Raw genomic sequence first — 57,671 nt, 5'->3', positions numbered from 1 at the left:
ATGCTTTGTAGGCTTTCACAATCGCGTTGTCGCCTTCCCAAGGACGGCTGCCGTGTGCGGATTTGCCGGTAAAATGCAGGTCGGCTTGCAAGATGCCTTTCGCTTTGTAGCCGATGCCGAGTTGTGTGGGCTCGCCGCAGATGACAAAGTCGCCGAGGTAGCCGTTATCTGTCAGGTAGGAGGCACAGTGAATGCCGCCGATTTCTTCGTCGGTTACGAGTTGAAGTTGAACAGATGTGTTGCCAAGGTCTTTGTTCTGCAGTTCTACAACGGCGTTCATCATAGCACTGACGCCTGCTTTCATATCGATGGATCCACGACCGTAAAGTTTGTCGTCTTTAGTTTCTGGTTGGAATTGGTTGGGTTGCCCGCTGACTACATCGACGTGTCCGTTGTAGATAAGGCGGTTCTTACCCTCTCCGATTGTGCAGACGAGCATTTTGTAGCCTTCGTTGGTAAGTATTTCTGGATGCAAGCCGTTACTTTCGAGCCATTCTTTACAGAAGTCGATAGTGTCGTTGGCATTTTCCAGATTGGAACTTTCGAATTGAATGAGTTGTTCGAGTAGGTCGATTGTATCTGACATGGAGTCATCTCCTTTATGATTATTGGATTGGCAGTCGCTGGTTAGTTTGTTTATCTTATATTTCTATACTACCTCATTTGGACCGGAAGTAATGCGAATATTAGGAAAATATTAAGGAAATGTGAGTTAGGTAGCGTGATGTTGTTGATCGGGCGGGGGAATCTAGACACTAGTTTCTGTGTTGTGTCTAGATTATATGCTTTTCTAGACACTAATTTCCGAGAAGTGTCTAGATTATACGCTTTTCTAGACACTAATTTCCGAGAAGTGTCTAGATTACATGCTTTTCTAGACACTAGTTTCCGAGAAGTGTCTAGATTCACGCCTCACACGCACAATTCCCCCTCTAGAGTGTTCAACTCACTTCATTTGTTGCGACTCTCCTATAATGTAAAACTCCCATTAAATTTCCAAAGTTATTAATATTGAGCTAAATGTACAAATTATTATTATTTATTGTGCAGATAAAACATTGTTTAATATCTGAATTTTCAATATAATTATAGTATAGAAAAGGTTTCTATCCAGATATGGTTTTACAAAATTTCTATAGCATTATGAATCAGACAACTTTCTTGGTTTGCGAGAAAATAGAGGGTTTTCTTTTCGAATCAAGAATAAAGGAAAAGGAGAGGTTATTTTATGAAAGCAGCTGTATGGTATGGTCAAAAGGATGTACGTGTTGAGGAACGTGAAGTTAAGCCTTTAAAAGATGATGAGGTCCGCGTAAAAGTATCTTGGACAGGTATTTGTGGGACTGACTTGCATGAATACTTAGAAGGACCTGTATTCATTGCAGTAGATGAGCCGGATCCGTTATTAGGACAAAAAGCTCCTGTAACTTTAGGACATGAATTTTCTGGAGTAGTTGAAGAAGTGGGAAGTGCTGTGACTGAGTATAAAAAAGGTGACCGCGTGGTTGTGAACCCTACTGTTTCTAAACAAGAGAAAGAGGAGAATATTGATCTTTACGATGGTTATTCATTTATCGGTTTAGGTGCTGATGGTGGATTTGCATACTTTACTAATGCTCCCGAAGGCAACGTTTATCGTTTACCTGACAACGTATCTGCTAAAGAAGGTGCTTTAGTTGAGCCGACTGCAGTAGCAGTACAAGCTGTTAAAGAAGGCGAATTATTATTCGGTGATACTGTAGCTGTAATCGGTGCAGGCCCAATTGGTTTATTAAATGTTATTGCAGCAAAAGCAGCAGGTGCTAGTAAAATTTTCGTATTTGATTTATCAGATGAACGTTTAGAAAAAGCCAAAGAAGTCGGTGCAACTTATGCAGTTAATTCTGGTGAAGTTGACCCTGTTGAATTCATCAATAAACATACTGAAAATGGCGTAGATGTTACATTCGAAGTAGCTGGTGTAGCTGCAACATTAGCCCAATCTATTAGTATTACACGTCCTCGTGGTACTGTTGTTATCGTTTCTATTTTCAGTCACCCTGTTCAATTTGATCCAATGCAATTAACAAACTCAGGTGTGAAATTGACATCTACAATTGCTTATACACCAACAACATTCCAACAAACTATTGATTTAATCAGTGAAGGCAACTTAAATGTTAAACCAGTTGTGACTGATGAAATCGAATTAGAAGATATTGTAGAAGCTGGTTTTGAAAAATTAGTCAGCGATAAATCTCAAGCTAAAATTTTAGTTAAACTGAATGGCGACCAAGCTTAATTTTGTAGTGGGATTTTAAGTTGAGACGGAAAGTGTGGGCTTTCCGTCTTTTCTTTATGCAATCTTTACCAACATCTTCTCCAAACGCACTCTCTTCATCCTTTCATTCTCCAAAGTTTTCTTTTCCGAAGGGGACTCCCCTATCTTCTTATAAATCGGCAATTAATAATTTTCAAAATATTAAGTACATTTAATTATGTTCCGTCAAACAGATATGGTAGTATTTAATTATAATTATTCTAAATAAGGGGTGTGAGGGGTATGAGTAAACAAGATGATTCAAAGTTAACTGGGTTATTTGGCCGTCCGGTGGGTGATCGTGAGAATTCTATGACTGCTGGACCTCGTGGACCTGTTTTAATGCAAGATGTCTATTTGATGGAGCAATTAGCGCATTTTGATCGTGAGGTGATTCCGGAACGTCGTATGCATGCGAAAGGTTCTGGTGCGTTCGGTACTTTCACGGTCACAAATGATATTACTGAGTATTCTGTGGCAAGTATTTTCTCTGAAGTGGGTAAAGAAACGCCGATGTTTGCGCGTTTTTCTACAGTTGCAGGTGAACGTGGCGCTGCGGATGCTGAACGTGATATTCGTGGTTTCGCATTAAAGTTCTATACAGATCAAGGTAACTGGGATTTAGTCGGCAATAATACGCCTGTCTTCTTCTTCCGTGATCCTAAATTGTTCGCAAGTTTAAACCATGCTGTTAAACGTGACCCACGTACGAATATGCGTAGTGCACAGAATAACTGGGATTTCTGGACTTCCTTACCTGAAGCGTTGCACCAAGTTACAATCTTAATGACGGACCGCGGTATCCCTAGAGGTTTCCGACATATGCATGGTTTCGGTTCTCATACTTATTCTTTAGTGAATGATAAAAATGAACGTGTATGGGTGAAATTCCATTTCCGTACACAACAGGGTATTGAAAATTATAGTGCTGAAGAAGCTGAACAAGTGATTGCGAAAGATCGTGAATCCTCTCAACGTGATTTATTTAATGCGATCGAAGAAGGCGATTTCCCAAAATGGAAAATGTATATTCAAGTGATGACTGAAGAACAAGCTCGCAATCACAAAGACAACCCATTTGATTTAACTAAAGTATGGTTTAAGGACGAATATCCACTCATTGAAGTTGGGGAATTTGAGTTGAACCGTAACCCTGACAACTACTTTATGGATGTGGAACAAGCAGCATTCGCACCGACAAATATTGTACCGGGTATTGATTTCTCTCCTGACAAAATGTTGCAAGGTCGTTTGTTCTCTTATGGCGATGCGCAACGTTATCGTTTAGGTGTGAATCACTGGCAAATTCCAGTCAATCAACCTCAAGGAGTGGGTGTAGAAAATATTTGTCCATTCAGCCGCGATGGTCAAGGCCGCTTCTTAGACGGCAACCAAGGCGGCAAAACGCACTATTATCCTAATAGTATGGGCGCAATGGAAAGCCAACCTGAATATAAACGTGCACCAATGGATGTTGTAGATGGTCAGGCCTATGAATATAACTTCCGTGAAGATGATGATAATTACTTCGAACAACCCGGAAAGTTATTCCGTCTACAATCTCCAGAACAACAAGAGCGTATGTTCACCAATACTGCAACGAAATGGACGGCACAACGGACGAAGTGAAATATCGTCATATCCGTCATTGCTATAAAGCCGATCCAGACTATGGCAAAGGTGTCGCAAAAGCTTTAGGTATTGATATTAATGATGTGGACTTAGAAGCAGCAGATTAATTTGAATAAGGTGTGGTCGTTGATGATTCTAGATAAGATTAATCCAAATGATTTATTCCCAACGGAACAAGTAGAATGTTCAGTACTCGGAAAGATGGCCTATCCGATAAACGGTGAGGTCAAAGTATTTGAAGCTGCATATATTGCTACAAATGAACGCTTAATTTTAAACGTTGATATGGCTGGCGAGTTCTATTACCGCAATATCGGTTACAATGAAATTCAAAACGTCAAGTTAACTACAGATGCTTTAGATATTACATTCGAAATCGGAACGTTTACTTTGAAAGATTTTAATTTTGAAGAGGCTGAACAATTCGTGGATAATATTCAAAATAAATAATTAGAAAAGCTGGGCACTGCTGATGAGCGTGTCCAGCTTGTTATTTATGTGCGCTTATCGGTTAGTAACAAGCCCTTTTTTACGGCAAAGCTGCCATAGAACGATGCAAAGAATAACACCGATGATAGTCACGATAATTCCACCCTCGAGACCGAAACTGCCGCCGTTGATGAAAGAACGTTGTGTATTTACGTGTGTTAGGAAGAGTGAGGTCATGTCTCTTTGACCGCTGACCGGGATTCCTAAAATCGGCCCCATGGTAAAGTTCCACAAGCTGTGTGCGGCGCCTGTAAGCCAGATATTGTTACTCCAATAGAAGAGCAGTGCAAAGACGAGACCAAAAATAAAGATATTGAGAATGGCAAGAAATTGTGAGCCTGGATTACCCATATGCATAATGGCAAAGAAAACAGCACTCATGATGATGCCGAAGACAACGCCTTTTTGACTGCTGAAAATATTCATGAAAAAGCCCCGGAACATAACTTCTTCGGTCATACCTTGAATTAAATATCCGATCAATACTGCGATAAATAGAAAGAAATTAAATTTAGAATTAATTTGAATAGATAGGGTTTGAAAAATAAGATTCAATACATAAACGATGAGGAGCGTTGCAAATCCTAATCCTGCGCCTATCGCGTATTTCTTTTTCCAGTTTGTGCCATAAAATCCAAGTGAAGCGAACGATTTAAGGTAATGTTTGTGATTCACTAGGAAGACAAACAGTAATAGCACTGGAAATGTCAGTATAGAAATAAGGTAAGTCATATTTTCTGAGAATAAAATATTGATGAAGGTATGGCTCGGTTTGCCGAGTGCAAATGGCAGCACTAAGAGTGCGCTGATGACACCTACTACGAGAGGCGCTGCTATAAAGAGTCCAATACAAATAAAGGTTACTCCCCATAATGAGGGGCGTTTGCGATATGTATCTTCTTGGGTGCGTTTCATGCTTTCGTTTAAATGGTACTGCAAAGTTATTCTCCTTTCAGATATTATGTGATTTATTTTTTATTAAAAAAGCTAATAATTCAATATGAGCATATCATAGATAAGAGATGATGTAATAGGAAAATAGTTAATCAATTCGATTGGTAATCTAAAGATATTGTAAAAAGACTAATTCGGCTGGATATGCATTTGACGCTCTATAGGAGTATGCGTATGATGAAATTACTAAGAAAAAAACAGGAGCGTTCAAAATGAAGAATATTATAGAAAGCGAGACGCCATACTGATGTCTATAGTCCATATTCTGTTAATGCTATCAATCGGCGTTGGCGGCGGCTTTATTGCGGGACTAGTCGGAATCGGCGGTTCTATTATTATTTATCCGGCGATTTTACTGTTGCCTCCGTTATTCGGCACACCGGAATATAGTGCGTATATTGCGTCTGGTCTGACTTCCAGCCAAGTTTTCTTTAGTACCTTAAGCGGTTCAATCAGAGCGATTAAAGAGCCTGATTTCAACCCTCCGCTCGTACTTTATATGGGCGGCGGCAGTGTTGTCGGTGCTATGGCAGCCAATTTGCTGACGACGCCAGTGATTAATGCTGTCTATATCGGTATTGCGATGCTGGCTTTGGTGCTGATGTTTATAAAAGTGAAACCTCATGAGGATGCTGGGCACTCTTATAATCATTGGTTGTTAATTGCTGTAGGCGCAATCATCGGATTAGTTGCAGGCATAATTGGTGCAGGTGGTGCTTTCATCATTATTCCAGTCTTGCTGGCTATCTTTAAATTACCGATGAACACAGTCGTTGCCAACAGTATTGTGATTGCTTGTATGTCTTCTATCGGTGCCTTTGTAATCAAATTGATGCAAGGTTATGTACCGCTCGGCAATGCGATTTTCCTCATTGTCGGCAGTGTGATTTTTGCGCCGATTGGTTTGAAAGTTGGTCGCCTTTTACCAAGTGTCATTCAGAAGGCGATTATCAGCATTCTGATTGTAGTTGCAATCACCGAATTAATTTTTTAAGTCACAATCACTTTTTAACGGGTGGTTGTCTTTTTATTTTGGTAAAATAAAATTATATTGTGTAAATGGAAAGGAAAAGAGGTGGGACGAGTGATTGAACAAATTACCTCCTATATTGAAAATTTATTTAAAGGCGCATTTGACGGCCAAAACTTATCACATAAAGTTGTCTTTACTATTGTTATTTTAATTGTAGCCTTTTGGTTGCATTACATTGTGACGAAGTATTTGGTGCGACATGCCACAAATGCTAAACGCTTTACGGTGGTAATGAAAAGCATCCGCCAATTGATTTGGTTCATCGCAGTGGTCTGCATTCTAGGTATTTGGATTAATGCAGCTAACTCCGTGATTGTGGTAGCTTTAATCATTGTGGCGCTGGTTGCCTTTTCATTGAAGAATTTAGCCATGGAAGTCGTCGGTTATTTCTTATTAATGAATCGTCGCCTGTTTAAAATGTACGATCGGATTGAAATCAGCGGACATCTCGGCGATGTTGTCAAGATTTCGCTACTGCATTTTAAAATCGCAGAACGTGGGAATTACCTTTCTACTGAAGGCGCAACCGGTAAAATCATTACGATTCCGAATCACGTGTTGTTGGAAGAACCGATTGTTAATTACAGTGCCGCTTCTCATATCAACTGGTATGAGGTCGATTACAATTTAGCCATTGATAGTGATTGGCAAACTGCTGTTGCTATTTGTGAAAAAGCCTTGGAGGACTACATGAAAGAGTTCCTCTGCCGCTATTCTGATGAACAATTACGTCGTATCAAAGCGAAGATTGCATTGTTTGATGGAAAACTGGATTATAAAGTACACCTGCTGATTGATAAAGATATGGCAGTATTAAGCTGTTATTTCCCGTCTGATTATCCGAAAGCAAGCGATGTGAAATCAGATTTGAATAAACGTATATTGCCATTGTTGAATGCTGAAGACAGTATTGAACTTGTGGGCGAACGCATTCACGTGGAAATGGATAGCTAAATAGCAGTTGTTGAAAAGCTGGAGCTTCGGAAGCTGCAGCTTTTTTGTATGGGGTGAGTTGCGGAGGTGCGGATATTTCCCAGGCAATAATTGGAGAGCGTGGAACTTTCTAATATGTAAAAAATCTGGGCATTTCCGCAATGGAAATGTCCAGATTCTCATTATTTTAGACACTACTTTTTGGGAAGTGTCTAGATTATGTTGTTTTCTAGACACTTCTTCTCTGCTAATGTCTAGATTATGCCCTTTTCTAGACACTTCTTTTCTGCTAATGTCCAGATTACACCGTTTTCTAGACACTTCTTCCTCATTAGTGTCTAGAAAAACTACCAATCTCTATCAAATCGCTCTTTATTCGCCTGTTTTCAAGCGTACGTTACATTTTTCAACGAATTTCACAAGGTCGCTCAATTTCAAGCCGAACATTACGAGCATACGAATGGGAGCGGGTTCTGCGAGCACGCGCAAATTCGGTTCGCTTGTCATTTTATGAATCATTTCGTCGAAACCGAACTCATCAATTTCTTTAGATAATGTGTCTTGAAGGTCGATGATGTCTTTCAATGATGAGTCTAATGACAATTGGATTGGCGGCTCATCGATACTTGTGATTTCAAAGTCGTGATGAGTATGAATGTCATTAACAGAGCTGCCGATATGCACAGTATAGTCGCCGTTATCAATTTGCCATAAGTCTGTTTGCGGGTTATACCATTTTAAGCGTTCGAATGGAATGACAAGACTGACTGTTTTGCTTTCTCCCGCTTCTAGTTCCACTCTCTCGAAGGCTTTCAACTCTCTCGCGGCCATCTCAATGTTGCTCGCACGATTTTGCAAGTAGACTTGCACCACTTCAGCGCCTTGCACTGAACCAACATTTTTGACGGTAACGTCGATTTGAATTTGATCTTTATCGTTATCGACGTTCACTTTGCTGTCTGTATATTCGAAATCAGTATAGCTCAAGCCGTGGCCGAATGGGAATGCGACCGGCAGATCTTTCGTCGCATAGTAACGGTAGCCGACAAAGATGCCTTCCATGTAATTCTCTTCCTCAGTGCTGCGGTTGAACGTCAAGTAAGATGGTGTGTCTTGAATGCGTTCTGGGAAAGTTTCTGCCAATTTACCAGATGGGTTCACTTTACCGGAAAGTACATCTGCAGTAGCTTCTCCGACCGCTTCACCTGCTAAATAAGTTTCAACTAGGCCTTTCACTTGGTGTCTCCAAGGTGTCGCAACTACGCTGCCGTTTTGCAGTACGACTACGATATTCGGATTCACTTTCGCTATCGCATCAATCAATGCAACTTGGTTATCCGGCAAGACGATAGAAGTCTTGTCAAAGCCTTCAGACTCTACATTTTCTGGGAAGCCTGCAAATAAGATGACTTCATCTTTACCTTTCGCCGCTTCTACTGCTTCATCGATCAACTGTTGGTTAGCATCTAGATTTTCAAATTCGTAACCATCAGCATAAGCGAAATCACCATACACTTCTTTCAAGGCATCGAATGGCGTTACTACTTTGTAAGCATTGACCTTACTTGAACCGCCCGCTTGGTATCTAGGATGTTTCGCAAATGCACCGATTACCGCTTTGCTGCTCTCATCTTTCAACGGTAAAATATTATCTTCATTTTGTAACAACACAATACTTTGCGCTGCGATAGTACGTGCAAATTCATGATAATTGTCTTTATTATAATTTGGCGCTTCGCCTTCTAATGTATATTTATCAATTAATTTCAACAAACGTAAGACAGAACGGTCAACAAGCGCCTCGTCCAACTTGCCACTTCTCACTGCTTCCACGACTTGTGGAATAGAATAATCTGGTTGACCCGGCATTTCTAAATCAAGGCCAGCACGCAATGATTTCACGCGATCTTTCACTGCACCCCAGTCAGATACGACCAGACCGTCATAATTCCATTGACTTCTCAATAAATCCGTCAATAAATATTCATTTTCGACAACTAAAACATGATTCACTTTATTGTAAGAATTCATAATTGTAGCAGGTTGTGCCTCTTCCACCACACGCTTGAACGCACTCAAATAAATTTCATGCAAGGCACGCGGTTGGATATTAGAAGAAGAAGTAAAACGCTCGTTCTCTCTATTATTTGCCGCAAAGTGTTTTGGACTCGTGCCAATACCTTGAGATTCCACACCATTAATATATTGAATCGCCAACTCTGCAGTTAAGAACGGATCTTCAGAAAGATACTCAAAGTTGCGCCCAGCAAGCGGACTGCGTTTGATATTCATACCTGGTCCAAGCAATACATTGACCTTTTCCGCCTTGGCAATTTGTCCTAAATATTCCCCGTATTTACGTAACAAATCTTTATCAAACGTACTCGCAATCAACGCCAAGCATGGGAACGCGATCGTCTCCACACTGCCTGTTAATCCTAGCGCATCTCCGCCTTCTGTCTGTTTACGAATGCCTGATGGGCCGTCTGACAGTAAAATTTCATTTACATCTGATACCTTTGCAGTATTCCAAAAGTTCGCACCCGTTAATAACGTCGCTTTATCCTCTAATGATAATTGTTCCAATTGTGCTCTGTAATCTGCTTCTTGTTTCATTGTCATCTCCACCTTGTTTATAATTAAGTCATAAGGCACTATCTCTCTTTACACCTTGAAGTATAGAGAGAAACCTAAAGCGATTCAATTCAAAGACGGCGCTAACCAGCCGAAAGCCACAAAACGGGGTGATTTGTTGCACAACCAGAGAGTCAATTTAGAGAAGAGCGGCACCCAAGAATGGGTATTCCAAGCCCTCATGCTCTTATTGGAAAAAGAAACCTTTGAAAAGATTACCATCACGAAGATTTGCGCCAAAGCCGGAATCAACCGCTCCACCTTTTACCGCAACTACGAAAACAAAGAAGATATCGTTATTCAACAATTAGAAACAGATTTAAGACATATTACTATGTTGATTGAAAACGGAAGCAGTGAAGTAGAAGTCTATCACTATGTATTTACTAATTGTACCTATATCTTAGAAGTGATGGAACTCGGTCTGTACAATGTAGTACTGAAATATCTGACCCAATTGCAATTTCGTATACTGAATATGGATGGTATTTATATCAATACTCCAGAAGATAGATTAATTACTACGTATCATTTAGCAGGCATTATCAATATGTTCTTAAATTGGCTGCATCCTGAAAATCATCTTCCAGCAGAACAGTTTATTGAAATATTAAAGAAACAAGTAGGCCATATTAATAAAGAAGATATTTTGAAAGTCTTACATTTGTTGGCTGAAGAAAACCACCCTGAACCTTAGACGGGAGTCTAAAAGTTGGGGTGGTTTGATTTGGGATTATCTGATTAATTCTTTAGGTATCAAATCGTAGTCGAACAAGACTTCCGAGTGATTATTTAAAATCAGTTCTTTTTTCAATACTTCTGAGTTCTCACGATTTTGTGTTTCTTTATAGATTGTTGAAATGCGATAATACTTTTCGCCTTCTTTTGCGAAATGGTGATTTTCTTCAACAAGTTGGTAAGTCCATGGAAATACTTTTTCACTGCGTAATTCGCCTAAAAGCTTCTTGTTTTCACACCATACTCTAAGTTGGATATTTTGATCGGTTTCATTTTTAAAACGATAATCCACATAGTTGTATGAAATAGATGTTCCTGTAGCGAAAGGTTTACGTTCTCCTGGATCTGGAGCTAAGGCATCAGAATGATTATGGAATTCGGTAATAGTAAGCGGACTATGTAAGACTAATAAATGGATGGTATTGGCCAAATTGCATAACCCTCCGCCAGTACCAGCTTGAATTTTATTGTTTATAATCACGCGACCATCTCTGTAACCATTTTTACGATTAATTTTTCCTACTAAATTCCAAAATGAAAATTCTTCTCCTGGTCGAATAATCAGTTTATCAATTTTTGAGGAAGCCAGTTCAATATTATAGGCTTTATTTTCTTGTAGAACTGGATCGATGCCTTTACCTGTTTTAATTAAATTAGAAGAGTTTTGAGATACAATATTAGGCAGCAAATCGTTTGATCTAACTTGCGAGAATTTTTTGCGTTGGAATAAATCATCAAGATTTCTTTTAATAATGCCCTTCTTAGTAGCAAGTGTATAAAATACAGGATGTACTTCACTTAATAACTTTCTTTTTTTAGCCAACTTGTTCACCTCATTTTTTTAATGTTAGGAAATCTTTGTTTGTAAAATTTCAGTAGTACCTTTTCGACTTGCCGTTTCTTGCCGATTGCTAGGTGTTGTTCATGCTCATGCAAGAGATATTTCACCAAAATACTTTTTATCCCACATAAATTTGCGCCAAGGACATCTGTAAATAATTGGTCCCCAACCAGCACAACTTCATCTTTATTCACATCTAACATTTCAATTGCTTTCAAATAATTAGGCTTATGCGGCTTATTCGCCATTGGAATAAATAAACTATTGATATTTCTGTTGAAATCTTGAATACGTTCTGCACTATTATTCGAAAGAAATAATGTCTTGAGTCCTAAGTTATGAATATAAACAAATAATTCGTCAATCTCATCTGTTGTATCAGCGCCATGCGGCACAAGTGTACTATCGATATCAAAAATGATTGCTTTATAGCCCAACTCACGTAATTTCTCATAATCAATATCAAAAACACTGTCTAAATAGGCATAAGGATAAATCAATCTAAACACTTGGTGCCCTCCCTAATTTTAATCCAGGTTATTTTTTTATTAATATGCGTTGCAAAATAATATGTATAAGTGTAAACTTTCTTTACACAACTGTCAATCAGTTTTCAATTAATTGTTATTTATCTAATTTATACATTCGTATATCAAAAAATAATTAAAATTACAAATGATTATCATAGGTCATAACATTATATTATAAAGAAGGAGTTTGGGATAAAAATGAGTAAGAGTGAATTAATAGTGATGTTGACGCATAATGATTACACCGTTGAAAATGCATATGATATTTTCGAAGCTTGTAAAGATTCAAAGGCTAAGTATTGGGGATTTAAAGATAAAGGGATATCTATTGAAGAGATGAAAAATCTTTTTGCTTATATGAAACAATGCGGTAAGACTACCTTCTTAGAAATTGTGGAATATACAGAACCGGAATGTTTGGAAGGAGCTCGATTAGCAGTTGATTGCGGTTGTGATATTTTAATGGGAACTAAGTTTTTCCCATCAGTGAATGAATTTTGTATCAAGCATAATTTAAAATATATGCCTTTTGCAGGAGATATCACTGACAGACCTTCTATTTTAAAAGGAAATATTGAAGACATCGTTAATGAAGCTAAATTCCATTCCTCACATGGCGTCTTTGGTTTCGATTTGCTAGGTTATCGCTATGTTGGAGATCCCGTTGAACTCATTCATACCTTCGTGACACAACTAGAACTACCTGTGTGTATTGCAGGCAGTTTAGATACCTATGAAAAACTAGATGTGATTAAAGCTATTTCACCATGGGCGATTACAGTAGGCAGCGCCTTCTTTGATAATAAATTTGAAGGTACCTTCTCAGAACAAATTGATAAAGTTTATGATTATATAAATTAAAGTGAAAGAGCGGAACTATGCTAAAAAAGATATTCTAAAAGCCTAATATTTATTTGATGAAGAAAACCACCCTGAACCTTAGATAAAGATCTAAAGGTTGGGGTGGTTTGGTTTATTTGTATTTGTATTTGAATTTAAATAACTTATAGTCAAAATCATCTACATAATTCTTAGATAAAAACGGCATAAGTCCTATCCCAATAATAGCCCATTGGAAAACACCAATAGATAGTTGGTTTTGTATTAGAGTTATTTCAAAAATTTGATGGGTTAAAATTGCAATGTAAAATGATGCAGCTAAACGTACGGTCCTAGATTGTTTTCGTTTTAACATCATAATGAAAAGCATATACAATAAAATGATGAATATAAATAATCCGATTAACCCTACTTGTAACGCAATATTTAAGTATAGATTATGAGAAGAAGCTTGTCTTCCTATAAGATCAGAAGCAACTGTACTTGGTCCGTATCCAAAAAACGGTTTTAAAGAAAGATAACCATTCAAAGAGGACCATATTTCTCCTCTACCTGACATCAAACTTTTTCCTGTATTTTCTCTCATCCAATTCTCTGCAATAGAATAAAATCTCCACTTAGGTAAATTAGGGTATAGAAAAATCACAGCAAATATAAAAGAAATAAAAGTTCCAAAAAAAACAGTTCCTGTTACTAAGTTTTTTGATATACCTCTCCAAAATATATACACTAACAATCCTGCAAACATTGCAAGTAAAACTGAACGTGTATCGCTGGCTAAAAGAACGAGGAAAGCCATAATCATCGTTACAAAAGCTAGTGCCTTTCGTTTAGTAGAAGTCATTTTAAGGAGTATAAAGAAAATTGCAATAAACATATATGGACCAACTAAATTCGAGTTAGGATAAATACTTGCAAATTGTGACGAGAAACCGCTTTTTATCCAAATAATAAAATGAAACACTACAAAAACTACAGTTGCATAAAACATAATATTAATTCGTGAAGCTGTTAAATTAATTACAGAAAAAGAGCAAGCAACTGCAATACAAACTAAAAACTGAATAGGATTAATTAGCTCTTTAACAAAATTACCTTCTCTTCCTGAGTAAATTGCTGTTATTAAGTATAAAAACGAAAATGATAGTATTATAATGTAAGCTATTTTCAACTCAAATCCTTTGAAAACAGTAAAAATAAAATTCAAGCCACACAACAATACACCTAATCCAAGACAAAGAATTCCGATTTTAGAAGATCCGATTGCATTTAAAGTACCGATATAGAATAGTACAATAGTCAATAATATAATTGTCGTATGACCAAGTGTATTTGTTTGTTTAATTGTTTGTTCCATATCAGCTCTCCTAAACTTTTTTAATTACTTCAGAAATCTTTATATTTGTATAAACTAACTTCAATGCCATTGCAATAACTGTTGCTATACAAAACCCGATTAAGTTATATGTATAACTCCCTACTAAAGCAAGTGATAAATAAATGATTGCGTACCCAACCTGTATATATAAAAGTAATTTAGACTTTAATATTTTCATTCCAAAAGGGTGAATAATACTATTGTAAATTGATAATAAGCATATGATTGTCACCAAATCTATAATAGATTTAGCTTGATCAAAATAATTCTTGTATATGATGTAAATAATTAATAGTGACATATATTTAATTATAAAGAATAAAGGTACTATAGCAATTAAAAGTAATAACTGTAATTTATTAAAATCTTTCTTGTGAATATTATTTGTCCCTATTGACAAGTAAGACAAAATAACATTATTCATAGGAGTGGTTATTAAAGAAATCATTTTACTAGCTGTAGATCCGATAAAATAAGTAGTTACTGCTGTTGCTCCTATAATAGGAAGCAATATTAATCTATCTAAGTAGTTCAATATATTAATAATTAAGTTTATAGAGGAAAAGTTAGAATAATCTCTTAATATTCCACCGTATGTTATTTTTATATCTTTGTGTATTTTGAATTTTACTTCAGTATTTAGAACCAAATAAACAAAACCAATACCTTCCCCTAACAAGAAAGGAAGAGAAGATTCATGTATAATAAACTTGTAAATCATCAATCCAATAAGATAACCAAGTGCTACGCAAACATTTGTAATTAAAATTCGAGTATAATTCAAATTTTCTCTAAAGTAGACTTGGAGATAATATCTTGCAGTTAACAATAAGGAAAATACTACGAAAAGAATTTGATTAATTCCAAATTCTTTAACATAGAAAAAGAAAATAACTGTAAGAGTTATAGCGTTAAATATTAAGATAATAACAAAAAACTTAGAAAAAACTTTTTCTTTTATTTTGTGTTCTAGATTAGGATTATGCAATAACCTTACATTATTCAACGTGTTGCCAAAAGTTGTAGCAAAAATTAAAGCAATACCATATAACACAACTAGCTCAGCGAAACTTTGTTCACTTTCTCCTTTGGATATAAGTGGGAAAGTCAACAATTGGATGGCTACCACAACCACTAGGTTAGAGATAATATTAATTGATGAGTCTTTTAAAAACCGTTTCATAAACATTTTTCTCGATATATTTTGTCATATTTCTTGCCAATAGTTTCCCATTTAAATTCATTTAAAAATTCTTTGTCATCAAGATTTTTCTGCATTTCATTATAATTATTTATAATATAGATAATTGCTTTTTTAATGTCTTGGTAATCCTTAGAATGAGCAGCCACCCCATACACATTTTCCGAGAAATAACGATCAATTCCTTCATCTTTTGTATACACAATAGGTAAATTTTGACTCAATGCCTCTAAAAAAACTAATCCGAAAGTTTCATTTTCAGAAGGCATCGTGAATATATCCATACTTTTCATAATCTCAGAAATTTCTTCTTTATTTTTAGTTCCAAAATATTTAAATTTATAATTTTTCTTTAAGTTTTTAAAATATTTTTGGTTGATAACTTTACCTACAACGTTAAATTTCAACTTGTATTTTTTCTGCTCATTAATTTCTGTAATAGCTTTAAGAACTCTATGCAAGTTCTTATTTTTATATATTCTACCTACATAGATAAGATCAATCACTTTTTTATTTTCTAATGTTTTTCTTTCTGCCTTTTTATTTTTATGCCAATAGCCATCTATCCCATTCGGAATAACTATCGATTTTTCAAGTTTTTTTTCGACCTCTGCATTACCTTTAAATAATGTCATCAATTTATCTTTATAAACATGATTAGGAAAAATTATTAATTCAGCACTTTTAATAGTTTTATTAAATAATGGTTTTAAGTGTTTTTTATATTTAATTGAAAAATTGACATCAGTATTTCTAATAGTTAGTACATAAGGAATATTATATTTTTGAAATAGAGAGTAAGCTAAGATACCGTCATTAGTTAAAGTATGTGCATGTGATAACGAAATTTCAGATAAGTCTAAATTTCTTTTTAAATATTTTAATGATTTATGTCTACGTCTAAAGCTCAAAAGACTGTCTAATTTATTTAAATTTCTTGGAATAAATAATGTATAAGGGTCACCCTCATCTTTTACTTTTACATTTTGTTTTATCGGGTTATAAATAATGTGTTCAAAATCTACAGACATATTATTTAATTGGTTGCCATACAATTTACTATGGACAAAATTAGAATTCAAATGTAAAATTTTCACCGCATCTCACCTCAATTAATTAAATAAAAAATTAAAATTTATATTATTACAAATTATTTTTATCTCATGCCGATATTTTCTAAATACTTGGCGAATTGCGTATACACTGTTCCAACATTAAATTGATTTATATAAAGATTTCGTGAAGCAGACGACATGTCTTTCAACAATCTTTCATCATTATAAAGTTTTAGAATTTTATCTTTCAGTTCATATTCATTGCTATAATGATATCCATTATTATTTTCATTCAACATTTCTTCCATCATTCCCGAAACTCCAACCAACACGGGCAGAGAAGCAGCAAGATATTCACCGAATTTATTAGGCATATTTAATCTAAAATTAATACTATCGATATAAGGAGCTACGCCTACTGAAGAGCGTTTCAGTAAAGAAACAATTTCATTTTTACCTACCCAGCCTGGCAGTATTACATGATCATTATTTTTATATTTTTGAACATAATAATCGTACTTTTCACCGACACCGCACAAAACAAATTTAATTTTCTTTTCATCTATTAAATCTATAGCTTTAAATACAGTTTCCAAATCAAATTGTTTCCCAAAGTTTCCTACGAAAGTTACCACAAAATCCCCATCTTCTAGACCGTTATTGTTCCAATCATCTGTTAAACATTTGTCTTTTTTAATAATATCTGGGTAGGCTGTATGAAAAACACTATCAGTATATCTGCGCTTCATGTCAGCAACGTTTAATCCATACTCTAAAAACTTGGCTGTTACACCAACAATACCTGTACTTTTTTGTAAAATTTGTTTTAAAGTTTTAATGTTATTTTCAACTAAAATTTTTATTAAAGGATGTGAAATTTTAGGTGTAACTTCATAATAAATTTCTGGCCATAAATCTCTAATGTCTACGACAAATGGCACCTTATATTCGGTTGCAAATTTCTCGACTTCTCTAGAAGCTTGGATAGGAGCCATTGTAGTTAAAATAACATCAGGTTTACTTAATTCTTTGGCTATAGTTGCAAATTTTTTTGCAAAAAGCTTAAAATGTAGCAACCTAGCTAGTGAAACATTTCGTTTATAACCTTTAGTAGCTAATAATACAATTTTATAATTTTTATTTATTGGAAACACTGCGTCTGTTTCTGTTCTGAAAATTTTATTATAATGTTCAAAATTAGATGAAAACCAAAGCACTTCGTGGCCTCTTTCGCTCAAAATACTGGCTAAATTTCCCATTCTTCGCAATCTAACATTTTCATTATCAACAGGGAGCGGCTCTCCATCTGAAACAATCCAAATCTTCATCTTTACACCTTCTTATACCTCTTCGATTGATATATTAATTTCACTCATAAACTTTTCACATAAATTTATTGCAGATTCCGTTGTTTCACCCTTACATATAATATAACCGAATCTATTAGCACTACTTTTAACTTCATCAACTTTATCACCAATAGAATAATTAAATTCAAGTTCAACTAAATTTTCATCTTCTACAATATATTCAGGAACTGTAATATCTTTTACGATACCTGGGGAAACTTGAAAATAGCGAATTGCCGAACCGTAATAATCTACTTCTTCATCTAAAGATGTTAACTCTCCCATGCTCAACAAGATATGTAACTGTATTAAATCTATACTTGTACCATACTTCACTAGATGACTTGTAATGAAATCTCCACCAAGTCGTGCTCCTAACTCGACAATTTTAGGACCGTTCGGTGTAACTATAATTTCGGTATGTGATGGCCCATTTTTAATACCAATCGCTTCAATAGCTTGGATAGTAATTTTCTTAATCTCATTTTGCATTTCTTCACTGACTAAACTCGGTATATGGTGACCTGTTTCAATAAAATGGGGTGCCCCTGTAGTTAACTTATCAGTTATTGCGATCACAGATGTTTTACCATTTATTGTGAGCGTTTCTACGCTGACTTCATTTCCACGCATGTATTCTTCAATTAAAATTTTCTTGTTATTAGAATGTCTTAACGCATGGCTAAAAGCTTCATCTCTTTTACTTTCATCATTTAATAAATAAATACCTCTACTCCCAGAAGAATCAACTGGTTTTATAATTTTCGGTCCATCTATTGCTTTTATTGCCTCATTAAAATCTTTTTTACTTTCAGCTAGAAAATACTTAGGTATTGCAACTTTGTTTACTTTTAATGCTTCTCTCATTAAAAACTTATCAGTGGCCTTCAAAGATGTTTCATAGGACAAAGTATTATATCCCAACTTTTCGCCTACTTCTGCTATGGTTCTCATCGGCATATCTGTTGCTGCAGTTATAATCGCTTCGGGTCCGATTTCTTCAGCCAATTCAGCTATACTTTCACCATCTCGTGTACTGATTACGTATTTCTCATCAGCATATTTGAAACCAACAGCCTCTGGGTTTAAATCAATTACGATTACATATAATCCTAAATTTTTAGCTGTTTTTATCAATGGCACTTGTAGCGCACTGCCTCCCAAAATAAAAACTTTCTTCAATGCTATACCTCCTTATCTTTTGATACTTTAGACATTAAGATATTGTCATAATATTTTCCGTTTAAATATTTGCTTTCTCTTAACATTCCATCAATTTCAAACCCTATTTTTTTATACATTTCTGTTGCTCTTTTATTAAAAGAAAAAACATGAAGATAAATCATATGCAAATTCATATTTTTAAATGCTATTTTTTCTAATTCCTGAATCGCTTGTGTCCCTATACCTTTCCCCCAATAATTTTCGTCGCCGATAAATATGAAAATTTCAGCATTACGGTTTATAAAATCAACATTATTAAAGCCAATCATTCCAACAGCTTCATCGTTGTATAGAATCATAAAATGTTTATTTTTACTTTCTAACATTTTATTTTCAAACCACTTATGATGTTCTAATTCAGAAATAGGGTAAGTTGTGCCTAGCAATTCTCTAAGTTGTTCATCACTTTTCCAGTCAAATATTAGTTTTTCATCTTTAAAAGTCAATCCTCTGAGTTTAACTTCTTGATTCGTTGGCATTCTTTACCACCTTGTTATTAATATTTTTTCTGAATACCACACTTGAAATTGTTTTCAATATAATCTTACAATCAAATAAGAAACTGACATTATCAACATATATTACATCATTTTCAAACTTTTGACTTTGTGGTATTGAATTTCTGAAATATGCTTGATTATAACCAGTTATACCTGGTCTAACTTCTAACTTTCTTGATTCTTCACCTTTATAAACTTTCAATGCTTCAGGAGTATCTGGTCTAGGACCTACAATACTCATGTCTCCTTTTATAACATTTAATAATTGAGGTAATTCATCTATGCTTGTTTTTCTAATTAATTTACCAATGTTTGTTATACGAGGATCATTTTCTGCATTAAATGTTGAACCATCTTCATTTCTAATATCAGGAGCGTTTACTTTCATAGAACGAAATTTATAAATATTAAATGTCTTTTTATCTTTACCAAGTCTTTTGCTTGTATAAAAGATTGGTCCCTTATCTTCTCTTTTTATAAGCAATCCAACCATTAATGATATAATTATGAAGAAAGGCATAACTAATATGCTGATCACTAAATCAAATGTTCTTTTCAAAGTATTTTTATACATTACTTCACCACCTGATTTATAATTTCAACAAAATTTCGTGCTACATAAGTTACATCTTCATCAGTCAATCTTGTATGCAATGGTAAAGAAATTTCATTTTTAAATTGGTGGTAAGCGTTTGGGAATTTTTCAATTTCAAAGCCTAAATTTTTATACGCAGTTAACATAGGAAGTGGTTTGTAATGAACATTACAAGAAATACCACGTTCTCCCATTTTTTCAATTATTTCATTGCGTTGTTCAGAATCAATGTTTTTGATTCTTGTTAAAAACAAATGGCCTGAGGAACTAAATTCCTTACCTTGATGTTTCAAAATTGCAATTTCATCATTACTCTCAAAAGCTTTATTGTAATTACTAATAATCTCTCTTCTTCTATTAAGAAGAGATTTATACCGTTTTAACTGATTACGACCAATAGCTGCTTGAATATCTGTCATATTGCATTTATATAATGGTTCTAAGATATCGTATTCCCATTGACCAATTTTTGATTTTGAAAGTGCGTCTTTAGACTGGCCGTGTAAACTGAACAACATATATTGTTTATACAACTCTTCATTATTTATATTCTTTCGTGAAGGCCAAGTGACTGCTCCACCTTCACCTGTTGTTAAGTTTTTTACTGCATGAAAAGAAAAACAAGTAAAATCGGCTACCTGTCCAACTTTTCTTCCTTTGTATTCTGCTCCGAATGAGTGAGCTCCATCTGCAATTACAATCATCCTATTAAATTGTTTTTGTAAATTATTAGATGGTTTAAATAATTTTTTATTTTTTTCAACAATCTTAAAAATTTGATCATAATCACAGGGTTTTCCAGCAACATCTACTGGAATAATTGCTTTGGTATTTTGATTTATTTTAGAAGATATTTGATCATAATCCATTTCAAATGAATCCAATGCTGTATCTATCATCTGGACTTTTGCTCCGGTATGTTGAACTGCTGCTGCTGTAGCAGTATAAGTATACGAAGGAACAATGACTTCATCACCTTCACCAATCCCTAATATTCTTAATGTCATTTCTAAAGCAGCGGTACATGAGTTTAGACAAACTGCCATATCTGTTCCAATGAAATCTGCAATTTCTTTTTCGAATTTTTTGGTTTGCGGGCCTGTAGTAATCCACCCTGACTTTAATACTTCTATAACTTCTTCTATCTCTTGTGAATCGATATCTGGTGGTGAAAATGGTACTTCTCTTTTTTTCATGAATATTACCCCCGATTAGTTAGAGTGCCCAATAAGTTAATTTTTCACTTTCGTAAGGTTTGAATCTATTTTTTAAGTCAACAATAATAGGTCTATCTTTACTTAATTTCTCAATTATAGTTTCATCACTTAATTCTTTAAACTGTTTATGATTAACGCCGTATATCAATAAATCAATGTCATTTCCAACTTCTGAAAATTCTTTATAAGTTTTTGCGTTAATATCTTCATTAAAACTTTCAATATATGGATCAACGATAATCGGTTCAATTCCATATTCTTGTAACTCATTAACAACATCAATAATTTTAGAATTCCTAAAATCTGGTGTATCTTCTTTGAAGGTTAACCCCATCACTACAACTTTTGCATTATTAATTTTATGATTCTTAACTAGTTCTTTTATAACGTTTGTAGACACAAATTTTGCCATGTAATTATTGATTTTTCTACCTGCAGAAATAATTTGTGAATGGAATCCAACATTCTCAGCTTGATAAATAAAATAGTATGGATCAACTCCAATGCAATGTCCTCCTACTAATCCTGGATAGAAGCCTAAAGCATTCCATTTTGTATTCATAGCATCAATCACATCATTTGTATTGATTCCCATTAGGTCAAATACTTGTGATAACTCGTTCATAAAAGCAATATTAATATCTCTTTGACTGTTTTCCACTACTTTTGCACTTTCTGCGACTTTAATGTTTGGTGCACGATGTACTCCTGCTGGAATAGCAGTACCATATACATCAGCAATTATATTTAATGCTTCTTCATCAATACCTGATACAATTTTTGTAATATTTTTAACTGTATTCTTTTTGTCACCTGGATTAATTCTTTCGGGTGAATAACCCACTTTATAATCCTTTTCACAAATTAATCCAGATAATTTATTTAACAAAGGAACACATATATCTTCAGTGACCCCAGGATATACAGTGGATTCATAAACCACCACATCTCCCTTAGATAAATATTTGCCTACCAATTCTGTTGCGCCTTCTATTGGAGCTAAATTAGGTGTATTATCTTGTTTAATTGGTGTTGGGACTGTAATTACATAGAAATTAGCTTGTTTTAAATCATCGGCATTGGCTGTGAATTTCATTGTCGTTTTCTTTAAGCCCTCACTACCAACTTCTCCAGTTGGATCAATATTATTGTTATACAAATCAATTTTAGAAGAGTCTATGTCGAAGCCGATCACATCAAATTGCTCTGCAAATGCAACTGCCAATGGCATACCAACATATCCTAATCCAATAACAGCAATCTTTATATCTTTCTTATTCATGCTTTTCACCTCTATTATTATTTGCAAAATCTATTAACTGAGTTTTACTGAAAGTCTGATTTAATCCATTAATAAAATCATTTAGAACCACTCTATTAACTTCGCTGACTTTCCCACGATAAATCTTTTCATAAACTTGTTCCGGATGAATTTCATCCTCTTTCAAAAGCTCTTCAAAAAGTTTTTCACCTGGGCGAATCCCGCTGAATTCAATGCCTATATCTTCTTCCTTAAATCCGCTTAAACGAATAAGGTTTTTAGCTAAATCTATTATTTTAACAGGTTTACCCATGTCTAATACAAATACTTCTCCACCAGTAGCAAGAGCTCCCGCTTGTAACACAAGTCTGGCTGCTTCTGGTATTGTCATAAAATACCTTGTCATTTCTGGATGAGTAACTGTAACAGGACCTCCGGCTGCAATTTGTTCTTTAAAAAGCGGAATAACCGACCCTCTTGAACCAAGCACGTTTCCAAAACGAACAGCTACAAAGTCAGTCACACTATCTTCGGTATTTAAGCTTTGTATAATCATTTCAGCAACACGTTTTGAAGCACCCATCACATTTGGCGGATTTACTGCTTTATCTGTGGATATCATTACAAACTTATTAACTTTTGCTGATTTAGCAGCTTCTGCTGTATTCTTAGTACCATTAATATTGTTTTTCACTGCTTCTTTCGGATTGTATTCCATCAAAGGTACGTGCTTGTGCGCAGCAGCGTGGTAAACAACATAAGGTTGGTAATTTTCCATAATTTCAAACATTAATTCTCTATCTTGTACGTCGGCAATTACAGGCACAATTTCGAATTGCCCTTTATATTTCTTGTTAAGTTCTCTATGGATAAGGTATATACTGTTTTCTCCGTGACCAAGTAAAATTATCCGTTCTGGTGAGAACTTACAAATTTGCCTACAAATTTCAGAACCGATAGAACCTCCAGCACCAGTTACTAAAATCGTTTTATGTGTTAGTTCTTTTGAAATCATTGCCATGTCTAATTCTACTGGTGCTCTACCTAATAAGTCTTCAACTTCAACTTTTTTAAGTTGGTTAACTTCTAGTTGTCCTGTCATCACACTTTCAATATCTGGCATAATTAAAACTTCAACTTCAATATCTTTACATAAAGCTGTGATTTCTTTGAGACGCTTTTGAGAAAGCGTTGGAATTGCTATTATAATCTTTTTGATTCTAAATCTTTTAACTAGTTCAGGAATATCATTAATGTACCCCTGTACTTTTACTCCAGTTGTTATAGAAATATTTTGTTTGTTTGAATCATCATCAACTACCAGAACAGGCTCCATTCCCATATTAGGTGTAGCAATCATTTGTCTAATTAAAAGAGAACCGCCTCTTCCTGCTCCAACAATTAAAGTTGGTTTCTTTTTCTGATCTTTTTTATTAAAAATACGTCTATAGACTCTCCAAGATAATCTAGAACCGCCTATTAGTAATAAGTGCATCATCCATGTAATAAAAAATAATCTGACAAACGGAGGTTGCATTGTAATTAAACTGACTACTATCATTGAAGTAACAATAGACCAAGTTACTGATTTAACTATTAAAAGCAACTCACTTACACTAGCATATTCCCATGCCCTATGATATAAGTCGAAAATTTGAGCAAATACATGATGCGATAGTAACAGTACAATTGAAATTAAAACTAATTTTTTAATTGAATAATTTTCAAAGTAGGGTTCTAAAATAAAATAACTTAAAAATACTGAGAAAGTTACTATGAGTGAATCTATAATCCATAATAAAATTTGTCTTTTTTTCGCAGACACATGTCCCACTGTAAATCCCCTATTTCTTTTTTAGAATAAACCTAAAATTTTTTTCTTTTTATATTCTACCGGTCTATATTTCTTAACATTTTCGTTAGAAACTAAAGCTTTATTATTATCGAGAAAGATGTTTATCTCATTTTCATATTTTTTAATTTTTGATGTTGAAAAAAGTTCTTTAAATCCAAACGGTCGTTGACTAACTCTATGGGCATCAGAAGCAACAAAATGAACAAGGTTGTGTTCAATCATTTTGAATACTAAATTTTGTATATTTCTACCCATTTCACCCGTTAAAGAAGATGCTGTAATTTGACTTAATGCCCCTATATTAATAAGCTCAAATAACAAATTAATATCCTTAGCAATTGCTTTATTACGTTCCGGATGTACAATAACTGGAATAAAGCTTTTAGTTTGAAGTTCATAGATTACCCGTTTCGTGTAATGTGGAACTTCTCCTGAAGGTAACTCTATTAAAATATAGTTAGTATAATTAATTCCATGAATCTTATTTTCATCTATTTCCTTGAAAATTTGGTCTGTAATTCTAACTTCTTGCCCAGGATAAAGTGTTAAGCCTAACTCTTTAATTTCTGTTTTGTCATTTAGTTTTTCAACTTGCTTCTCTATATCATTGAATTCATTACTATAACTTGGATGTAAATGATGAGGGGTCGCAACAATACCAGTAATTCCTTGACTTGAAGCCTGTTTTAATAATTTCATCATTTCCTCTTCGTTTTTTGGTCCATCGTCTAATCTGGGTAATACGTGATTATGGATATCTATCATTTTTCTTTCTCTCCATTTTCATTCTCTCCGTAATATGAATAATAGCTTGATCCTTCTTCTTTTACAGTTTTATTCAAAACTACTCCTAAAATCTTAGCTCCGGTTTTTTCAATTAATTCTTTACCTTTTTTTACGCTATTACGATCATTATTTTTCGAATCAATAATATAAACAACATACTTTGCTAATTTTGCATATAACTGAGCATCTGTAACTGTGTTAACAGGTGGAGTATCAATAATGATGAAATCGTACAATTCTTTTAATTCTTCAAGAAGATCAACCATTTGATGAGAACCGATTAATTCAGATGGGTTTGGTGGAATAGGACCAGAAGTAAGCACCTCTAGATTCTCTATTTCAGTTTTATTTACTGCCTTTGCTAAATAGGTTTTTCCAATAATGAGATTCGATAGACCATCAATGTTAGATTTACTGAAAAAATATTGTTGTGTTGGTTTTCTCATGTCCCCATCAATAAGTAAAGTTTTATATCCAGCTTGAGCATATGTAGCAGCAACATTAGCTGAAATTGTTGATTTACCTGCTGCAGGTTTTTCTGATGTGAATACTACAGTTTTTACATTTGTATCTGCTGTTGAAAACATAATATTTGTACGAATTCCTCTGAATTTTTCACTCGTTACTGAACGAGGGTTATCGTATGCAATCAGAGGGCTCATTTTTTCATTGTTTATTTTCTTTTTCTTACTCATACTGTTTAATATTCTCCTTTACTTTTTTAAATCAGGAATTGAACCTAATACTGGTAAATTTAAAATCTCTTCAACATCTTCATCTGTTTTAATTCTCTTATCAAACACTTCTTTAAGAGATATAATTAATAAAGCTATTAATAAACCTAATAATAAGGCTACAATGCTACTGATTAAAGGTTTAGGTGAAACTTGTTTTACTGTTTCTGCTTTCGAAAGTATAGAAACATTATCAATGTTCATTATTTTATCAGCATCTTTACTGAATACTTCTGCAATAGTATTTGCAATTTTTTTAGACTCTTTCTTACTTCCACTTACAATAGAAATGTCCATTATTTGGGATTCTGCCTGATTTGTTACAGTAAGCATGTTAGAAAGATCTCCACTTGAATATTTACCATCTAATTTTTTTGAAGCTTTATCTAAAATTCTTGGGCTTTTAATAATTTCCGAATAAGTTTTTACAAGTTGTATATTTGATTGGACTTGTTGGGCCATTACCTGGTTATCCATTTGTTTTTGATTTACTAATACTTGAGTAGAAGCCGAATATTTAGGCTTTACAAAAGTAAAAGTAAAAATCAAACTAATCACTAAAAAAATTATTGGTAAGATAATCAACCATTTCAAATTTTTCTTAAGTATTTTTATTAACTTACTTAAGTCAATTGTTTTTTCCATAATTTCCCTCCGCAATATATGTATTGTTAAAATTATTATATAGTATTGTCTCCCTCTTTTGTATGTAAATTTCAAACATTTTTCAAAAAGATTTTTATCTCCATACAATTCCTGCTATTTCTTTACAATATTCCAATAAAAAATTAATATCAACAAACCTTTAAAAACTAAAGAGAATATTAATCTTCTCTTTACATTCACTTTAATTTTAAGCTGAAAAAACTGCAAAACGAGATTGCTCTCACTTTGCAGTTGATTTTCCAATATTCACCTTTGCGGTACATTTTCTATCGCTTTAATGTATTGACGACTTGTAAATACTTTAATACTGAAACCATCATATATATTATAATCGTAATACCAAATGTCGCCTCTTATTTGAGCAGGTTCGTTATAAAAATCGGTAAAAGCTTTTTTAGTCATTTGCCTTGGAGTTACATAGACATGAGCCACTTTATCATCCTGGTTATATGTTACGGCTATATCACCATACTGCTGGGCGTCATTACCATTAATTTCTCTCGTACCCTCTGACTTACCAAATCTCTTTTCAATCTGTTCTTTTGAAGCTCCAATTTTAAATCCTTTATATCCTTCTGTTTGCGGTGTCTGCATAAATTCCTGACTGAATTGTGGTGTGTCTACCTTAATAGCAACTTTCTTACTATTCGGTGTCTGCTGAATTGTTTCATGTTTAGGTTCACTAGAGTCATCATTTCTATTGTCAAAAAGCGCAAAAGCGAAATATATTATGCTTATTACGAGAGCTATTCCAATTATTCCTAAAATAACCCAAAGAATTATAGTTCGCGGAGATCGTGTACGTTTATTCATAAGTTGTTTTCCCCTTAATGTTAGTTTCATCTCTATTATAATTAAATTGATGAATAGAAGCTATATTGATATAAACATTAATTGTAAAAACACTTAATAATTTTAGTAACTTGTTTTGTTTTCATTGAGTCATTTCTAGACTTCCGACAGTCTAACATCAGACAACCCGAAGTCTTACCTACAAAAAAGCGCAACTGCATATCTTGCAATTACGCCTTTCTATAAAGTATTTACTCTTTTGCTTTGATGTTAACCATTTTATGGAATAACGTATCAGCTTCTTCTGCTGATATTTTAGCACTACTATTTTCTATCCAATTAGAAAATCCTTTGATCGCTCCACCATAAAGATAGAACACCAAAGCATCTGGTATGGCAGGATCTTTATCTATTTGATCAATATTTTCTTGGATGTCTTTTTGTAATAACTTGATGAATTGTGAAAACATTAAATCGTTGAACTCTTTATCTTCTTTCTGCTTTTCTAAGATACGATGAAAATCCTTAGCCCCTTCAAATCCTTTTTCTGTCACTCTGAACGGATGATTAATACGTTCTTTAAATTCATAAGAAAAATATTTTTCACTTAGATTATTCAACATTAATTCTAATAACGCATATTTATCGTGAAAATGTTTGTAAAACGTTGTACGGTGAACCATAGAACGGTCACATATCTGGTCGATGGTAAGCTTAGAAAACTCTTTCTCCTCTAAAAGTTCATATAACCCATTCAACAATAACTTTCTTGTACGTACAACGCGCAAATCTAATTTATTCATTATTTTATTCACTCTTTCTAATGTACTTACTTCAGTAAAGCATCCACTATCTTTTTACATTCGATTATACTGCTATTTAAGCACATTTATACTACATTGTACAGTTAAATATACAGTGTATAAAAAAAGAAGTTTCACGCGAAACATTTTTGTACATCAAAGATCAATATCTACTTAAAGCTTCCTGTCCTTTCACTCGAGGATTTCTACCGACAATCACAGCCGCACACATTACAGTGACAATTCCTGAAATTTGCCACGTATTTAATACATCACCTAAGAAAATTACTCCAGTTAAAATCGCTACAATTGGTTCGAGTGTTGCGAGAATTGAAGCTTTGCTCGCTTCTAAATGTTTAAGACCTGCTGTATAAAGTACATAAGCCATTACTGTTGAAATAAATGCTAAGCCAATGGATGCACCAATAACATCTGGATGTGCAAATTTTTCAATTTTAGAAGTTGTTTTACTGAAAATCAACATAAATAGACTAGTATATAGAAAGTTATAAGTCGTAATCGTTAAAGCAGAATAACGCTTAGTCACAGGCTTTGTGAAAATTGTATAAAGTGAATAGCATACCCCTGAAAGAATGCCTGTTATAATCACTTTCGTGCTTACTTCTACTTTAAATGAAGGTAATAATCCAACAACAAAACCACATCCTGTTATAGCTAAAATCAACGCAATAATTTTATTAGAATTCAAAGGCTCTTTGAAGAAAATTCGACTAAGTAAAGTTACAAAGATAGGACCTGTATAAAGCAAAGTTACCGCGAGCGATAAAGATGACTGTGAAAATGTTTCAAAATACAAATAATTGAAAAATACCATGCTTAAAATTCCTGCACCCGCAAAATAAACATGATCTTGCCATCTTGTTTTCAAAGATTTCGGATTTGATGCCAGCATAAAAACTATTAAAAAAATAAACGTCAATACTCCTCGAATAGTAACCACATCCCAAGCTGTAAACCCTCTGTCATACAGTGGTTGAATAAACAACCCGATTACTCCCCAACAAGCTGCACCTATTATTGTTAAAATATAGGGTCTCCATTTTGATTGTTGTTGCATACTATTACCTCCCTCATTTTTGTTTAATTAGCAATACGGTATCATTTTTCGGAATTGTTTGACAAATAAAAAGATGGTAATTCTTTAAATTGCAATTACCACCTTATGTGTTCCTTTTTAATTTAAAATGTAATAATTCCTATTAAACCAGCCACTAAGATCATAAACAATGAAGAGCCGATTGCCCACTTCATTACAACTTTCTGATTAGTACCATAATCGATACCGAGCATACCTACCAATAAATAACCGGCCGCATATAATGGACTTAGCACATGCAAAGGCTGACCTAAAATAGAAGCTCTTGCCATCATGGCTTTAGAAATCCCGAATTGATGTGCAGATTCTGCAAGAATAGGCAGAATACCGTAATAGAAAGGATCATTTGCCATGAAGTAGGTAAATGGCATACTTAAAATGGCCGTGATTAATGCAAAATGATTTCCCATAGCATCTGGTACAATATTTACTAATGAACTGGCCATTGCGTCCACCATTTTAGTTCCACTCATGACACCTGTGAATACGCCTGAAGCGAAAACTAAACTTACCACCGCTAATACATTGCCTGCATGGCGTTTAATAATCTCAGATTGTATATTCAAATGCGGATAGTTGATAATCAATGCTACTGCAAAACCAAGCATGAAGAGTACCGGAATAGGTAAGAAACTTGTAATCAAAGCACTTAACAAGGCAATTGTTAAAATCGTATTGATTATCGTTAATTTCGGTCTCAATAATTCTTTATCCTCTTCATTTGTTCCATTCGCATTGTTCATTTCATCTAACGTGAGTGAAAGATGATTCTGAATGCCGATTCTTTTTCTTTCTCTGAGACCTAAAACATAGGCAGCGAAGAAGGCAAAAAGGATACCTGCAACCATAACTGGAATCAGAGGTGTGAAAACTTCTTCAGTCGTTAATTGCAGTGAAGAAATCGCGCGGGCTGTCGGTCCTCCCCATGGTGTCATATTCATGACTCCGATTGAGAGCAACGCTAAAGTAGATAATATGTATAGGTTCATCCCCATTTTCTTATAAAGCGGCATCATTGCTGTTACTGTAATAATAAAAGTTGTTGTGCCGTCCCCGTCCAGCGCTACAATTGAAGCTAAAGCAACTGTGCCGATAGTGATTTTAACTGGGTCACCTTTAACACCTTTCATAATTATGCTGATGATAGGATTGAATAATCCTGCATCAATCATGACCCCAAAATAGAGTATTGCAAAAATTAACATAATCCCGGTAGGTGCTACAGTAGTCAAACCTTCCAATATATCTTTACCTAAGCTTGAATAAAATCCCCCAATCAAGCCGAAGACTACTGGAACTACGATGAGTGCAACTAACGCAGACATTTTCCTGCTCATGATTAAAATCATAAAGACGACAATCATGATAAAGCCTAAAATTGCTAAATTCATAAAATCTCCCCTTTGTCTATATTTTGTTGTAACCCCTTTCAAGTAGATATAGAATATCATATCGTTTTAATATTGTGAATATTCAATATATAAATCTGCTTATTCTGTTAAAGCGTCGAAAATATAAAAATTAAAAGTATGAATACTCTTATTTCTAGAGATCCATACTTTATGAATTATTTATTTTGAATAAGACTCTGCAAATTTCACCAATATATTTTTGTAAGTTTCTATAGAGTTAATTTCAGCATATTCATTATCCCCATGCCATGCTGCACCAGAAGGACCGAACTCAACAGCAGGTGTGCCGAATCGAGCAAAATATCTTGTGTCTGCAAATCCATGCTGTCCAAATAATTTGATAGTTTCAGCAGGTTGTTGAGTTTCCTCAGAAATTTCTTTGACTAGCTTTTGTATTAATGGATTATCTGTTTCATTTATCACAGAAGCACCTGATAAATGAACCGAAATTTCACCATCCGTTATGGTTTGAATCTGTTTTAAAATTTCTTCTTCATTTTGGCCAGGTAAAAATCGTATATCATATGAAATGACCGCTTCATCTGGTACTTTGTTATAAACTGTTCCCCCTCTGATTTTGGCCAAGTTAATAGACGGCCCATCAAATAATGCTGTAGATTCTTTAGCAAAAGGTAATTCTAATATTTTTTGATAAGTTTCCAATGCTTTTTCAATAGCATTATCACCTTCCCATGGGCGGCTGCCATGCGCTGATTTACCTTTTAAATGAATATCAATTTGCAGGATCCCTTTAGCTTGATAACCAATACCAAGTTGAGTAGGCTCTCCACAGATTACAAAATCCCCCAAATAGCCTTGTTCTGTTAAGAAATTAGCACCATGTTTTCCGCCAATTTCCTCATCTGTTACAAGTTGCAACTGAACAGATGTATTTCCTAAATCTTTATGTTGTAATTCGCTCAAAGCACTCATCATGGCACTTACACCTGCTTTCATATCAGCAGATCCACGTCCATAAATCTTATTTCCTTCAACCTTGGGTTCAAATTGATCAGGATTACCGCTCACAACATCTACATGTCCATTCAAAATTAATCTTTTTTCTCCTGCCCCTACGTTACAAATAAGAGAATCAAATCCATCGTTGGTTAATCGTACTGGTTCTAACCCTTCTTGTTCCAACCATGCTTTACAAAATTGAAGTGTTTTATTCGCTGCATCTTTAGTTGAACTGTCAAATTCAATTAATGATTTTAATAAATCTAATGTCTTTGTCATAGGAATACCTTCTCTCTTTTAAGTTAGGTCACAGTATAATCTAGAGATTGAATATTGACAAGGTTCTGAATATTTAGTAGTATTGTTGTTAAGTCACTAGACTTTCTGAAGTATACAAGTGAATTTAATTGAGCAAAGAGGCTTATACAATATCCGTAAAGGATAATTGTGTAGGCCTCTTTTTGTGTTAAGGAGGATATTTATATGGGAGATAATTTGAATCATAACTGGATTAATGGCAAGAAAATTCAAACTGACAACGTCTTGAAAGTTACTAATCCAGCAACAAACGAAGTAATCGGAGAAGTGCCTAGTGTAACTGAAGCTTTAATCAATGATGCAATCGATGCTTCATACCAAGCATTCTCTTCTTGGTCAGCATTAACAGCAGCTGAACGTGCTGATTATTTACATGCGTGGGCTGAAAATTTGCTTCACAAAAAAGAAAAACTCGCTTCTATCATGACAGAAGAACAAGGCAAGCCTTATAGCGAGTCTTTAGGAGAGATTGAAGGGTGCGCTCAATTCATTAAATGGAATGCAGAAGAAGGAAAACGGATATACGGTGAGATTATCCCCCCTTCTTCCCCTAACCAACGCATCTCAGTTATTAAGCAACCTGTAGGTGTTTGCGCACTTATCACACCATGGAATTTCCCAGGCGCTATGGTAGCTAGAAAAGTTTCACCTGCACTTGCAGCAGGCTGTACGGTTATCGTTAAGCCGTCTAGTGAAACACCGCGCATAGCAATCGCTATTATGGATGAATTAATGACAACCGGTATCGATAATGGTGTAGCAAATTTGATAACAGGCAAGTCATCACTCATTTCTGAAACACTATTACATGATCGCCGTGTCAGTAAAATTTCTTTTACCGGATCTACAGAAATCGGAAAGTTGTTAATGAAAAAAGCTGCTGACCAAGTGAAGCGTATCTCTTTAGAACTTGGCGGCAACGCACCGGCTATCGTGCTTAACGATGCAGATTTAGATCAAGCTGCAGATGCCATTGTAGAAAACAAATTCGAAAACACAGGCCAGATGTGCAATGGCATTAATACGGTACTTGTTCAAAACGAAATCAGAGATGAACTTACAACTAAGATCATTGAGCGTGTGAACCAGTTAAGAGTAGGTCCTGGCAATCAAAAGGATGTTCAAGTCGGTCCATTAATTAATTCAGGAGCTATCGAAAAAGTTGAAAAACTTGTAAGTGAAGCTGAAAAAGAAGGTGCAAATATTGCTGCAGGCGGTAAAAAAGTGGATGATTCACCTTCTGACTTATTTTATCAACCTACAGTCGTTACAAATGTTAAACCTGAGATGTCTATTGCTAAAGAAGAAATATTCGGACCTGTAGCACCTATTATTTCTTTCGACACAATAGCTGAGGCTATTAAAATTGCAAATGCTTCTCCATACGGTTTAGCGGCCTATTTCTTCTCAAACAATATAAATACTGTCTATCAAGTCAGTGAACAATTAGACTTCGGAATGATTGGTGTAAATGGTACTCAATTAAGTGTCCCTCAAGCACCATTCGGCGGTATCAAAGAAAGCGGAATGGGTCGTGAAGGCGGTCATTATGGATTAGATGGTTTCTTAGAATTAAAATATATCTCACTTTCATTAGATGCATAAATATTAAGGAGGCGGTTCAAATGTTTAGAGAGATTAATGATTTTAACAAACATCGTCGTAACAAAAAGAAAACAGGAAACATTACAAAAGATGAAATGATGGAAATGATTGAAAAAGGTGAAATTGATACTTTGGTACTTGGTTTTTGCGATATGCAAGGTCGTTTGATGGGGAAACGTATCACAGGCGATTTCATTTTAGAAAATGACATTTCAGAGGGCACACACTTTTGTAACTATCTCTTAGGTACAAACTTCGAAATGGATACAGATGATGGCTATGATTTCATGAATTGGGATAAAGGATATGGTGATTATTTAGCATTGCCAGATTGGAATACTTTAAAAGTAATTCCTTGGATGTCACGTACAGCTATGGTTTTTGCAGATGTATATACAGTAGATGGCAGTGAACCAATCAGCGTGGCTCCGCGTAATATTTTGCAACACCAAATCCAAAAAGCTGAAGCTTACGGACTATCTCCTCATATGGCCAGTGAATTAGAATTCTACTTATTTAATGATTCATTTAAAGACATAAATGCACAAGGCTATGATGAATTAGAACCAGCAGGACATTTAAACGAAGACTATAATTTATTGCAAGGTTCAAAAAACGAACCGCTTTATCAAGAAATTCGTCGCCAAATGAGTCTGATGGATATTATCGTTGAATCTTCTAAAGGTGAAGCTTACAAAGGACAACATGAAATCAACTTAAAATATTCAGATGCAATCAATGCAGCAGATCAGCATTTAATGTTCAAACATGGAATGAAAGAAATTTGTATTCAAAATGAGAAATCTGTTACTTTCATGGCTAAACCTTTTGAAGAGTGGACAGGCTCAAGCGGCCATATCCATTTAAGTATGATGGATACCAATACTGGCAAAAATGCTTTTTATGCAGGTAATGATGCAGCAAATCCAATGTCAGAAACAATGCAGCATTTCTTAGCAGGTGTCATCAAATATACGAAAGATTTTGCATTGATGTTTGCTCCGAATATTAATTCTTATAAACGTTTTGCTCCAAATAGTTGGGCACCGGTAAGTATCGCATGGAGCAAAGATAACCGTTCTGCTGGTTATCGTGTTGTAGGTGAAGGTAATGCTTTACGCTTTGAATCCCGTATTTGCGGAGCAGACATGAATCCATATCTTGCTTATGCTGCTTTAATCGGCGCAGGTTTATATGGAATTGAACATAAAGAAACTTTAACTGATGAGTTAAAAGGTAATGCGTATGAACAAAATGAAGTGGATCGTATTCCATCTTCTCTTCATCAAGCAATTTTAGAATGGAAAAACAGTGATGTGGTGAAAGAAGTGCTTGGCGAAGAAGTAGCAAAACACTATTTACATGCAGCACAAACAGAACAAGATGAATACGATTCATTTGTAACTACGTGGGAACGCGCGCGTTACTTTGAACAAGGTTAATCTTTTTCAATATAAACTTATTATACGAGGAGGCTTTTTAAATGAGATTAAAAGATAAAGTATGCATTATAACAGGTGCCGGTGGCGGTATGGGTAAAGTCGCGGCAGAGATGTTTTCTAAAGAAGGTGCAAAAGTCGCTGTATTTGAAAGAGATCAAAAAGCAGGAAAACAAGTTGTGGATCAAATCAACCAAGATGGTGGCGATGCTTCTTTCTTTGAAGTCGATATTATTGATGAAGATGCTGTAAAAAATGCAGTAGAAGGCGTTGTTGAAGAATATGGCCGCATTGATGTGTTATACAATAATGCAGGTGTAATGCCTGAAGCTGACAACTCTGTTATCAACACTGAACAAGCAGTTTGGGACTTAGTGATGAATATCAATGTCAAAGGTATTTTCTTGATGACAAAATATGTTATTCCAGTTATGGAAAAGCAAGCTTCTGGGTCAATTATTAATATCGCTTCTTTTGTAGCCCAAATGGGTTGCTCGGTTCCTCAAGATGCCTATACTGCATCTAAAGGTGCAGTGGTCGCATTAACAAAATCATTAGCCATTCAATTCCGTCCGAAAGGTATCAGAACCAATGCTATCAGCCCTGGTCCTATAGAAACACCTTTATTAATGGAATGGCTAGTATCTGATGAAGAAGCCAAAGCAGTCCGTTTAGGCCGCCAACCTGCAGGACGTTTCGGCAAACCTGAAGATATTATCAATTGTGCCATCTATCTTGCTTCAGATGAATCCGATTGGACAAATGGTGCAAATATTAATGTAGATGGCGGTATTACTGCCAATTATTTCTAAGAATAACCTGAAATTACTCCTAAAACCTTCCTAAATAAAATAAACAACCCTAAATTAAAACAGAGCTGATCAACTCCCTTCAGCTCTGTTTTAATGTATTTTATAGTTTTGATAGATTGATTTGTATATGATTTTATTTATATTTTAGATTTCGTTTCGGGAACCTCTTCACCGCGTTCAATTGCTTCTTCTTCGATATATTCATCAGGTTTAATAATACCTGCACGTCGATCAATTTCTTCCAATTTTCTTGCTTTAGGCAAACATAAGAGATAAGCAAACCCAATAGCAATAAGTCCAGCGCTGAATTTACCAATCATGACTGCTGGGATTAAATTTGGTTGGAAATTAGCAGTGTAAGAGAGATGGTCTCCAAGCAAGAAAGCTGAACATACACCAAACGAAATATTTATGACTTTATCTTTAGGCGGCATATCTTTAACTAATTTAAACATTGCTAAAATATTAGCCATGGTAGCAATAATCCCAGCACTTCCTACTTCACTCAATCCTACTTTTTGTCCAAATCGAGTTAATGCATTTGAAAAGTATTTTCTAATTAAGTAAACCATTGGAAAAGCTCCAGAAAGCATAATTGCGATATTCCCAGCATTTTCTAACGCCCTGAATTTGTCTTTGTCATCTGCCATAATAGGGTCAAATCCCCAAACGCCAAATACATTTGTGAAAAAACCAGTAAAAATCTGTACTACTGAAAATACAAAGACGAGTTTGATACAAACATCTAATATTTTACCAAATATAATAAACCCTTTAATCATAATATCTGAGAAGAAGTATAAACCTGCTGCTGTGACGATAACAAAAATGAGTAACGGCAATAAATTCAACAACACTGTTGAAAAACTAATTGAAAATACATGTGTAGCTGCGCCTACTGTCTCTATTGTTGTTCTTATTTTTACATGACTCATGATCATAATAAATGTAGAAATAAATACACCAAAAGGAATCGCTAGCAATCCAGATAATATCCCTAATGCCATATATTTATGATCTCTTTTTTCTAACATGGGCAATCCCAAAGGAATAGAGAATACAATTGTAGCACCTGCCATAAAACCTACAATCATTGCCATAATCCATCCTTCATAACTCTCTTTCAAAACATTTGCCAATTGGTAGCCACCCATGTCTGTGGCTAATATTGAAGTTGCAGCAATGGCTGGATCAGCCCCTATTTTATGAAATAACGGCCCGAACACCTGCTCAATAAAACGTGAAATAAATGGAATAGAAGCCATAATTCCTGCTGAATTAGCAAAGATAGGACCAATTGTAAATATCCCTTCCATAAATTCTTTACCGATTCCAACTTCAGGATTCCTGATTGCTCCGAAAGCTCCTAATACTGCACAAATCATGATGATATATATGATTACTGTACCAATGTGTTCCATAAAGCATTCCCCCATTAAATCGTTGAGTTTATTAGAAATAATATTGTTTCAATTCTCTGCTATACTTTTTTAAACCACCTCCTAAAATGCAAAAAGATGCCTACAGACCTCTTGGTCAATGTAAGCATCTTTGCTTCGTATCCTATTCACTTTTATAATTTATATCATTTGGTCAACTGTTTAATGACTTTTGCGGCTACTTTCTCCATTGAAATATGATGATTCATACTTAGTTTGCGTAATTTTTGGTAAGCCGCTTCTTCATCTAATTTCATTTCAGTCATTAATAAACCTTTTGCTTTTTCTATGAGTTTGCGATTCTCAACTTCTTCTTTTGCCTCATGCGACTCTTGTCTAAGTGCAGACATCTTTACAGATTGTGCCAATGCTATTTCCACCGCAGTTAGCAACTGAGATTCTGAAATAGGTTTGATGATATATCCCACAATATTGGCATCTTTAGCTTGTTCAATATATTCGCTTTGACTAAATGCAGAAACGATTAAGATGGGTACATTATGTCGCTGACTGATAATCTTACTCGCCTTTAAGCCATTTAACTTCGGCATCTTAATATCCATAATAATTAAATCCGGTTTTTCTGTTTCATTCAGTTCAATTGCTTTTTCTCCATTTCCCACAGCAGAGGCAACGTCATAACCTGCTTCTTTCAACGTTTCAACGATATCTAAACGTACAATTGAATCATCTTCAGCAACAATAATTTTTTTCAATTTAGCGACTCCCCCAATCATCAAATACCACCTTTCCCAAAGTGCCGAGATGATTGCGTCCAATCGTAAATTGTCCTTCTAAATCATTCTCAGTAATTGTATTTATGATATTTAGTCCAAACGATTGCTTATAATTCCCTTGTTCTTCTTGTCCATCATCTTGCACCATTAATACTAATTTCCCCGTTTTATTATTTTTTTCAAAAATAACATCGATATGACCTTCTTCTTGATGATTAAAAGCATGAGTGACACAATTTGTAATCAATTCATTAGCAATCAAGGCGACTGAAACTGCAATATTAGATGATAGATAAAATGATTCTTGGATGTCGAAATGAATATGTAAATGTTGCGCATTCCCAGTACTTACAAGCATATTCCCGATTTTAATTATTAATTTCCCAATATCAACCTGATCAGCATACGCACCATCTAATATCACTTCGTAAACTGAAGCAATACTAAGTATTCTGTTTAAACTCTCTTCAAAGTAATGTTTGCTTTCCTCAGGTATTCCTCTTCTCATTTGCAGTCTTAATAAGCTTGCAACTGTTTGAAGATTATTTTTCACACGGTGATGCACTTCGCGAAGCGCAACAGATTTAGAAATAAGTTCTTTCTCTTTTTCCTTTAAGTCAGTGATATCATGCAGCATGATGATATGTCCTGATACATTCCCTAAATCATCAAATAATCGAATACACTTTACTTGGAAGTAATGACCTTGGAGCTTTCGCTCTTTAATGGTAATCACTTTACCGTCTGTCAACATTTCTTCTATGTTAGGAAACAAGTCGACAAAGGAAAGACCCATTTTACAATCAATGCCGACAATATCTTTTACTAACTTTTCTGCTGTTAAATTAAAATAACGGATAATCAAGTCTTGATCGATATCGAACAAACTTTCATCAATCATATCTGAGAAAAACAACTGTTTTTCACTCGGATGCGATACAATTTGACTCAACGTATAAGTTGCTTCAGTCAGTGCTTTCATTTTATTTTCTTCAAGCAATTGATTACTGATATCTTTTTCCATAATCAACGCAGCAATCACACGATTATTATAAATAATAGGTGTAACATTTTGTTCAATCACTTTGCCTTCTTGAGACATTCCTCTATGATGATATACGCTTTTCTTAGTTTTAAAAACTTCGAATACAGCTGGTTCGAATCTTTCATAGGCATTTTGTTTAATAACAGAATTATGATATAACATGTTATTTTGGTCCGGCGAGGCTTCTGCTACTACAATGATGTGCTTGTTATTTTCAGTAGGACAATCAATAAAAATACTAGCTTCATTAAGCTTTGCCATCGTTTGTAAGTGTTTGGATAATTCCTCAATTTCTTCAATTTCATCTTCAGTTAAATTTGTATGTTGTTTACATATTTCTCGAATATTTTCTATATCGCATCATTCCCAAAGTACGGAGATTAGAATATTTTGATTATTCATAATTATATACTATTATCTATTCCACTTTAGAAATTGTCAAATTTGTGAAAGAATGCATTTATTACATAGATATTGTTTTACCTTATGACGAAAAAACAGACAGCGTTTTGGCGCTGTCTGTTTCATTAGTTCATTTTTATTATTAAACGTCCTACATCTCCGCTTGCTAATTGATCAAAACCTTCATTAATTTCATCTAACGATAATGTTTTACTGATCAGCGGGTCAATATTAAGTCTTCCTTGCTGATACAAGCTTACAAACCTTGGTATATCTCTGTCAGGAACACAACTGCCAACATAAGACCCTTTTATTGTACGCTCTTCTGCAGCTAAAGTTACTTGTGGAAAAGAAAATTGTGCTTTAGGATCAGGTAGTCCAGTTGTTACAGTAGCACCGCCTCTCTTAGTAATAGCATATGCTGTTTGCATTGCCGGCACTACTCCTGCTGTTTCAAATGCGTATTCAACTCCACCTGCTACATAATCTTTAATCTTTTCAACTATATTCTCATCCCCTGAATTAAAAACAGCAGTAGCACCTAAGGTTTTGGCTAATTGGAATTTATTTTCATTAATATCTAAGGCAATAATTTCATTGGCACCTGCTAACTTTGCGCCTAATATTGCATTTAAACCAATTCCTCCTAGTCCAACAATAGCTACATTACTTCCAGGCTTGATTTGAGCCGTATTCATTACAGCTCCTATTCCAGTGATGACCGCACATCCAAAAACAGCTGCTCGTTCAAAAGGAATAGATGAATCTACTTTTACAATTGAATTCTCTGATACGACAGCATAATCAGAAAAACCTGAAACACCTAAGTGATGGTTAATAGGTCTGCCCTCTTTAGATAAACGCCGTCCTCCTTCGAGCATTTCTCCTTTTTCATTAGATTCTGCTCCATTTTCACACAAAGCTGGTCGTCCTTCTCTACATGGTATACAATGACCACAACTCGGTATAAACGTGCATACAACGTGGTCGCCCACTTCAAATTGTGTGACCTCGTTTCCTACTTCAATAATTTCTCCAGCTGCTTCATGTCCTAACGCCATAGGCATAGGTCTTGGTCTGCTCCCATTAATTACAGATAAGTCTGAATGGCATAACCCTGCTGCATGAATTTTAATGAGTACTTCATGATTTTCAGGTAACTCTAGTTGCAATGTTTCAACTTTAAGCGGTTTTGAATCTTTATACGGGCTTTTTAATCCCATTTCATATAATACGGCGGCTTTAGTTTCCATCTAACATCCCTCCTTATTCATAGTAACCATCTGTTGATTTTCTGAATGTAGCAAATTGGTCGCCATCATGACCAAACCAAATTTGTGCATCCTTTTCATCTGCAAGTTGTTTGATTTTTTCTACTGAATCAGACCATCCAATAGAATCATAGATAATACCTGGTGGTTTTAAAGTAGGCTCCATACTATCTTTAGTATAAATAGCATCAGAAGCTAAAATTACAGTGCCTAATTCTTCCGTTTCGATTTCTAATCCAATCATTCCCCAAGCATGACCACTTCCAAAATTCAAAACTTTTACCCCTTCTACTAAATTCAGATGATCTTGATCACGTTTAATCGTTTTCCAACTTAAATCATTTTTAATCCATGCATCGATATCACTCCATATATAGGCACCTGCTTGTTGATTACGTGCGTAACCTTTCATTGCTCCACTCAATTCATCATCATGTACAATAATTGTCGCATTTGTAAAATACTCTAAACACCCTGCGTGGTCTAAATGCAAATGTGAAGCTACTACTATATCCACTTCTTTTGGGTCTATTCCAAGTTGTTCTAATCGATTTGGCAAATGACATGATTCATCTGCAAAATATGGAAATGCTTTTTGTGTTGCTGTAATCCATCGACCTTCTTCTCCCATAGAATTAGGATTACAAGCAGTATCAAATAATATCTTTGCATCAGGATGATCAATAAAAACAGTATAAATAGGAAATTCATGCATTTCATTCGGTTGGTTAGGATTATCACTAGTGGCTTGGTTTGAATTCGCAATCATTAAATTTTTGTCCATCTTCATCGTGCCATTGTCCAAAACATAAATCTTCATTCTATCCTTCTTTATATTTGTCATCTCAACCACTCCCTTAATGAGTATAATTTCATTTTACTTTATAAATGTAACCGCTTACAAATAATTAGTTGAGAATCTGATTAATTTTTACAATTAATTTACTATTCAATCACTTCCAAACAATACTTTATCTAATACCTCCACCGTTTCATGCATTTTTTCATCTTCCACATTCGCAAAACCTATAATAATAGTTTGAGCGAATTGTTGAGAGATATCCTCTTGCATAAAACGATTGAGCGTGTACAATTCTAGTTCATAATCTTCGGCTCTTGCCTCGACTTGTTCATATGTGTAAGGTGAATCTACGTATATCACAAAATGTAAGCCTGCTTTTACATTTTTAATAGTGACACTTTTACTTAATCTCGTTTTCAGTATGCGCACGAGTTTTTTTCTTTTATGTTCATATAAATGGCTCATTTTCCGAATATATCTCTCATAATGTCCATTATCAATAAACTTAGATAATGTTAACGCATTTAAAGTACTGATTTCTGATACTGAATCTTTAAATGCAGCCTCGAAATCTGCTACTAATTGCTCTGGTAAAATCATATAACTAATTCTTAACCCCGGTAAAAGTGTTTTTGAAAAGGTACCTAAATAGATGACCCTATTATTCTTATCTAAACTAAACAAAGAAGGTATATTATCTGTTCCATATTTATATTCGCTATCGTAGTCATCTTCAATAATAAAATGCTCTAAACTGGTTGCCCAGTTGAGTAATTCGATTCTTCTAGAAATAGACATGATAGTTCCAATAGGAAACTGATGAGAAGGTGTTGTTAACATAAGATGAGGATTATTCTTTTTAATAGTTTGTATGGAAGCTCCCTTATTGTCCAAAGGAATATGGGATATTTCAAAGTTCTGCTGCTGAATAAGGTGTCGCATACGCGTATAACCAGGATTTTCAATACCGATTAACGAGGCTTGATCGAATAATTTCAATAAGTATAAAATCAGTGCATTCGTCCCTGAACCAACAATAATCTGTTCTGTATCACAAGATATACCACGTTTAAATGAAACTAATTTAGCTATAGACTGTCTCAATTGCAAAGGTCCTTTAAAGTAAGGTACTTCTGACAAGAGTGCTTGTGACTCTTTGAATACTTGTTTTTGTAATTTTGTCCATGTCTCAATCGGAAATTCTGATAAATTTGTAGACATATGCGACAAAGTATATTTGAAATGAGACTTCTCCTCTACTTTTTCTTTAAATTGTTTTCCATCAGATTGATGATTGGGTTCTACAATTAATTCATTTAAAGATTCAATAAAATAACCTTGTCTTTCTTTCGTATAAATATAACCTTCCGCGATCAACTGTTCATAAGCTGTTTTTACGCTATTAATACTGACATTCATTTCTTTTGCTAAGGATCTTTTAGATAAAAGCTTTTCATGACTTTTATATTTATGATCTAAAATATCTTTTTTCAACTGATTGTAAATTTTTCTATATATATAATTTTGCTCATCTGTCATCTTTTACCTCCTCTGGTACCATTGTTTTTCTATTTCTGGTTCTTTTCATTGTACCAATTTATAACGTATGATACTCCTAATAAACAAATGGAGGGGATTCTATGACATTGCAAGGTAATCAAACAAATAAAGAAATGAGTAACCAAACTTATGGGGAATTAAGAAATCGTTATGTAGCACGAGGGGTTGGCAATGGCAATTTAAATGTAGCTAAACATGCTGAAGGTGCTACGGTTACTGATATTGAAGGCAATGAATATATTGATTTTGCTGCAGCAATCGGTACTTTGAATGTAGGTCACAGTCATCCTAAAATTGTAGAGCATATTAAAGAGAAGGTTGAAGATTTTATACATCCAGGATTTAATGTCATTATGTATGAAAGTTACTTGCAGTTAGCTGAAAAATTAGCACATCTGACACCGGGTGATTTTGATAAAAAAGTGATTTTACTCAACTCTGGGGCTGAAGCCGTTGAGAATGCGGTCAAAATTGCCAGAAAGTATACAGGCAGAACAGGCGTTGTATCCTTTGTACGCGGTTTCCATGGTCGTACTAACTTAACAATGTCTATGACAAGTAAAGTTCGTCCTTATAAATTAGGTTTCGGGCCTTTTGCACCTGATGTTTACCAAGCTCCTTATCCTAATTTTTCAGAAAAGCCCGACAAATTAAGCGATGAAGAATATGTAGATTATACAATTCAACAACTGCGAGATTTCTTTATTTCAGCTGTAGATCCTGAAACAGTAGCTTGTATCGTAATGGAACCTGTTCAAGGTGAAGGTGGATTTATTATTCCAGATCAGAAATTTGTAGAAGCTGTCAGAGAAATTTGTAATGAACACAATATCGTATTTGTAGCAGATGAAATCCAATCAGGATTTGCTCGTACTGGCAAAACATTTGCGATGGAACATTTTGATGTAGCACCTGACTTGATGACTGTTTCTAAATCACTTGCAGCCGGCTTCCCTCTTAGCGGAGTTGTAGGTCGTGCAGAAATTATGGATAGTGCTAATCCGGGAGAATTGGGCGGTACTTATTGCGGTAACCCTATTGCTTGTGAAGCAGCTTTAAAAGTAATTGAAATTATTGAAGAAGAAAATCTTAATGAAAAAGCAGAACATATCGGTGCTGTTATTCAAGATAGACTAGAAGCATTATCACAAAAAGTCGACTTTATAGGAGATATTAGACGTCTTGGCGCAATGGTTGCTATGGAAATCGTAGACCCTGAAACAGGAGCGCCTGATAAAGCGAAAACTGCAGAAATTGTAAAACAAGCGAATGCTAATGGGCTTCTGCTGCTCTCGGCTGGTCTTAAAGGCAATGTTATACGTTTCTTAACACCACTTGTTATTACAGACGAAGAACTGAATAAAGGATTGGAGATTTTAGAAAATGTAAGCACAAACGTTTAAAAAATAGATAAATAAATGGGGTATGCGTTATGAAATCACATTTCAATAAATCCATGAGCATTATGGATGTTTTGTTTCTTGCCATCGGAGCCATGCTCGGTTGGGGATGGGTTGTATTATCAGGAGAATGGGTTTCAACAGCAGGATTTTTAGGGAGCATCATTGCATTTCTAATTGGTGGATTATTCGTTATCTTTATCGGTTTGACATATGCTGAATTAGCCTCAGCATTTCCAGAAACTGGCGGTGGCTTCGTCTTTGTTAAAAAAGCCTTTAAACCGGGTCTTGCCTTTATTTCTGGCTGGTCTGTTTTATTCGGTTATGTCTCAGTTATTACATTTGAAGCTGTGGCTCTGCCTACAGTAATTGATTACGTGCTTCCTTTCAAACACTCAGGATTTTTATGGAATATCCAGGGATGGGATGTTTATTTAACTTGGGTACTGATTGGATCCATCGGCAGTGTCATTTTAACATCACTTAACTATTTTGGTATTAAACCAGCTGCGATTACGCAGACAGTCTTTACAGTTTTTATTGTAGCAGTCGGCCTTCTGCTGGTTGGGGGCGCTGGTGTGAATGGAAACTTCCACAATTTGAAACCACTATTTGTTGATGGTTTCGGCGGTACAATGTCCATTCTCATTATGATTCCGTTCTTGTTCGTTGGTTTCGATGTTATTCCGCAAATTGCTGAAGAGGTAAAAGCCCCTTCTAAGAAAATCGGAAAAATATTGATTATTTCTATCATTGCATCTGTCTTTTTCTACTTATTAATCGTCTTCGGTGTAGCTACAGGCTTAACACCTAAAGAATTAAAAACAAGCAATTTAGCGACTGCTGATGCGATGGTTAACTTATTTGGAAGCAGCGGTTTCGGTGTACTACTCGTTCTCGGAGGAGTAGCTGGTATTATTACAAGTTGGAACGCTTTTATTATAGGTGGAAGCAGAATTTTATATGCTATGGCTAAGAACGGCATGATTCCTAAATGGTTCGCTTATATTCATCCAAAATATAAAACGCCTACTCATGGTATTATCTTCTTAGGAATACTAGCTTTCGTAGCACCATTATTAGGACGCCCTGCTTTAGTATGGATTGTAGATGCAGGGGGTATAGGTGTAGTAATTGGATATTTCCTAGTGGCATTATCATTCTTAAAACTAAGAAAAACGGCTCCAGATTTAGAACGCCCTTATAAAATTAAAAACGGCAAAGTTGTAGGAGTTATCGCAATTATTTTAAGTTTATCGTTCATAGCAATTTACTTGCCTGGCATGCCTTCATCATTATTATGGCCGTCTGAATGGCTGATCGTATTTGTATGGTATGGCAGCAGTATTATACTATGTTCAAAAGAGGAAAAATGAGGTGGTAAAAAATGGTAAAATTAGAAGTTTTGAACCCGGCAACGAATGATGTCATTGAAACTTTAGAGTACACAGATGAAGCAACGATTCATCAACAAATTGAAAATGCGCAGAAAGCCTTTGAGTCTTGGCGAGAAGTAGATGCACATACACGCTCGCAAAAGTTATGGGCTTGGTCTCAATTAATCGATGAACACAAAGAAGAATTAGCTGAATTGATTACCAAAGAAGGCGGCAAACCTTTGAAAGAAGCTTTAGGTGAAGTGGATTATGCGCGTTCATATGTAGACTGGTATGCAGAGGAAGCGAAGCGTCTCTATGGACGTACAATTCCGGCTAATACGACTTCTAAGAAGATTATTATTCAGTCATTTCCAGTTGGAGTAGTAGGTGCGATTACACCTTGGAACTTCCCAGCTGCAATGATTACACGTAAAATGGCCCCTGCCCTAGCTGCCGGCTGTACGATTGTGTGTAAACCTGCTGTGCAAACGCCATTAACGACGATTCGTTTAGTAGAACTTGCGCATGAAGCGGGCATTCCTGAAGATGCGATTCAATACGTCATTGCTTCTGGTAAAGACGCTGGCCGTATTTTCACAGAAAGCTCAATCATTCAAAAGATTACTTTTACAGGTTCTACTCCTGTCGGCAAAAAATTAATCGAAGGTGCTGCGGATTCAGTTAAAAATGTCACGATGGAATTAGGTGGACTGGCGCCTGTTATTGTTCATAAAGATGCTGATATTGACTTTGCAGTGGATCAGACAATTGCTACGAAGTTCAGAAACGCAGGTCAAACGTGTATTTGTGCTAACCGTATTTATGTGCATGAGGATATTGTATCGACTTACGTAGAAAAGTTAACTCAAAAAGTGGATGCTTTGAAAGTGGGTAATGGTCTGGATAAAGGCGTTGATGTAGGTCCTTTAATCAATCAAAAAGCAGTAGACAAAGTCGTCGCTCAAATTAAAGATGCTGAAGCTAAAGGCGGTAAACTTTCTCGTTCATTGGAAGATATTGAGTCATTAGGCGGTAATTTCTTGAAGCCTGTAGTGATTTCTAATGTTAATCAAGATATGGTAATCATGCATGAAGAAACGTTCGGCCCTGTGGCACCCGTGATGAGTTATTCTGAATTAGATGATGCGATTCAATATGCGAACGATACAGAATTTGGTTTAGCAGCTTACTTCTTCACAAATGATTATAAAACTGGCTTCCATCTCTATAATCATTTGGATTATGGTGTCATTGGCTGGAACGATGGAGGTCCTTCTGCTGCTCATGCTCCATTCGGCGGTATGAAAGAGAGCGGTTATGGCCGTGAAGGCGGTATTGAAGGTATTCAACCTTATTTAGAAACTAAATATTTATCTATCGGCAATATGTAAATGCTTGAAGGGACGGGGACATTATTTTGTTCAAGTCCCTTTTGTTTGCGACATGTTTAAAACTTTCTTATGCTTAATATGCTTTTATACAGCGGAGGCACTTTTCTGGTGCTCCGCTTTTTAATGGTTTCTTTTTCAAAGGAGGAATTAGAATGTATATTTGGGATAAAAAGTTTGATGGGAAGGATTATATTTATGGGAAATCTCCTAATGCGTATATTGAGGAGGTATTTAATCGCGAGACTGCTGATTCTGAGAGGGTGCTGATTATTGCTGAAGGTGAAGGCCGGAATGCGGTTTATTTAGCGGGTCTCGGTTATAAAGTGACGACGTACGATTTGTCGAAGGTCGGGATTGAGAAGCAAGTGAAGTTGGCAAGTGAAGCGGGTGTGAAGATTGATGCGCGTTATGGTGATGTGACTGAGGCCAATTTAGTGGCTGACAATTCATTTGATTATACTATTAATGTGTTTGGTCATGTGCTGACTGAGGACAAACCCGGCATGTTTAATAATTTGGTTCGTCCACTGGTTAATCATGGTCATAGTTATTTTGAATTCTATGCTAAAGATCAGGTGAATTTCGGTACGGGTGGCCCTAAAGATGTGAACATGTTGTACGATGTGGATGAAATTAAGGATTATTTATCTGATTTGCCGGTGAAGGTTCATCGTTTGGAAAAGGTGGAGGTTGAACGCCATGAGGGCAGCAAGCATAATGGTGTCGGCAGTGTGATTCAAGGTCATATTGAAAAAGTGGAAGATTAAAAAAAGAACGTTATGACAACATTTTCTGTTTGTCGTAACGTTCTTTTATCTAATATTATCTATTATTGTTTACTATTGATGTAACTATCAGGGTTAACGCTGTATTGGTTGCCTACTCCACCTTGCATGCGTTGGAAATGTAAGTGTGGTGCAGTTGAATTACCTGTACTGCCTGATTGACCGATTTGGTCACCTGCATTTACATTTTGGCCTTGTTGCACGTTTAATTTGTTCATGTGCATATACCATTGATAGTTGTCGCTGTTTTTCTCTTGGATGGTAACTTGGTTACCGCCGCCATAGTTGCTCCAGCCAGCTTGTGTAACCGTGCCGTCTGTTAATGAATAAACGGGTGTGTTTTCTGGCATACCATAGTCAACACCGTAGTGCGCACCGCCACCGTGATATTGTCCGTATTCTTGTAATTTAGGATGTTTTGTTAACCAGCTTGCATCTTGTGCTTTAGCGCCGTCTCCGTTATCACTCGTATCAGGTGTTTGTGTTGTAGTGCCTTCGCTTGAACCGCCCGCATTGTCTTGAGCATTATTTATTTGCGGTGCTTGTGCAGTTTGTGGTGTTTGCGCACTTGAAGTAGCGTTTTGTGATTGTGTATTTGAAATTTGTTCATTTGATTGATTATATGTTGAAGCATCTTGTGCTTGATTGTTTACTTGTGTATTTGTTGTATTTTGAGTCGTTGCTGCATTGTTTTGCGGATCAGCACTATTGTTTGAAGTTGTATTCTCTGTTGTTGCTTCTGCATCATTTGGATTCTGAGCTTTATCTTGCGCTGAAGGTGTTTCGTTTACATCGTAACCTTCATTATGTACTTCTGCATTTGAAGCATTGTGAGAGTAGTTATTATCGTCTTGTTGGTAATTTTGACTGAGCGCACTTTGAGGGAAGTAGAAATAATGTGTTGCGCCTTCTGAATCAGTTAATGTAAATTGATATTCATGATTATCAAACATTGATTGATTCCAATTGCCGTCTAATGTGTGATGGTAGTTGCCTTGTGCATCTTTAGTGAAGTAAGAACCGTAAGAATAACCTTTAGTTTGTTGTTGCTGTTGTTCAACTTGCGGTGTTCCTTGTGTTTGTTCCGCTGCATCTGCACTGTGACTGATGAATCCTACTGATGACACTCCTAAACCTACAATTGTTGCCGTCAATAATTTATTCATATTGTTTTTTCCCCGTCCTTTTCGTTTAATCAAATTTACAAGTTATAAACTATCATGGCCGGTCAATAAAATAAAGGCACTCAATTGATTTGTAAGAAATTGTATTTTGTATGTAATATGGTTACATACATTTGAATTTTCTACGAGTATTGTTAAATCAGCGTTGAGAACATAAAGTTTTTGCACATATATATCTTATATTTCAAACTATATTACAATGATTACGATTTGCTGTTTATTAGATTTCAATTACTTTCAAAGCATGTGACATTTCACGTTCAATATCTTTAGTGCGCCATTCTCTAAAGTAACCTAAAGATACACAGGCAAATTCAATGCCGGCTCTTTCTGTTTCTCCTCTGAAATGTACATGTCCCATCAAACTATATTGAATATTATATTGATGATACAGCGGCTCAAAATCTGATGTGCCTATAAATGCGTTGAAATAATTAAAGATTCGATGTGGCATAGGCACTCGGAAACTTGGGGTAGTGACCACGTGTGTCGCGAGAATAATCTTTCGGTCTCCTGCTTTCTGAAGGTCTCTTTTCGCCAAGGCGGCAGCTTTATGTGACACTTGGATATCGCTCATGCCCCAGTCTACGTGTACTTTATCTTGCCAGGTTGCGCCTTTGAAGCGGCGACGTTCTAGTCGTTCGGTGGTGTATTCTGGACTGGCATAGGTGTAGTCGTACCAACCGCTGTTGCCGACAATGGCCCACTCATCGTTAATGATGTAGGGATGGCCCATCAGACACTCGGGCTGTTGCATGAAAAATTCGTGTATTTGATGGGTGGTCTTATCGTCTACTTGCCAGTAATCGTGGTTGCCTGGAATGAAAAGTATTTCTTTGTAGGTCAGGCGCTGCATTGCTTTCACGAATTGGTAGGATTTGCGATAGTCGTTGGAGATATCGCCGGCTATAAGAAGGACGTCGAGCTGGTGGTCTTGGGTCAATTGTGCGAGTGTTTCTGCATATTCGGTTTCTGTGTAATCGGAAGGACGGTCGATATGCAGATCTGAGATGGTTCCTATTTTCATGGTACGCCCTCCTTTCTAGGTATTTATTTTATATTTTAGCTTATCGGCATTTGAGCACAAGTATAATGGATTGCTGAGTGTAATGTGTCAATCTACACAAAAATGTGAATATTAGAAACTTAGGAAACTGTAATTAAAATTATACATGACGGGTAAACTTAAGAGTGGAGAAAAAATCTGCAGACAGGTCTCTCCCAGAAAAAGCTCCCATTCAACATAAGGAAGGGTGATTTTTTTGGACCAATATGAAGCTTCTGAATTTATGATTGATTTACGAGATATTAATATGTCTTGGGATCAGTTAATAACTGACGAAGACGAATTGGTGGAGGCAGGCTATCCTCAATCTTTGATTAATCATTGGATTGAGAATGGCATGATTGCGTCATTTTCTCCGAATGACGGCGGTATTAAGCATTTCTATACACAAGATGTATTTAAAGCTACCGCGGTGCAGCTCAAACTTCAGTCTGAAGCTGAGCATGATATGGAGACCACGGACTGATTTGATTCTGTACGCGGTTTTCCGTGTCTGTGCGGTTGTGAATATTTTACACATATTATATTTCAAACGCAGGAACACCCCAACAGTTCTGATTCGGAACTAATGGGGTGTCTTTTTTATGACTATAATAGAATAACAAATTTTGCAGATGGTGTTAAATCGCGTATTTCATCCTCGTTTATTGATATTCTACAAATTTTTCAGTCGGCATTCTGAAGGAGTCGCGTGGTTCTTTGGCTTTCTTGCCGATTGCGACAATCATGACAGGTACATAGCGGTCTAACGGATAACCGAGGACTTCGCCGATTTGATCCGCATCAAACCCGCCTATCGGATTAGTATCATATCCGTGTTGTTTCGCAACGAGCATTAATTGCATTGCCATTAAACTGCTGTCTATTTTTACGATGTCATTCATTTGTTCACGTGCTAAATTTTGATAGCCATCTTTCACTAATGGCAACATTTGATCTTTCACTTCTTCTGGCATCATGCCATTTTCCACAGCGCTTTCATAAATGAAGTCTGCATATTCATAACATTGCAAGTCGCCGAAGATAACGAGCATTGCTGAAGATGTATCATTTTGATTCGTATTAAATTGGATATATGGTCTTAGTTTATCTTTAGCTTCATCACTTTGAACGACCGCCACTCTCCATGGCTGCATGTTCACTGAAGAAGGCGCTTTTGCCGCTTGTGCTAAGATTTCATCCATTTCTTCTTTTGGAATTTTATATTCAGGGTCAAACCCTTTTACAGATTTTCTACCGTTCAGAATATCAGTAAAGTTTTCCATTCTTTCACCTCGTAAGCATTTTTCTATATAATAGAATATAGGTTAAACCATGGTTTAAGGGAAGTGATTTGTTTGGAAAAATATTCAATTCAAGAGGTGTCTGATATGAAAGACATCTCCAAAAGTAAATTGCGTTATTACGAGAAGCATGGATTGTTGATGAATATTGAGCGTGATGCACATAATCAACGTGTCTATTCTCAAAAAGATATTGAGATGGTCAGCTTGATCCAATGTTTCAGTTTGCTCAGTATGCCATTGAAACAAATTAAACAAAGTGTAGAGAAACTTTCTAGGGATGAAGCGCAGATTGCGGATATTTTAGAAGCCCACCTGAATGTATTGAAAGCAGAAAGAGAAATTGTCGATTTGCGTATTTCTGCGATTGAAGAGAAGCTATCTCAAACTAAATGAATAACAAACAAATCCCCTTACTACACCACTAGTGAGGGGATTGGATATGCGTCTGCTTTGCATATTTTTTGTTTACTCGTAGCAACTTTTGATTTGATTAAGACGCTCAATAAAGCTATCTATATACTTTTGAGGTTCTAAAATACGTGCCAAAGGTGCCATCTGATATGCGATGTAGTAAGCATCTAGCTCTGTACACGCAATCCTCACAATTATTTTTCCATCCTTAGTACGTTCTAATTCTTCAACTATAGTATATTGCTGTCGAAATAACTCCCATTTGGTTTGATCAATTTCAACGGTCACTAATTCTTTACTTTTCACTTCATTAAAAGTATGATCGGAGACTTTGAAATTTTCAATAAGGCGTACACGTTTAGTGTAAATCGTTTTGTCATATTCATATGTAAACCAATAATCGTAGTGCATGTACATCGTCGATAATGGCTTTACTTCTATAATATGGCCGTTAAATTTCATCCAAACTAAGTTTTTCTGACTAATCGCTTTTTCTATCAGCATTAATGTTTGTCCAGGAAACATATCATTTCGTTTTTTAAAATGATTTAGCATTTCATATAAAACCTTTCTATCTTCCATACGCATATTTTGTATTTCTCTTTTGAATAAATTGTATACATCAACATGCAAGATAGGCGTTAAACTTTTAATCTTAATCATAAGCCCTAGCAACGCTAAGCTGTTTAAACTATTAAAATGCGTGATTAATTCATAGCCGTTCTTTTTATAAACAATTTCAGTGTTTCTATTATTCCAATACTCACTTTCATAGAAAAAATCATTGATTATCCTAACGTCTCTTTGAATAGACTTCGTACTCACATTCCCAAACTCAGAGAGCTCTGACTTTCTGACCGTTTCTCCATTCAATAAGCGTGTGAAGATATTCAGGACTCTTGTTGACTTATCCATCTTAACTCACTCCTAAAACACAATATACATTAAAATGCAGACAATTAATGATCATCACACAATCTTCTATTGCAATTATCAAATAATCCCCTATATTATTATAAATTATTACCTATATTGCAATATAGATAAACAAATTTTTTCTAATTCCTAAAAGAAACACTTTGAAAGTCCTCCCAACTCTCAAAGTGTTTCTTTTATTTAAGCTTTCCCCAAATGCCGAAAGCGGTATCTCGGATAAAGGCAGTATTTACGCCTTCCGCTTCTTCCTGCAATTCTTTTTTAAAGGTATCAATAGAGAAATCTCTATTCAACACTTGATGTTCCTGCATTCTCGGTAACATCATTTCTACGAGCCAAGCAAGATCGTTCTCTTTCGATGTCTGCATCACGACTTCTGCTATAATATGCGGCGCTTCAATGCCGAGCTGAACGTACATCTCGTACAATTTCTCACCGATATGAATGTCTCCGCCTTCCAACTCGACTGTTTGCCAAACCCATTGAATGGCTTGCTGGTGGCGAGGCAGCGCATCTCCTCCTGTACCACCATTAATCGCATCACTTTCTTGGAAAATAAATAGACCATCTGGTTTCAACAATGGTTTTAAATTTTCTAAAGCTTGCATGGGGTCAGGTAGATACATGAGGACACGGCGTCCTACTATTGCATCAAATTGTCCTAAATCATTTGGTAAGTTGTACAAATCCGCTTCTCTATATTCAATATTCTCACCACTATGATTTTGCTTCGCGAGATTCAATAATTGCGTGTTGTTATCGATACCGATGACTTTCCCAGAAACACCTACTAGCGCTGCCAGCAGTCCTGTCACTTCTCCAGGTCCGCATCCTATATCTAACACGCGCATTTCTGGATGAATGTTTGCATCTTCTAATAATCTGAGCGTAAACGCATTACGTTGGTCTGCCATAATAGAACTCCTTTTGTATTGTGACTTTCTTTTATGAAAAACCATTCCGCTTGTTTATATCAAATGATACGCATTATTTTGCTATTCTTTTTTTATTGACCCAAAATAAGACTGCGGGAAGTATGACATACCCGATGACCATAGCTGTTATTGCGTAGTAGTTCAGCATTGTGCCACTATCAGTTTTGATAGAGAATTGTCCTTTCCAATCAAACATGACTAATAAAAGGACGGTAAGTAGTAATGAAATGACAGGTAAGACTACATCTGTCACTATGTTCTTGTGCACATTTTCTAAGGTATAGCCTCGTTCTTTTCCAAAATAGAACATCAATACCCCTACCGGCACAACTAAAAATTGGATAAAACGTGAAATGGAACTTAAAATAATGATACTGGTCATATCATATTGGAAGGCCATTGGTAAGACTGCCGCCACTAAGAAAGTTGTCATAAAGGCAATAAATGGAAAGCCTTGTTTCGTACGTTTCTTAAACCAATGTGGCACTTGATTTTCATTTGCGATAGCCTCGAGTATTCTTGGTGTTCCAAAGGAAGCGGCAACGTTGATACCAAACATTGAGATTAAAGCACCGTATAAAATAATGTTGTAAATAATAGGTGAATCAAATACTGCGACAAGTGACACGACTTCTTTGGTCTTAATCAAAGCTCCAGGATTTACCATCATTGTGGCTAAAATGATACCGATATATACTACACCAATAACTAAAATAGCTAAAGGAATGGCTCTCGGCAAGTTCTTTTCAGGCTGTTTCATATCTTCTGATGCATTTGCTACACTTTCAAATCCTGTAAAAGCATAGAAAGCGGCGACAACTGCCATCACTAAAGTAGAACCGTTAATACTTGAAGTATCTACAATATGGTTAATCTCATTGAAGTGATTCTCTCGCGTCATTATCACAATGACTACTCCGGCTACAATAGTGGTTAATAGTGCAAGTAATTTTCCGATGGTAGAAAGATTATTAATAATCTCGAAAATTTTATTTCCGGACATATTGATGATTAATAGTATTACCATCAATAACACTAGCCCTAAAGTAATCATCCAGAAACTGGTGTTATCTCCTCCGAAAATAGTTATGACTGTCTTGACTACTGCAGTTGCCATTACACCCCAAGCGATGCTACCAGCGATAAATCTGGTAATCCCTACATAAAAACCAATATTCTCACCAAAAGCTGCAGTTGCATAAGCATATGCTGCCCCACTTTTAGTTACATATTTGGCTGCTGCCGCAAAAGTAATGGCTAAAATAGCAGCTAACAACGCAGCGAAAATGTAAACGATGGGTGTATATTTCCCTGCAATTTTAATAACGGCTGCTGGCGATAAAAAGATACCTGATCCTATAATTGAGTTGATTGCGAATAAAACAATTGACCAAAATCCTAATTTTTTCATATCATCACATACTTTCAGCTTGATTAATAAAGTCTTTGAATAGTACGTCCATTTATATTCGTATTTGAAGGTAAGTCAATATCATTATAAGAATATTCAGAAATTATTTTGTAAAAGCCCCTTTCTTCCTTATATTTTTAACATTCTTCTGCAGCTTTTCTTTTAACTTCTCTACGGTGATTTATCCAAAACAGAATTATTGGCAGTATGATATAACCTATTACCATGGCAATGATTGCTGAATAATTCGGCACTAAGACGTCATGATGTTTCACGGAAAACTCGCTTTTCCAATCAAATCTTAAGAGCATGAAGACAGTCAGGAATAAAGCAATACTTGGCATGAACATATCTGTAAAGATGTTCTTTTTCGCAGAATCGAGTACATCGTCGTGCGCTTTGCCCATATAGAATGTAATCAAAGCAGCGGGCACGATTAAGAATTGTACAAATCGCGAAATTGCGCTGAGTACGATGATGCTGTCCATTTCGAAGCGGAAGGACATCGGCAGCAACACTGCAACAAGGGCAGTGACTAGAAAAGCGTGAAGCGGAAAGCCATATTGATTTCGATATTTAAACCATGCTGGCAACTGTCCTTTTTCTGCAACAGATTCCAACATACGTGGAATGGAGAATGATGTTGCAATATTGATGCCAAACATTGAAATTAAAGCCCCATATAAAATAATGTTATAGAGAATCGGCGATTTGAAGATTGCCACAAGCGAGACCACTTGTTTAGTTCTGAGTAAAGCCTCAGGATTAAGCATCATAATAATCGTGATAAGTCCTATAAAAGCTGTTCCGATGATGAGGATAGCTACTGGAATGGCTTTCGGCAGATTTTTTTCAGGAGATTGCATATCTTGAGACCCGTTTGCTACATTTTCAAATCCTGTAAAGGCATAGAAGGCAGCAATGATGGCCATTACAAATCCTGAACTATCTAAATGTGAAGTATTTACGAGATGGTCTATCTCATAGTAATGTGATTTGCCAGTAGAAATAATGACAATTAAACCCGCTATAATTACTGTTCCAAGCGAGATCAATTTACCTGCTGTTGAAAGGTTATTAACTAACTCAAATAATTTAGTACCGAAGATATTAATACAAAAGATAATTACCATTAATATTAAAATGCCGATGGTAATCCATAATAGATTATTACTAGGCCCACCTGTAATGACTAAAATCGTCTTCACCACTGCAGTCGCCATCACACCCCAAGCAATACTGCCTGCAATAAATTGAGCTATGCCGACATAGAAGCCGATATGCTCTCCGAAAGCAGCTGTCGAATAAGCATAAGCCGCGCCGCCTTTATTGACATATTTAGCTGCGGACGCAAAGGAAATAGCTAGAACGCCTGCAAAGGAAGCAGCAATCAAATAAACAAGCGGTGTATACTTGCCTGCCATACCAACAACTGTTCCAGGGGATAAGAAAATGCCTGAACCTACTATTAAGTTGATAGTTAACAGCACGATGGACCAAAATCCTAGTTTATTCAACTTAACACCGCCTTCTTCTCAATTTAGCAAAAAAGATATCGTATTGTGTATTTAATACCCTAAAATTGCCATTTTAAGACGGAGTATAAATGTAAAAGCTCAGGGCCGAGACATGCATTTGAGTCTCGGGATCCTGAGCTTGTGATACGCATTATTTTCTTGTGGCTACTTTAGAAACGTAAGTAGATGGTTTATCTTTATCATAAATTGTCAGAGCTGTAATATCTTTAGCGTTTTTCGCAGGTACGAATAAACTGATTAAATAACCAAAGATGAAGGCGATAAAGAATGAAATAATAGAAACATAGAATGGAGAGTTCGCTCCGCCTACGCCTTTCATCAAATATGCAATCACTACACCTGCAAGTAAGCCGACGATAACGCCTAAGGTATTGGCGCGTTTCGTAAAGATTCCAACTGCAAAGATACCTGCCAAAGGTACACCGAATAATCCAGTTACTAATAAGAATAAATCCCACAAGTTGTTAGAATCTGCTGCAATTAAATAGATTGCGATACAGTAGCTGAGCAAACCAGCCACTACAATAGTGATTCTCGCAAAGAGTACTTCACTCTTCTCGTCTTTTCCTTTTCCGAAGAAGCGGTCTTTAATGTCTTCAGAAATACATGCTGAAATGGAGTTCAAGCTTGAAGAAATGGTAGATTGTGCAGCTGCGAAGATGGCTGCGATCAGTAAACCGCCAACAAATGG

At 35.5% G+C, this 57,671-nt stretch carries 52 protein-coding genes and 1 pseudogene (2 of these 53 running past the window's edge); 16 read left to right on the top strand and 37 right to left on the bottom strand.

Annotated features, from left to right (window positions below; genetic code table 11):
• A protein-coding gene (locus CKV71_RS00725) for a M20 family metallopeptidase (RefSeq protein WP_095102781.1) crosses the window boundary here: on the bottom strand, window positions 1-586 show its 5' portion. 518 nt of this gene lie to the left of the window's left edge; the window shows 586 of its 1,104 coding nt (coding positions 1-586); its start codon is at window positions 584-586; its stop codon lies off the left edge, out of view.
• 642 nt (window positions 587-1,228) lie between these two features.
• Here CKV71_RS00725 and CKV71_RS00720 point away from each other — a divergent pair.
• From CKV71_RS00720 to CKV71_RS00710, 3 genes and pseudogenes are all read left to right on the top strand, one after another.
• A complete protein-coding gene (locus CKV71_RS00720; protein ID WP_095102779.1) occupies window positions 1,229-2,281 on the top strand; it encodes a 2,3-butanediol dehydrogenase in 1,053 nt (350 codons plus the stop codon).
• A 261-nt stretch (window positions 2,282-2,542) separates the two neighbouring features.
• Window positions 2,543-4,038, top strand: a pseudogene (locus CKV71_RS00715) (catalase).
• Between the two features lie 22 nt (window positions 4,039-4,060).
• Entirely contained in the window at window positions 4,061-4,381 is a 321-nt protein-coding gene (locus CKV71_RS00710; protein WP_095102777.1) for a hypothetical protein, read from the top strand.
• Between the two features lie 54 nt (window positions 4,382-4,435).
• On the opposite strand, the gene CKV71_RS00705 is transcribed toward CKV71_RS00710, so the two are convergent.
• Window positions 4,436-5,359 carry a CPBP family intramembrane glutamic endopeptidase gene (locus CKV71_RS00705; protein ID WP_095102775.1) on the bottom strand — a complete coding sequence of 308 codons (924 nt, stop codon included), beginning with the start codon at window positions 5,357-5,359 and terminating at the stop codon, window positions 4,436-4,438.
• Window positions 5,360-5,621: 262 nt separating this feature from the next.
• On the opposite strand from CKV71_RS00705, the gene CKV71_RS00700 reads away from it, so the two are divergent.
• Window positions 5,622-6,368: a sulfite exporter TauE/SafE family protein gene (locus CKV71_RS00700; protein ID WP_095102773.1), complete on the top strand. Its 747-nt coding sequence runs from the start codon at window positions 5,622-5,624 to the stop codon at window positions 6,366-6,368.
• 90 nt (window positions 6,369-6,458) lie between these two features.
• Window positions 6,459-7,361 (top strand): mechanosensitive ion channel family protein, encoded by a 903-nt coding sequence (locus CKV71_RS00695; protein WP_095102771.1) that lies wholly within the window; start codon window positions 6,459-6,461, stop codon window positions 7,359-7,361.
• Window positions 7,362-7,712: 351 nt separating this feature from the next.
• Here CKV71_RS00695 and CKV71_RS00690 read toward each other — a convergent pair whose 3' ends face one another.
• On the bottom strand, window positions 7,713-9,956 hold the full coding sequence (locus tag CKV71_RS00690) for a beta-glucosidase (protein WP_095102769.1): 2,244 nt from the start codon (window positions 9,954-9,956) through the stop codon (window positions 7,713-7,715).
• A 55-nt stretch (window positions 9,957-10,011) separates the two neighbouring features.
• Here CKV71_RS00690 and CKV71_RS00685 point away from each other — a divergent pair, with 55 nt between their 5' ends.
• Entirely contained in the window at window positions 10,012-10,671 is a 660-nt protein-coding gene (locus CKV71_RS00685; protein WP_095102767.1) for a TetR/AcrR family transcriptional regulator, read from the top strand.
• A 36-nt stretch (window positions 10,672-10,707) separates the two neighbouring features.
• Here CKV71_RS00685 and CKV71_RS12615 read toward each other — a convergent pair whose 3' ends face one another.
• Both CKV71_RS12615 and CKV71_RS12610 read right to left on the bottom strand, forming a co-directional pair.
• Window positions 10,708-11,535: a VanW family protein gene (locus CKV71_RS12615; protein ID WP_095102765.1), complete on the bottom strand. Its 828-nt coding sequence runs from the start codon at window positions 11,533-11,535 to the stop codon at window positions 10,708-10,710.
• 5 nt (window positions 11,536-11,540) lie between these two features.
• On the bottom strand, window positions 11,541-12,062 hold the full coding sequence (locus tag CKV71_RS12610) for a YqeG family HAD IIIA-type phosphatase (RefSeq protein WP_095102763.1): 522 nt from the start codon (window positions 12,060-12,062) through the stop codon (window positions 11,541-11,543).
• A 219-nt stretch (window positions 12,063-12,281) separates the two neighbouring features.
• On the opposite strand from CKV71_RS12610, the gene CKV71_RS00670 reads away from it, so the two are divergent.
• Window positions 12,282-12,944: a hypothetical protein gene (locus tag CKV71_RS00670; RefSeq protein WP_095102761.1), complete on the top strand. Its 663-nt coding sequence runs from the start codon at window positions 12,282-12,284 to the stop codon at window positions 12,942-12,944.
• Between the two features lie 112 nt (window positions 12,945-13,056).
• Here CKV71_RS00670 and CKV71_RS00665 read toward each other — a convergent pair whose 3' ends face one another.
• The 18 genes from CKV71_RS00665 to CKV71_RS00580 all read right to left on the bottom strand — a co-directional run bounded on the left by CKV71_RS00665 (window position 13,057) and on the right by CKV71_RS00580 (window position 32,107).
• Entirely contained in the window at window positions 13,057-14,280 is a 1,224-nt protein-coding gene (locus CKV71_RS00665; protein ID WP_095102757.1) for an O-antigen ligase family protein, read from the bottom strand.
• 10 nt (window positions 14,281-14,290) lie between these two features.
• Window positions 14,291-15,484 carry a lipopolysaccharide biosynthesis protein gene (locus CKV71_RS00660; protein ID WP_095102752.1) on the bottom strand — a complete coding sequence of 398 codons (1,194 nt, stop codon included), beginning with the start codon at window positions 15,482-15,484 and terminating at the stop codon, window positions 14,291-14,293.
• Window positions 15,481-16,599 carry a glycosyltransferase family 4 protein gene (locus CKV71_RS00655; RefSeq protein WP_095102749.1) on the bottom strand — a complete coding sequence of 373 codons (1,119 nt, stop codon included), beginning with the start codon at window positions 16,597-16,599 and terminating at the stop codon, window positions 15,481-15,483. The genes CKV71_RS00660 and CKV71_RS00655 overlap by 4 nt, the downstream gene beginning before the upstream one ends.
• A 59-nt stretch (window positions 16,600-16,658) precedes the next feature.
• Window positions 16,659-17,885 carry a glycosyltransferase family 4 protein gene (locus tag CKV71_RS00650; protein WP_095102744.1) on the bottom strand — a complete coding sequence of 409 codons (1,227 nt, stop codon included), beginning with the start codon at window positions 17,883-17,885 and terminating at the stop codon, window positions 16,659-16,661.
• Between the two features lie 12 nt (window positions 17,886-17,897).
• Complete coding sequence (locus CKV71_RS00645) at window positions 17,898-19,088, bottom strand: ATP-grasp domain-containing protein (RefSeq protein WP_095102738.1); 1,191 nt, start codon at window positions 19,086-19,088, stop codon at window positions 17,898-17,900.
• A gap of 2 nt (window positions 19,089-19,090) precedes the next feature.
• A complete protein-coding gene (locus CKV71_RS00640) occupies window positions 19,091-19,609 on the bottom strand; it encodes a GNAT family N-acetyltransferase (protein WP_095102736.1) in 519 nt (172 codons plus the stop codon).
• On the bottom strand, window positions 19,587-20,204 hold the full coding sequence (locus CKV71_RS00635; protein ID WP_095102735.1) for a sugar transferase: 618 nt from the start codon (window positions 20,202-20,204) through the stop codon (window positions 19,587-19,589). The genes CKV71_RS00640 and CKV71_RS00635 overlap by 23 nt, the downstream gene beginning before the upstream one ends.
• A complete protein-coding gene (locus CKV71_RS00630) occupies window positions 20,204-21,421 on the bottom strand; it encodes a DegT/DnrJ/EryC1/StrS family aminotransferase (protein ID WP_095102733.1) in 1,218 nt (405 codons plus the stop codon). The genes CKV71_RS00635 and CKV71_RS00630 overlap by 1 nt, the downstream gene beginning before the upstream one ends.
• 19 nt (window positions 21,422-21,440) lie before the next feature.
• Complete coding sequence (locus CKV71_RS00625; protein WP_095102731.1) at window positions 21,441-22,724, bottom strand: nucleotide sugar dehydrogenase; 1,284 nt, start codon at window positions 22,722-22,724, stop codon at window positions 21,441-21,443.
• Entirely contained in the window at window positions 22,717-24,537 is a 1,821-nt protein-coding gene (locus CKV71_RS00620) for a polysaccharide biosynthesis protein (protein ID WP_095102729.1), read from the bottom strand. Before CKV71_RS00620 ends, CKV71_RS00625 begins: the two co-directional genes overlap by 8 nt.
• A gap of 21 nt (window positions 24,538-24,558) precedes the next feature.
• Window positions 24,559-25,323 carry a tyrosine-protein phosphatase gene (locus CKV71_RS00615; protein ID WP_095102727.1) on the bottom strand — a complete coding sequence of 255 codons (765 nt, stop codon included), beginning with the start codon at window positions 25,321-25,323 and terminating at the stop codon, window positions 24,559-24,561.
• Window positions 25,320-26,039 (bottom strand): polysaccharide biosynthesis tyrosine autokinase, encoded by a 720-nt coding sequence (locus CKV71_RS00610; protein ID WP_095102725.1) that lies wholly within the window; start codon window positions 26,037-26,039, stop codon window positions 25,320-25,322. Before CKV71_RS00610 ends, CKV71_RS00615 begins: the two co-directional genes overlap by 4 nt.
• A gap of 18 nt (window positions 26,040-26,057) precedes the next feature.
• Window positions 26,058-26,723 (bottom strand): Wzz/FepE/Etk N-terminal domain-containing protein, encoded by a 666-nt coding sequence (locus tag CKV71_RS00605; RefSeq protein WP_095102724.1) that lies wholly within the window; start codon window positions 26,721-26,723, stop codon window positions 26,058-26,060.
• Between the two features lie 267 nt (window positions 26,724-26,990).
• Window positions 26,991-27,557 (bottom strand): zinc ribbon domain-containing protein, encoded by a 567-nt coding sequence (locus tag CKV71_RS00600; protein WP_095102723.1) that lies wholly within the window; start codon window positions 27,555-27,557, stop codon window positions 26,991-26,993.
• Between the two features lie 230 nt (window positions 27,558-27,787).
• The gene (locus tag CKV71_RS00595; RefSeq protein WP_095102722.1) at window positions 27,788-28,339 is read right to left on the bottom strand and encodes a TetR family transcriptional regulator; all 552 of its coding nucleotides are present in this window, start codon (window positions 28,337-28,339) and stop codon (window positions 27,788-27,790) included.
• A 163-nt stretch (window positions 28,340-28,502) separates the two neighbouring features.
• Complete coding sequence (locus CKV71_RS00590; protein ID WP_095102721.1) at window positions 28,503-29,417, bottom strand: DMT family transporter; 915 nt, start codon at window positions 29,415-29,417, stop codon at window positions 28,503-28,505.
• Between the two features lie 122 nt (window positions 29,418-29,539).
• Window positions 29,540-30,847 carry a CitMHS family transporter gene (locus tag CKV71_RS00585; protein ID WP_095102720.1) on the bottom strand — a complete coding sequence of 436 codons (1,308 nt, stop codon included), beginning with the start codon at window positions 30,845-30,847 and terminating at the stop codon, window positions 29,540-29,542.
• 180 nt (window positions 30,848-31,027) lie between these two features.
• Window positions 31,028-32,107, bottom strand: a complete 1,080-nt coding sequence (locus CKV71_RS00580) for a M20 family metallopeptidase (RefSeq protein WP_095102718.1) — start codon at window positions 32,105-32,107, stop codon at window positions 31,028-31,030.
• A 204-nt stretch (window positions 32,108-32,311) separates the two neighbouring features.
• Between CKV71_RS00580 and CKV71_RS00575 the strand changes: the two genes are divergently transcribed.
• The 3 genes from CKV71_RS00575 to CKV71_RS00565 are packed head-to-tail and all read left to right on the top strand — an operon-like array spanning window position 32,312 to window position 36,002.
• Window positions 32,312-33,751 (top strand): NAD-dependent succinate-semialdehyde dehydrogenase, encoded by a 1,440-nt coding sequence (locus tag CKV71_RS00575; protein WP_095102717.1) that lies wholly within the window; start codon window positions 32,312-32,314, stop codon window positions 33,749-33,751.
• Between the two features lie 20 nt (window positions 33,752-33,771).
• Complete coding sequence (locus CKV71_RS00570; protein ID WP_095102716.1) at window positions 33,772-35,193, top strand: glutamine synthetase family protein; 1,422 nt, start codon at window positions 33,772-33,774, stop codon at window positions 35,191-35,193.
• Between the two features lie 41 nt (window positions 35,194-35,234).
• Window positions 35,235-36,002: an SDR family NAD(P)-dependent oxidoreductase gene (locus CKV71_RS00565; RefSeq protein ID WP_095102715.1), complete on the top strand. Its 768-nt coding sequence runs from the start codon at window positions 35,235-35,237 to the stop codon at window positions 36,000-36,002.
• A 137-nt stretch (window positions 36,003-36,139) separates the two neighbouring features.
• Here the strand turns inward: CKV71_RS00565 and eutH are convergent, their stop codons facing one another.
• The 6 genes from eutH to gabR all read right to left on the bottom strand — a co-directional run bounded on the left by eutH (window position 36,140) and on the right by gabR (window position 43,237).
• Window positions 36,140-37,423, bottom strand: coding sequence for an ethanolamine utilization protein EutH (gene eutH / locus CKV71_RS00560; RefSeq protein ID WP_095102714.1), 1,284 nt, complete (start codon window positions 37,421-37,423; stop codon window positions 36,140-36,142).
• A gap of 164 nt (window positions 37,424-37,587) precedes the next feature.
• Entirely contained in the window at window positions 37,588-38,157 is a 570-nt protein-coding gene (locus tag CKV71_RS00555; RefSeq protein WP_306669203.1) for an ANTAR domain-containing response regulator, read from the bottom strand.
• Window position 38,158: 1 nt separating this feature from the next.
• Window positions 38,159-39,559 (bottom strand): sensor histidine kinase, encoded by a 1,401-nt coding sequence (locus CKV71_RS00550; protein ID WP_233443937.1) that lies wholly within the window; start codon window positions 39,557-39,559, stop codon window positions 38,159-38,161.
• 191 nt (window positions 39,560-39,750) lie between these two features.
• The gene (locus CKV71_RS00545; RefSeq protein ID WP_095102706.1) at window positions 39,751-40,878 is read right to left on the bottom strand and encodes a zinc-dependent alcohol dehydrogenase family protein; all 1,128 of its coding nucleotides are present in this window, start codon (window positions 40,876-40,878) and stop codon (window positions 39,751-39,753) included.
• A gap of 13 nt (window positions 40,879-40,891) precedes the next feature.
• Window positions 40,892-41,740 carry an AhlS family quorum-quenching N-acyl homoserine lactonase gene (ahlS, locus tag CKV71_RS00540; protein WP_095102691.1) on the bottom strand — a complete coding sequence of 283 codons (849 nt, stop codon included), beginning with the start codon at window positions 41,738-41,740 and terminating at the stop codon, window positions 40,892-40,894.
• A 105-nt stretch (window positions 41,741-41,845) separates the two neighbouring features.
• A complete protein-coding gene (gene gabR / locus CKV71_RS00535) occupies window positions 41,846-43,237 on the bottom strand; it encodes a MocR-like transcriptional regulator GabR (protein WP_095102687.1) in 1,392 nt (463 codons plus the stop codon).
• 101 nt (window positions 43,238-43,338) lie between these two features.
• On the opposite strand from gabR, the gene gabT reads away from it, so the two are divergent.
• From gabT to CKV71_RS00515, 4 genes are all read left to right on the top strand, one after another.
• A complete protein-coding gene (gene gabT / locus CKV71_RS00530) occupies window positions 43,339-44,661 on the top strand; it encodes a 4-aminobutyrate--2-oxoglutarate transaminase (RefSeq protein WP_095102684.1) in 1,323 nt (440 codons plus the stop codon).
• A gap of 29 nt (window positions 44,662-44,690) precedes the next feature.
• A complete protein-coding gene (locus CKV71_RS00525) occupies window positions 44,691-46,034 on the top strand; it encodes an APC family permease (protein ID WP_095102682.1) in 1,344 nt (447 codons plus the stop codon).
• An 11-nt stretch (window positions 46,035-46,045) separates the two neighbouring features.
• Window positions 46,046-47,428, top strand: a complete 1,383-nt coding sequence (locus CKV71_RS00520; protein WP_095102679.1) for an NAD-dependent succinate-semialdehyde dehydrogenase — start codon at window positions 46,046-46,048, stop codon at window positions 47,426-47,428.
• Between the two features lie 152 nt (window positions 47,429-47,580).
• A complete protein-coding gene (locus tag CKV71_RS00515; RefSeq protein WP_095102676.1) occupies window positions 47,581-48,195 on the top strand; it encodes a class I SAM-dependent methyltransferase in 615 nt (204 codons plus the stop codon).
• Window positions 48,196-48,257: 62 nt separating this feature from the next.
• On the opposite strand, the gene CKV71_RS00510 is transcribed toward CKV71_RS00515, so the two are convergent.
• Window positions 48,258-49,379 (bottom strand): M23 family metallopeptidase, encoded by a 1,122-nt coding sequence (locus tag CKV71_RS00510; protein ID WP_126557813.1) that lies wholly within the window; start codon window positions 49,377-49,379, stop codon window positions 48,258-48,260.
• A 238-nt stretch (window positions 49,380-49,617) separates the two neighbouring features.
• Window positions 49,618-50,424 (bottom strand): metallophosphoesterase, encoded by an 807-nt coding sequence (locus CKV71_RS00505; RefSeq protein WP_095102673.1) that lies wholly within the window; start codon window positions 50,422-50,424, stop codon window positions 49,618-49,620.
• 226 nt (window positions 50,425-50,650) lie between these two features.
• Here CKV71_RS00505 and CKV71_RS00500 point away from each other — a divergent pair, with 226 nt between their 5' ends.
• Window positions 50,651-50,929 carry a hypothetical protein gene (locus CKV71_RS00500; protein ID WP_231917531.1) on the top strand — a complete coding sequence of 93 codons (279 nt, stop codon included), beginning with the start codon at window positions 50,651-50,653 and terminating at the stop codon, window positions 50,927-50,929.
• Window positions 50,930-51,107: 178 nt separating this feature from the next.
• On the opposite strand, the gene CKV71_RS00495 is transcribed toward CKV71_RS00500, so the two are convergent.
• The gene (locus tag CKV71_RS00495; RefSeq protein ID WP_095102667.1) at window positions 51,108-51,728 is read right to left on the bottom strand and encodes a nitroreductase family protein; all 621 of its coding nucleotides are present in this window, start codon (window positions 51,726-51,728) and stop codon (window positions 51,108-51,110) included.
• A 63-nt stretch (window positions 51,729-51,791) separates the two neighbouring features.
• Between CKV71_RS00495 and CKV71_RS00490 the strand changes: the two genes are divergently transcribed.
• Window positions 51,792-52,142 carry a MerR family transcriptional regulator gene (locus CKV71_RS00490; RefSeq protein ID WP_257213576.1) on the top strand — a complete coding sequence of 117 codons (351 nt, stop codon included), beginning with the start codon at window positions 51,792-51,794 and terminating at the stop codon, window positions 52,140-52,142.
• 72 nt (window positions 52,143-52,214) lie between these two features.
• On the opposite strand, the gene CKV71_RS00485 is transcribed toward CKV71_RS00490, so the two are convergent.
• The 5 genes from CKV71_RS00485 to CKV71_RS00465 all read right to left on the bottom strand — a co-directional run.
• A complete protein-coding gene (locus CKV71_RS00485) occupies window positions 52,215-53,075 on the bottom strand; it encodes a WYL domain-containing transcriptional regulator (RefSeq protein WP_095102661.1) in 861 nt (286 codons plus the stop codon).
• A 197-nt stretch (window positions 53,076-53,272) separates the two neighbouring features.
• On the bottom strand, window positions 53,273-54,010 hold the full coding sequence (locus tag CKV71_RS00480) for a class I SAM-dependent methyltransferase (RefSeq protein WP_095102658.1): 738 nt from the start codon (window positions 54,008-54,010) through the stop codon (window positions 53,273-53,275).
• Between the two features lie 73 nt (window positions 54,011-54,083).
• Window positions 54,084-55,442: an APC family permease gene (locus tag CKV71_RS00475; protein WP_095102655.1), complete on the bottom strand. Its 1,359-nt coding sequence runs from the start codon at window positions 55,440-55,442 to the stop codon at window positions 54,084-54,086.
• Between the two features lie 137 nt (window positions 55,443-55,579).
• Window positions 55,580-56,959, bottom strand: coding sequence for an APC family permease (locus CKV71_RS00470; RefSeq protein ID WP_095102647.1), 1,380 nt, complete (start codon window positions 56,957-56,959; stop codon window positions 55,580-55,582).
• A gap of 151 nt (window positions 56,960-57,110) precedes the next feature.
• A protein-coding gene (locus CKV71_RS00465) for a sodium:solute symporter family protein (RefSeq protein WP_095102642.1) crosses the window boundary here: on the bottom strand, window positions 57,111-57,671 show its end. Its footprint extends 975 nt past the window's final position; only the last 561 of its 1,536 coding nucleotides appear in the window; the start codon falls outside the window, past its right edge — the gene reads right to left on this strand; it ends in the stop codon at window positions 57,111-57,113.

Source organism: Staphylococcus piscifermentans, assembly GCF_900186985.1.
Taxonomy (GTDB): Bacteria; Bacillota; Bacilli; order Staphylococcales; family Staphylococcaceae; genus Staphylococcus; species Staphylococcus piscifermentans.
Note: the sequence above shows the minus strand (reverse complement) of the source record. Positions and strands in the feature narration are given on the sequence as shown.

Bases quoted from the DNA above. Each gene is read 5' to 3' on its own strand.
- CKV71_RS00585 (WP_095102720.1), bottom strand. From the start codon at position 30,847: ATGAATTTAGCAATTTTAGGCTTTATCATGATTGTCGTCTTTATGATT.
- CKV71_RS00635 (WP_095102735.1), bottom strand. From the start codon at position 20,204: ATGTATAAAAATACTTTGAAAAGAACATTTGATTTAGTGATCAGCATA.
- CKV71_RS00545 (WP_095102706.1), bottom strand. From the start codon at position 40,878: ATGGAAACTAAAGCCGCCGTATTATATGAAATGGGATTAAAAAGCCCG.
- gabR (WP_095102687.1), bottom strand. From the start codon at position 43,237: ATGACAGATGAGCAAAATTATATATATAGAAAAATTTACAATCAGTTG.
- CKV71_RS00565 (WP_095102715.1), top strand. From the start codon at position 35,235: ATGAGATTAAAAGATAAAGTATGCATTATAACAGGTGCCGGTGGCGGT.
- CKV71_RS00495 (WP_095102667.1), bottom strand. From the start codon at position 51,728: ATGGAAAACTTTACTGATATTCTGAACGGTAGAAAATCTGTAAAAGGG.
- CKV71_RS00610 (WP_095102725.1), bottom strand. From the start codon at position 26,039: ATGAGTAAGAAAAAGAAAATAAACAATGAAAAAATGAGCCCTCTGATT.
- CKV71_RS00605 (WP_095102724.1), bottom strand. From the start codon at position 26,723: ATGGAAAAAACAATTGACTTAAGTAAGTTAATAAAAATACTTAAGAAA.
- CKV71_RS00595 (WP_095102722.1), bottom strand. From the start codon at position 28,339: ATGAATAAATTAGATTTGCGCGTTGTACGTACAAGAAAGTTATTGTTG.
- CKV71_RS00710 (WP_095102777.1), top strand. From the start codon at position 4,061: ATGATTCTAGATAAGATTAATCCAAATGATTTATTCCCAACGGAACAA.
- eutH (WP_095102714.1), bottom strand. From the start codon at position 37,423: ATGGAACACATTGGTACAGTAATCATATATATCATCATGATTTGTGCA.
- CKV71_RS00485 (WP_095102661.1), bottom strand. From the start codon at position 53,075: ATGGATAAGTCAACAAGAGTCCTGAATATCTTCACACGCTTATTGAAT.
- CKV71_RS00660 (WP_095102752.1), bottom strand. From the start codon at position 15,484: ATGAAACGGTTTTTAAAAGACTCATCAATTAATATTATCTCTAACCTA.
- CKV71_RS00720 (WP_095102779.1), top strand. From the start codon at position 1,229: ATGAAAGCAGCTGTATGGTATGGTCAAAAGGATGTACGTGTTGAGGAA.
- CKV71_RS00515 (WP_095102676.1), top strand. From the start codon at position 47,581: ATGTATATTTGGGATAAAAAGTTTGATGGGAAGGATTATATTTATGGG.
- CKV71_RS00510 (WP_126557813.1), bottom strand. From the start codon at position 49,379: ATGAATAAATTATTGACGGCAACAATTGTAGGTTTAGGAGTGTCATCA.
- CKV71_RS00570 (WP_095102716.1), top strand. From the start codon at position 33,772: ATGTTTAGAGAGATTAATGATTTTAACAAACATCGTCGTAACAAAAAG.
- CKV71_RS00520 (WP_095102679.1), top strand. From the start codon at position 46,046: ATGGTAAAATTAGAAGTTTTGAACCCGGCAACGAATGATGTCATTGAA.
- CKV71_RS00630 (WP_095102733.1), bottom strand. From the start codon at position 21,421: ATGAAAAAAAGAGAAGTACCATTTTCACCACCAGATATCGATTCACAA.
- CKV71_RS00575 (WP_095102717.1), top strand. From the start codon at position 32,312: ATGGGAGATAATTTGAATCATAACTGGATTAATGGCAAGAAAATTCAA.
- CKV71_RS00525 (WP_095102682.1), top strand. From the start codon at position 44,691: ATGAAATCACATTTCAATAAATCCATGAGCATTATGGATGTTTTGTTT.
- CKV71_RS00615 (WP_095102727.1), bottom strand. From the start codon at position 25,323: ATGATAGATATCCATAATCACGTATTACCCAGATTAGACGATGGACCA.
- CKV71_RS00475 (WP_095102655.1), bottom strand. From the start codon at position 55,442: ATGAAAAAATTAGGATTTTGGTCAATTGTTTTATTCGCAATCAACTCA.
- ahlS (WP_095102691.1), bottom strand. From the start codon at position 41,740: ATGACAAATATAAAGAAGGATAGAATGAAGATTTATGTTTTGGACAAT.
- gabT (WP_095102684.1), top strand. From the start codon at position 43,339: ATGACATTGCAAGGTAATCAAACAAATAAAGAAATGAGTAACCAAACT.
- CKV71_RS00665 (WP_095102757.1), bottom strand. From the start codon at position 14,280: ATGGAACAAACAATTAAACAAACAAATACACTTGGTCATACGACAATT.
- CKV71_RS00700 (WP_095102773.1), top strand. From the start codon at position 5,622: ATGTCTATAGTCCATATTCTGTTAATGCTATCAATCGGCGTTGGCGGC.
- CKV71_RS00600 (WP_095102723.1), bottom strand. From the start codon at position 27,557: ATGAATAAACGTACACGATCTCCGCGAACTATAATTCTTTGGGTTATT.
- CKV71_RS00650 (WP_095102744.1), bottom strand. From the start codon at position 17,885: ATGAAGATTTGGATTGTTTCAGATGGAGAGCCGCTCCCTGTTGATAAT.
- CKV71_RS00670 (WP_095102761.1), top strand. From the start codon at position 12,282: ATGAGTAAGAGTGAATTAATAGTGATGTTGACGCATAATGATTACACC.
- CKV71_RS00690 (WP_095102769.1), bottom strand. From the start codon at position 9,956: ATGAAACAAGAAGCAGATTACAGAGCACAATTGGAACAATTATCATTA.
- CKV71_RS00505 (WP_095102673.1), bottom strand. From the start codon at position 50,424: ATGAAAATAGGAACCATCTCAGATCTGCATATCGACCGTCCTTCCGAT.
- CKV71_RS00590 (WP_095102721.1), bottom strand. From the start codon at position 29,417: ATGCAACAACAATCAAAATGGAGACCCTATATTTTAACAATAATAGGT.
- CKV71_RS00625 (WP_095102731.1), bottom strand. From the start codon at position 22,724: ATGAATAAGAAAGATATAAAGATTGCTGTTATTGGATTAGGATATGTT.
- CKV71_RS00640 (WP_095102736.1), bottom strand. From the start codon at position 19,609: ATGCCAACGAATCAAGAAGTTAAACTCAGAGGATTGACTTTTAAAGAT.
- CKV71_RS00580 (WP_095102718.1), bottom strand. From the start codon at position 32,107: ATGACAAAGACATTAGATTTATTAAAATCATTAATTGAATTTGACAGT.
- CKV71_RS00480 (WP_095102658.1), bottom strand. From the start codon at position 54,010: ATGGCAGACCAACGTAATGCGTTTACGCTCAGATTATTAGAAGATGCA.